General features: G+C 61.9%; 51 protein-coding genes, 3 tRNA genes and 1 pseudogene (1 of these 55 running past the window's edge). 39 read left to right on the top strand and 16 right to left on the bottom strand.

Translation table 11 applies throughout. From position 1 onward, the window contains the following. Together JMA46_RS00275 and JMA46_RS00270 are read left to right on the top strand one after the other, a co-directional pair. On the top strand, window positions 1–277 hold the 3' end of the coding sequence (locus JMA46_RS00275; RefSeq protein ID WP_207343300.1) for a hypothetical protein. It extends 605 nt beyond the left edge of the window; only the last 277 of its 882 coding nucleotides appear in the window; its start codon lies off the left edge, out of view; the stop codon is at window positions 275–277. A 125-nt stretch (window positions 278–402) separates the two neighbouring features. Beyond that, window positions 403–1,224, top strand: coding sequence for a universal stress protein (locus tag JMA46_RS00270; RefSeq protein ID WP_207343299.1), 822 nt, complete (start codon window positions 403–405; stop codon window positions 1,222–1,224). Between the two features lie 15 nt (window positions 1,225–1,239). Here JMA46_RS00270 and rarD read toward each other — a convergent pair whose 3' ends face one another. After that, window positions 1,240–2,202, bottom strand: a complete 963-nt coding sequence (rarD, locus tag JMA46_RS00265) for an EamA family transporter RarD (protein ID WP_207343298.1) — start codon at window positions 2,200–2,202, stop codon at window positions 1,240–1,242. A 225-nt stretch (window positions 2,203–2,427) separates the two neighbouring features. Here rarD and JMA46_RS00260 point away from each other — a divergent pair, with 225 nt between their 5' ends. Together JMA46_RS00260 and JMA46_RS00255 are read left to right on the top strand one after the other, a co-directional pair. Then, entirely contained in the window at window positions 2,428–3,843 is a 1,416-nt protein-coding gene (locus tag JMA46_RS00260) for an FAD-dependent oxidoreductase (protein ID WP_207343297.1), read from the top strand. Window positions 3,844–3,920: 77 nt separating this feature from the next. Further along, window positions 3,921–4,709, top strand: coding sequence for an oxygenase MpaB family protein (locus tag JMA46_RS00255; protein ID WP_207343296.1), 789 nt, complete (start codon window positions 3,921–3,923; stop codon window positions 4,707–4,709). Window positions 4,710–4,743: 34 nt separating this feature from the next. Here JMA46_RS00255 and JMA46_RS00250 read toward each other — a convergent pair whose 3' ends face one another. After that, window positions 4,744–5,379: a DUF2461 domain-containing protein gene (locus JMA46_RS00250; protein WP_207343295.1), complete on the bottom strand. Its 636-nt coding sequence runs from the start codon at window positions 5,377–5,379 to the stop codon at window positions 4,744–4,746. A gap of 152 nt (window positions 5,380–5,531) precedes the next feature. On the opposite strand from JMA46_RS00250, the gene JMA46_RS00245 reads away from it, so the two are divergent. Together JMA46_RS00245 and JMA46_RS00240 are read left to right on the top strand one after the other, a co-directional pair. Then, window positions 5,532–5,996 (top strand): Fur family transcriptional regulator, encoded by a 465-nt coding sequence (locus JMA46_RS00245; RefSeq protein ID WP_207343294.1) that lies wholly within the window; start codon window positions 5,532–5,534, stop codon window positions 5,994–5,996. 5 nt (window positions 5,997–6,001) lie between these two features. Continuing rightward, window positions 6,002–7,471, top strand: coding sequence for a catalase (locus tag JMA46_RS00240; protein WP_207343293.1), 1,470 nt, complete (start codon window positions 6,002–6,004; stop codon window positions 7,469–7,471). Between the two features lie 130 nt (window positions 7,472–7,601). On the opposite strand, the gene JMA46_RS00235 is transcribed toward JMA46_RS00240, so the two are convergent. Continuing rightward, a complete protein-coding gene (locus JMA46_RS00235; protein WP_207343292.1) occupies window positions 7,602–7,988 on the bottom strand; it encodes an ankyrin repeat domain-containing protein in 387 nt (128 codons plus the stop codon). Next, on the bottom strand, window positions 7,985–8,815 hold the full coding sequence (locus JMA46_RS00230) for a hypothetical protein (RefSeq protein WP_207343291.1): 831 nt from the start codon (window positions 8,813–8,815) through the stop codon (window positions 7,985–7,987). Before JMA46_RS00230 ends, JMA46_RS00235 begins: the two co-directional genes overlap by 4 nt. 149 nt (window positions 8,816–8,964) lie before the next feature. Here JMA46_RS00230 and JMA46_RS00225 point away from each other — a divergent pair, with 149 nt between their 5' ends. The 5 genes and pseudogenes from JMA46_RS00225 (at window position 8,965) to JMA46_RS00205 (ending at window position 14,012) form a co-directional block, all read left to right on the top strand. Next, on the top strand, window positions 8,965–10,251 hold the full coding sequence (locus JMA46_RS00225) for an MFS transporter (protein WP_207343290.1): 1,287 nt from the start codon (window positions 8,965–8,967) through the stop codon (window positions 10,249–10,251). 79 nt (window positions 10,252–10,330) lie between these two features. Further along, window positions 10,331–11,196 (top strand): annotated as a pseudogene (gene htpX, locus JMA46_RS00220) (zinc metalloprotease HtpX). Between the two features lie 89 nt (window positions 11,197–11,285). Next, a complete protein-coding gene (locus JMA46_RS00215) occupies window positions 11,286–11,981 on the top strand; it encodes a histidine phosphatase family protein (protein WP_207343289.1) in 696 nt (231 codons plus the stop codon). Next, entirely contained in the window at window positions 11,968–13,335 is a 1,368-nt protein-coding gene (locus JMA46_RS00210; protein WP_207343288.1) for a histidine kinase, read from the top strand. The genes JMA46_RS00215 and JMA46_RS00210 overlap by 14 nt, the downstream gene beginning before the upstream one ends. Beyond that, window positions 13,332–14,012 (top strand): response regulator transcription factor, encoded by a 681-nt coding sequence (locus JMA46_RS00205; protein WP_207343287.1) that lies wholly within the window; start codon window positions 13,332–13,334, stop codon window positions 14,010–14,012. The genes JMA46_RS00210 and JMA46_RS00205 overlap by 4 nt, the downstream gene beginning before the upstream one ends. A gap of 39 nt (window positions 14,013–14,051) precedes the next feature. Here JMA46_RS00205 and JMA46_RS00200 read toward each other — a convergent pair whose 3' ends face one another. Together JMA46_RS00200 and JMA46_RS00195 are read right to left on the bottom strand one after the other, a co-directional pair. Next, window positions 14,052–14,780: a VOC family protein gene (locus JMA46_RS00200; RefSeq protein ID WP_247646928.1), complete on the bottom strand. Its 729-nt coding sequence runs from the start codon at window positions 14,778–14,780 to the stop codon at window positions 14,052–14,054. Window positions 14,781–15,004: 224 nt separating this feature from the next. After that, window positions 15,005–15,493 carry a YajQ family cyclic di-GMP-binding protein gene (locus JMA46_RS00195; RefSeq protein ID WP_207343285.1) on the bottom strand — a complete coding sequence of 163 codons (489 nt, stop codon included), beginning with the start codon at window positions 15,491–15,493 and terminating at the stop codon, window positions 15,005–15,007. 186 nt (window positions 15,494–15,679) lie between these two features. On the opposite strand from JMA46_RS00195, the gene JMA46_RS00190 reads away from it, so the two are divergent. The 3 genes from JMA46_RS00190 (at window position 15,680) to JMA46_RS00180 (ending at window position 17,130) form a co-directional block, all read left to right on the top strand. Then, entirely contained in the window at window positions 15,680–16,039 is a 360-nt protein-coding gene (locus JMA46_RS00190; RefSeq protein WP_207343284.1) for a hypothetical protein, read from the top strand. A 193-nt stretch (window positions 16,040–16,232) separates the two neighbouring features. Then, window positions 16,233–16,317: transfer RNA gene (locus JMA46_RS00185), tRNA-Tyr, on the top strand. A 141-nt stretch (window positions 16,318–16,458) separates the two neighbouring features. Further along, window positions 16,459–17,130: a hypothetical protein gene (locus tag JMA46_RS00180; protein ID WP_207343283.1), complete on the top strand. Its 672-nt coding sequence runs from the start codon at window positions 16,459–16,461 to the stop codon at window positions 17,128–17,130. Between the two features lie 75 nt (window positions 17,131–17,205). On the opposite strand, the gene JMA46_RS00175 is transcribed toward JMA46_RS00180, so the two are convergent. After that, a complete protein-coding gene (locus JMA46_RS00175) occupies window positions 17,206–17,448 on the bottom strand; it encodes a hypothetical protein (protein WP_207343282.1) in 243 nt (80 codons plus the stop codon). A gap of 216 nt (window positions 17,449–17,664) precedes the next feature. Here JMA46_RS00175 and JMA46_RS00170 point away from each other — a divergent pair, with 216 nt between their 5' ends. Next, complete coding sequence (locus tag JMA46_RS00170) at window positions 17,665–18,060, top strand: thioredoxin domain-containing protein (RefSeq protein ID WP_207343281.1); 396 nt, start codon at window positions 17,665–17,667, stop codon at window positions 18,058–18,060. A 108-nt stretch (window positions 18,061–18,168) separates the two neighbouring features. Here the strand turns inward: JMA46_RS00170 and JMA46_RS00165 are convergent, their stop codons facing one another. The 4 genes from JMA46_RS00165 to JMA46_RS00150 form a co-directional block, all read right to left on the bottom strand. Continuing rightward, on the bottom strand, window positions 18,169–18,447 hold the full coding sequence (locus JMA46_RS00165; RefSeq protein ID WP_207343280.1) for an antibiotic biosynthesis monooxygenase: 279 nt from the start codon (window positions 18,445–18,447) through the stop codon (window positions 18,169–18,171). Window positions 18,448–19,050: 603 nt separating this feature from the next. Then, entirely contained in the window at window positions 19,051–20,004 is a 954-nt protein-coding gene (locus JMA46_RS00160) for a 3-methyladenine DNA glycosylase (RefSeq protein ID WP_207343279.1), read from the bottom strand. A 110-nt stretch (window positions 20,005–20,114) separates the two neighbouring features. Then, the gene (locus tag JMA46_RS00155) at window positions 20,115–21,347 is read right to left on the bottom strand and encodes an SLC13 family permease (RefSeq protein ID WP_207343278.1); all 1,233 of its coding nucleotides are present in this window, start codon (window positions 21,345–21,347) and stop codon (window positions 20,115–20,117) included. After that, window positions 21,344–22,282: a LysR family transcriptional regulator gene (locus tag JMA46_RS00150; protein WP_207343277.1), complete on the bottom strand. Its 939-nt coding sequence runs from the start codon at window positions 22,280–22,282 to the stop codon at window positions 21,344–21,346. Before JMA46_RS00150 ends, JMA46_RS00155 begins: the two co-directional genes overlap by 4 nt. A 148-nt stretch (window positions 22,283–22,430) precedes the next feature. Between JMA46_RS00150 and JMA46_RS00145 the strand changes: the two genes are divergently transcribed. From JMA46_RS00145 to JMA46_RS00135, 3 genes are all read left to right on the top strand, one after another. Beyond that, window positions 22,431–25,907 (top strand): bifunctional proline dehydrogenase/L-glutamate gamma-semialdehyde dehydrogenase, encoded by a 3,477-nt coding sequence (locus JMA46_RS00145; RefSeq protein WP_207343276.1) that lies wholly within the window; start codon window positions 22,431–22,433, stop codon window positions 25,905–25,907. Between the two features lie 166 nt (window positions 25,908–26,073). Then, window positions 26,074–27,459: a cystathionine beta-synthase gene (locus tag JMA46_RS00140; RefSeq protein WP_207343275.1), complete on the top strand. Its 1,386-nt coding sequence runs from the start codon at window positions 26,074–26,076 to the stop codon at window positions 27,457–27,459. Window positions 27,460–27,490: 31 nt separating this feature from the next. Then, complete coding sequence (locus JMA46_RS00135) at window positions 27,491–28,651, top strand: cystathionine gamma-synthase (RefSeq protein WP_207343274.1); 1,161 nt, start codon at window positions 27,491–27,493, stop codon at window positions 28,649–28,651. Between the two features lie 172 nt (window positions 28,652–28,823). Here the strand turns inward: JMA46_RS00135 and JMA46_RS00130 are convergent, their stop codons facing one another. Continuing rightward, window positions 28,824–29,642 (bottom strand): hydrolase, encoded by an 819-nt coding sequence (locus JMA46_RS00130; RefSeq protein ID WP_207343273.1) that lies wholly within the window; start codon window positions 29,640–29,642, stop codon window positions 28,824–28,826. Window positions 29,643–30,031: 389 nt separating this feature from the next. Here JMA46_RS00130 and JMA46_RS00125 point away from each other — a divergent pair, with 389 nt between their 5' ends. Continuing rightward, window positions 30,032–30,748 (top strand): transglycosylase family protein, encoded by a 717-nt coding sequence (locus tag JMA46_RS00125; RefSeq protein ID WP_207343272.1) that lies wholly within the window; start codon window positions 30,032–30,034, stop codon window positions 30,746–30,748. Between the two features lie 207 nt (window positions 30,749–30,955). Here JMA46_RS00125 and JMA46_RS00120 read toward each other — a convergent pair whose 3' ends face one another. Beyond that, window positions 30,956–32,356, bottom strand: a complete 1,401-nt coding sequence (locus tag JMA46_RS00120; RefSeq protein ID WP_247646927.1) for an amidohydrolase — start codon at window positions 32,354–32,356, stop codon at window positions 30,956–30,958. A 101-nt stretch (window positions 32,357–32,457) separates the two neighbouring features. Between JMA46_RS00120 and JMA46_RS00115 the strand changes: the two genes are divergently transcribed. The 13 genes from JMA46_RS00115 to JMA46_RS00055 all read left to right on the top strand — a co-directional run bounded on the left by JMA46_RS00115 (window position 32,458) and on the right by JMA46_RS00055 (window position 46,669). After that, window positions 32,458–33,207 carry an SDR family oxidoreductase gene (locus JMA46_RS00115; RefSeq protein ID WP_207343271.1) on the top strand — a complete coding sequence of 250 codons (750 nt, stop codon included), beginning with the start codon at window positions 32,458–32,460 and terminating at the stop codon, window positions 33,205–33,207. A 356-nt stretch (window positions 33,208–33,563) separates the two neighbouring features. Beyond that, on the top strand, window positions 33,564–35,039 hold the full coding sequence (locus JMA46_RS00110; protein WP_207343270.1) for an MFS transporter: 1,476 nt from the start codon (window positions 33,564–33,566) through the stop codon (window positions 35,037–35,039). Window positions 35,040–35,144: 105 nt separating this feature from the next. Then, a complete protein-coding gene (locus JMA46_RS00105; RefSeq protein ID WP_207343269.1) occupies window positions 35,145–35,807 on the top strand; it encodes an MOSC domain-containing protein in 663 nt (220 codons plus the stop codon). 361 nt (window positions 35,808–36,168) lie between these two features. After that, window positions 36,169–38,118 carry a DEAD/DEAH box helicase gene (locus tag JMA46_RS00100; RefSeq protein WP_207343268.1) on the top strand — a complete coding sequence of 650 codons (1,950 nt, stop codon included), beginning with the start codon at window positions 36,169–36,171 and terminating at the stop codon, window positions 38,116–38,118. 156 nt (window positions 38,119–38,274) lie between these two features. Continuing rightward, window positions 38,275–39,075 (top strand): MBL fold metallo-hydrolase, encoded by an 801-nt coding sequence (locus JMA46_RS00095; RefSeq protein ID WP_207343267.1) that lies wholly within the window; start codon window positions 38,275–38,277, stop codon window positions 39,073–39,075. Between the two features lie 243 nt (window positions 39,076–39,318). Next, window positions 39,319–39,390: transfer RNA gene (locus tag JMA46_RS00090), tRNA-Thr, on the top strand. A 63-nt stretch (window positions 39,391–39,453) separates the two neighbouring features. After that, window positions 39,454–39,527: transfer RNA gene (locus JMA46_RS00085), tRNA-Met, on the top strand. A gap of 185 nt (window positions 39,528–39,712) precedes the next feature. Then, window positions 39,713–40,375 carry an NAD(P)H-binding protein gene (locus tag JMA46_RS00080; protein WP_207343457.1) on the top strand — a complete coding sequence of 221 codons (663 nt, stop codon included), beginning with the start codon at window positions 39,713–39,715 and terminating at the stop codon, window positions 40,373–40,375. Window positions 40,376–40,385: 10 nt separating this feature from the next. Next, the gene (locus JMA46_RS00075; protein WP_207343266.1) at window positions 40,386–41,960 is read left to right on the top strand and encodes a Na+/H+ antiporter; all 1,575 of its coding nucleotides are present in this window, start codon (window positions 40,386–40,388) and stop codon (window positions 41,958–41,960) included. Between the two features lie 236 nt (window positions 41,961–42,196). Further along, on the top strand, window positions 42,197–42,688 hold the full coding sequence (locus JMA46_RS00070; RefSeq protein WP_207343265.1) for a hypothetical protein: 492 nt from the start codon (window positions 42,197–42,199) through the stop codon (window positions 42,686–42,688). Between the two features lie 15 nt (window positions 42,689–42,703). Continuing rightward, on the top strand, window positions 42,704–45,232 hold the full coding sequence (locus JMA46_RS00065; protein WP_207343264.1) for a hypothetical protein: 2,529 nt from the start codon (window positions 42,704–42,706) through the stop codon (window positions 45,230–45,232). Window positions 45,233–45,411: 179 nt separating this feature from the next. Next, on the top strand, window positions 45,412–46,284 hold the full coding sequence (locus tag JMA46_RS00060) for a CoA ester lyase (RefSeq protein WP_207343263.1): 873 nt from the start codon (window positions 45,412–45,414) through the stop codon (window positions 46,282–46,284). A gap of 112 nt (window positions 46,285–46,396) precedes the next feature. Further along, entirely contained in the window at window positions 46,397–46,669 is a 273-nt protein-coding gene (locus JMA46_RS00055) for a DUF3188 domain-containing protein (protein WP_207343262.1), read from the top strand. Here the strand turns inward: JMA46_RS00055 and JMA46_RS00050 are convergent. Further along, window positions 46,666–48,222 (bottom strand): MFS transporter, encoded by a 1,557-nt coding sequence (locus tag JMA46_RS00050; RefSeq protein WP_207343261.1) that lies wholly within the window; start codon window positions 48,220–48,222, stop codon window positions 46,666–46,668. The two genes, JMA46_RS00055 and JMA46_RS00050, sit on opposite strands and share 4 nt — an antisense overlap. A gap of 79 nt (window positions 48,223–48,301) precedes the next feature. On the opposite strand from JMA46_RS00050, the gene JMA46_RS00045 reads away from it, so the two are divergent. From JMA46_RS00045 to JMA46_RS00015, 7 genes are all read left to right on the top strand, one after another. Continuing rightward, on the top strand, window positions 48,302–48,868 hold the full coding sequence (locus JMA46_RS00045; RefSeq protein ID WP_207343260.1) for a TetR/AcrR family transcriptional regulator: 567 nt from the start codon (window positions 48,302–48,304) through the stop codon (window positions 48,866–48,868). 38 nt (window positions 48,869–48,906) lie between these two features. After that, window positions 48,907–49,356: a MaoC family dehydratase N-terminal domain-containing protein gene (locus JMA46_RS00040; RefSeq protein WP_207343259.1), complete on the top strand. Its 450-nt coding sequence runs from the start codon at window positions 48,907–48,909 to the stop codon at window positions 49,354–49,356. Further along, window positions 49,356–49,796: a MaoC family dehydratase gene (locus tag JMA46_RS00035; RefSeq protein WP_207343258.1), complete on the top strand. Its 441-nt coding sequence runs from the start codon at window positions 49,356–49,358 to the stop codon at window positions 49,794–49,796. Before JMA46_RS00040 ends, JMA46_RS00035 begins: the two co-directional genes overlap by 1 nt. Further along, window positions 49,793–51,073, top strand: a complete 1,281-nt coding sequence (locus JMA46_RS00030; RefSeq protein ID WP_207343257.1) for an MFS transporter — start codon at window positions 49,793–49,795, stop codon at window positions 51,071–51,073. Before JMA46_RS00035 ends, JMA46_RS00030 begins: the two co-directional genes overlap by 4 nt. Further along, a complete protein-coding gene (locus tag JMA46_RS00025) occupies window positions 51,070–52,155 on the top strand; it encodes a UDP-N-acetylmuramate dehydrogenase (protein WP_207343256.1) in 1,086 nt (361 codons plus the stop codon). The genes JMA46_RS00030 and JMA46_RS00025 overlap by 4 nt, the downstream gene beginning before the upstream one ends. 170 nt (window positions 52,156–52,325) lie before the next feature. Next, window positions 52,326–53,456 carry an acyl-CoA desaturase gene (locus tag JMA46_RS00020; RefSeq protein WP_247646926.1) on the top strand — a complete coding sequence of 377 codons (1,131 nt, stop codon included), beginning with the start codon at window positions 52,326–52,328 and terminating at the stop codon, window positions 53,454–53,456. A gap of 153 nt (window positions 53,457–53,609) precedes the next feature. Next, window positions 53,610–54,785, top strand: coding sequence for a winged helix DNA-binding domain-containing protein (locus JMA46_RS00015; protein ID WP_207343255.1), 1,176 nt, complete (start codon window positions 53,610–53,612; stop codon window positions 54,783–54,785). A 31-nt stretch (window positions 54,786–54,816) separates the two neighbouring features. Here the strand turns inward: JMA46_RS00015 and JMA46_RS00010 are convergent, their stop codons facing one another. Then, window positions 54,817–56,994, bottom strand: a complete 2,178-nt coding sequence (locus JMA46_RS00010) for a hypothetical protein (protein ID WP_207343254.1) — start codon at window positions 56,992–56,994, stop codon at window positions 54,817–54,819. A 6-nt stretch (window positions 56,995–57,000) separates the two neighbouring features. Further along, window positions 57,001–57,423 carry a hypothetical protein gene (locus JMA46_RS00005; RefSeq protein ID WP_207343253.1) on the bottom strand — a complete coding sequence of 141 codons (423 nt, stop codon included), beginning with the start codon at window positions 57,421–57,423 and terminating at the stop codon, window positions 57,001–57,003. Window positions 57,424–57,671: the final 248 nt, after the last annotated feature.

Raw genomic sequence — 57,671 nt, 5'->3', positions numbered from 1 at the left:
TGCGGCCGCAGTTCTGCTGGTTGCGGGCCTGCTGGGCACATTTTCGACGCAGCTGTTTCCGGCGACAGGCCAGCCGGACGTCATCATGCAGGGGGACCAACAGATCCAGCTGCAGTCCTGGATGCAATATTGGAACCAGGCCTCACCGCAGCTCCTCACCGTGGCTGCGGCTGCGCTGTTGTGTGCGATGGCGGCGCGGGTCATGGCCGCAAAACCGCCTCGAGGTGCGTTTGGGAATGACCCCGAATCTGAATTTGCCATGGATTCCAATGAGTAGGCACCGGTCGTGAAACAGCAGCCACCGGCCCCTGTTCGGCAGTAGGGCCGGGCTGTACAGTCAGTGGTACAAGCGGCACGCCGGGGAATCCGGCGCGCCGTGCCACCCAAAGAAGGGTTGAAAGCATGAAATACATCGTTGGATACCGCCCCGATGAGCGAGGCGCCGACGCCGTTGCCCTCGCCGGTGTCGTGGCCAGGACCCAAGGCGCTGAGCTGCATCTTGTCCATGTTGTTCACGGCAGCAAGTCTCCGGACGTAGAAATGGAGAAGCAGGCGCTGCTCATGGTGCCCGACGATGTGAACGCCACATTTTCCACCAGGGTTGCGGATTCCTTTGTTCACGGCCTCATCGCCGCGGCCAAGGAGGATCAAGCGGCGCTGATTGTGGTCGGTGCTGCCAGCAACGGTCTTTTCAAACGGTTTACCGTCGGTTCGGTGGCCAATGGACTTTTGCATGCCTCGCCGGTTCCGGTGGCTTTGGCCCCCCGGGGATACAACCGCAGGGATCCGCTGACCCGGCTGACGGTCATGACAGGAATGCGGGAAGGGTGGCAGGCGGTGCTTGACGTGGGCACCACGGCTGCGGGCAGGCGTCATGTTCCACTGCGGCTGGTTTCGGTAGTCGAAATTGACCAGACGGAACAATCCGACTTTGATTTGGACAATGCCTTGAGCCCGGCCAAGCAACATGTGAACACAGTCTTGGCGAAGGCAGCGGCGAAACTGCCAGACACAAAGGTCACCGTCACGCTCGCTCACGGACGCAATATTGAGGAAGCCATCGACGGGATTGGGTGGAAATCCGGCGAACTCGTTGTTGTCGGGTCCAGCAGGTTGGCAGAAAACAGGAAGATCTTCCTGGGGTCCACCGCCAACAAGATTCTGCGTGCGTTGCCGGTGCCCATGGTGGTTGTCCCACGAGACTTCCAACGGCAGGGGATCTAGGGTGTTGCCCTTCTCCTAAGCTTGGAGAAGGGCAAACTTTCGCAGCCGCGCGTTGCGCCGGAAATTCAACAACATGTCTGTGATGAGGATGGCCAGGGCCAACCAAACTACGGCGAATCCAATCCAGCGCTCCAAACCCATGTGCTCACCAAGCACGACTATGGCCACGACGAACTGGATCAGCGGAGTCATGAACTGCAGCAGCCCGATCCCCGTCATGGAGAGCCTGCTGGCGGAAGCGCCGAAGAACAGCAAGGGTACGGCCGTAATGATGCCGGAGGAGGCAAGCAGCCAAAAGTGGCTGGCTCCCATGCCGGTCAATGTTGTCTGGCCGATCGCGGCCAGCACCAACATCGCGGCGATGGCGAAGGGCGTCAGCACGGCCGTCTCAATGCTCAGGCTGGTGATGGCGTCAACCTGGCCACCCATCCGGTTCTTGACGAAGCCGTAGCTGCCGAAACTCAAAGCCAGCACCAAGGCAATCCAGGGCAGCTTGCCGTAACTGACGGTCAACACCACAACTGCAACAAAACCAACACTCACGGCCATCCATTGGAGGGGGCGCAGTTTTTCCTTGAGGACCACCACCCCGATGAGCACGGAGACCAGCGGGTTGATGAAGTAGCCAAGGGCCGCCTCGATCACGCTGCCGGTGGTCACGGCAAACACATATGTGAGCCAGTTGATGACGATGAGGACGCCGGCGACGGCCAAGGTGGACACGATGCGCCAGTTTCGCACCGCTGTGGCAAATTTCCCCCATCCCTTGCCGGCGGTGATGATGAGGGCACAGAAAATCACCGACCACACCACACGGTTGGCAACAATTTCCACACTGTTTGCGGGTGCGAGCAAGATGAAATAGATGGGCAGCATGCCCCAAATGCCGTAGGCTCCCACCCCATAGAGCACACCGGAGGCGGCAGTGGATCGGGCCGGCTTTGGTGCCTTCTTTTGATTGCCGGAGGCACTATTCATTCGAGGTTGGCGAAGTGTCACAAACTACATAACAACACTGATGTAGGTTAAAAGCCACGGTAGTGCCGCTGTCTGGCCGCAATGAGTGATTCGTCACTTTCAATCGCGGGCCCTTACCCGTGCAGCGGGTTGCCAATTAGACTATGAAAACAGTGCTTAATTCGCGTCCCGCACGCAACGATCGTTCCATGATGTTGCGGTTCACCGTTCGAAAGGACCTTCTTCTTGGCTAACTCGAGCGTTGCCCGCCCCTTCCGCGTTGCCATTATTGGTTCCGGCCCGGCAGGTGTCTATGCAGCAGACATTTTAACGAAGTCCCAGGAAGTCACCGGCGGTGAGGTTCAAGTCCGCATCGACATCTTCGAGTCTCAACCGGCACCCTACGGCTTGATCCGATACGGCGTGGCGCCTGACCACCCCCGCATCAAGGGCATTGTCAACGCTCTCCACAAGGTGCTGGACCGCGGGGACATCCGCTTCTTCGGCAACGTCACCTATGGCAGGGACGTTGCCCTGGCCGACCTCCGCTCGTTCTATGATGCCGTCATTTTTGCCACAGGGGCCACGAAGGACGCGGAGCTGAACATCCCCGGCATTGAGTTGGAGGGGTCCTACGGCGGAGCCGACTTTGTCTCCTGGTACGACGGCCACCCTGACGTGCCGCGGGAATGGCCGCTGGAGGCCAAGGAAGTGGCCGTCATTGGCAACGGCAATGTGGCGTTGGACGTGGCGCGCGTGTTGTCCAAGCACGCCGATGACCTGCTCTCGACCGAGATTCCGGAGAACGTGTACGCGTGCCTGAAATCGTCCCCGGTGACGGATGTGCACATCTTTGGGCGCCGTGGGCCTGCCCAGGTCAAGTTCACCCCGCTGGAGCTGCGTGAACTGAGCCAGTCTCGCGATGTGGACATTGTCCTCTACGACGACGACTTCGACTTCGATGAGGCGTCGGATGCTGCTGTCAAGAGCAACAACCAGGTCAAGATCATGGTCAATACGCTCACGAACTGGCTGGCCGAGGAGCATGATCCGAACCGGGTGGCCGCGTCCCGCCGCCTTCACCTGCACTTCCTGCACACGCCCCTGGAAATCACCGGAACTGACGGGCACGTCTCCGGCATTCGCTTTGAACGCAACGAACTCGACGGCACGGGCAATGCGCGTGGCACAGGTGAGTTCATCGACTATCCCGTCCAGGCCGTGTACCGCGCGGTCGGCTATCTGGGTTCTGAGTTGCCGGAGGTGCATTTTGATGCCCGCCGCGGCATCATCCCGAACGACGGCGGACGCGTGCTGGGCGTTGACGGCACCCAGGTGCCGGGCCTCTACGCGACAGGCTGGATAAAGCGGGGGCCGATAGGTTTGATTGGCAGCACCAAGGGTGATGCGCTGGAGACCATCGGGTGCCTCCTCGAAGACAGGCTCAGCCTGCCCGTCCCGGAACATCCTGGTGAGGGCGAAATCCTCGAACTGCTCGAATCCCGTGGCATTGAATTCACCACGTGGGAGGGATGGAACAAGCTCGATGCCCATGAGAAGCATTTGGGTGCAAGCTACGAGCCGAAACCCGGCATTGAGGTCAACCGCGAGCGCATCAAGGTTGTGGAGCGCGAGCAAATGGTGAACATCTCCAAAAAGTAGTCCAAGTTGGGCGGAAGGCAGAGCGTGAACAGCTAGCTGTGCCGGCCCAACTCCTCCGACATGAGATTCTTGGCAGCGTGAACGCGAACAAGGCAACACCCATGACCCTGGCGGACGTGGCACCGGAATCGGTGCTGCTTGCCGGGGCTGGCCGTGCCATCCTGCTACAGCTTGCCCACCCTTCCGTGGGGCATGGGGTGGCGGGGCACTCAAACTTTGCCAGCGATCCGCTCAAGCGTTTTCACGGCACGCTGGCCTACATCTACGCGCTGAGCAACGGCACGGCAGGGCAGAGAAAAACAGTGCAACGGCAGGTCCAACGATCCCATCTGCCCGTCAAGGGGGCAGCGTCAGGCGACGTGCCTGCCTATAGTGCCGCCGACCCGCACCTTCAATTGTGGGTAGCTGCGACACTTTATGAATCAGCCTGCCAGACGTACGACGTCGTGTTCCCCGCGCTTGCTGAGAGCGACGCGGAATCCGTGTACCGCAGCTACGCGGTGCTGGGAACAGCGCTGGGCATGCCGGCGGAACTCTGGCCCAAGTCACGAGCCGACTTTGCCGTGTATTGGGAAGACCAGCTGGCAGAGCTGCACGTGGATGACACCGTCAGGGCGGTGGCCGCTGAACTGTTGGCGGCCAGAGCCGCACCTTGGTGGATCAGGGCTGCCATGCCGCTGGCACGGTTCTTGACTGCAGGCATGCTCCCACCGGAAGTGCGCCAGATGTATGCCCTGCCGTGGTCGTCGCGCAGTGACAGACTCCTGCGGCTCTTCTTCGGAAGTGCAGCCAAACTGGTTCCCCTCGTGCCCACGAAGGTGCGCCATGCGCCCATGCATTACTACCTCAAACGCATTCCAGCCTGACTCGCATCCCAGTCTGACTCGCATTCCCGCCTCATTACGGGGCGGCGTAACGCAGCAGCCAATCGACGAGCGGGCGCAGCAGTTCCCACTGCACGGAGATTCGCTCCGCGGCTTCCGCCGTATGCAACCATTCGGAGCGCTCCAGCCGGATTGAGGCACTCAGCGTCTTGTGCTTCAGAAGTCCGGCACGCGGGTGATCCTTGGAGAAGTGGCTCGGCACGGTCTTCAGGGCTTGGCCCTCAACGCTGAATCCGGTAGCCGCCAGCTCCGCAACGATGGCCGCCAATGCAGATCCGCTTGCAGCGGCATCCACGGCCGCACGGTACCGGGACAGCTGTGCAGGAGGGAAGGAATGGCAGCCCCCGCCCAGCAAGAGCCCAGAAGCATCGAGCTGCAGGTAGAACCCCACCTCCCCATAGTTGGAGCAGAACATGCCTTGAGCGGTTTTGTACGGTGCCTTGTTCGCAGCGAACCGCACATCCCGGTGGGGCCGGAAGAGCTTGCCTGGCCCAAATCTGGGCAGCAAACTGCTTTGAAGGGCTAACAGTGGCAGGCGCACATCGGCGTCGTACGCGTCCCTGTGTTCCAGCCACCAGGCCTTGGTGTTGTGCTGTTCCAAAGCGGCATAAAACTCAAGGGCCGCGGGTGGAATTCCGGTAAACGTGTTCATGGCTCGAGCCTAGGGAAACGGCGGACGCGCCGCTATGGCCAGAGCAAAACCTGTGTACAGGAGGGCGCAGTGCCTTACCTGTGGAGGACGGAAGGCGTCCGCTTAGGCCGGCCTAATTGGACTGAGTCCAGAAAACCTTGCATAATTGACACATGGTCACCAAACAGCGGTCGGAAGAGATGTTGCGAGCAGTGTCACTGCGCGTGACGCGACCCCGGCTTGCCGTTCTGGACACGGTCAGCTCCAATCCCCATGCCGATGCCGACACCATTATTGGTGAGGTGCGCAATGAATTGGGCAGCGTTTCCAAGCAGGCCGTCTATGACGTCTTGGCGGCTCTTGTCGAGGCAAACTTGGTGCACCGCATTGAACCGGCAGGATCACCGGCACGCTTTGAAACGAGGGTGGGGGACAACCACCACCACGTTGTGTGCCGAACCTGTGGGGACATTGCCGACGTCGACTGCGCTGTCGGCCACGCACCCTGTCTGCACGCCTCAAATAACCACGGTTTCAGCATTGATGAAGCCGAGGTCATCTACTGGGGAACTTGCCCAGACTGCGCAAGCAAAAGACTTCTGAACGAACAAGATCTCACTACCGCAAGGAGCGAATAGTAAACATGACTATCGAAAACACCGCGCCGCTGACCACCGCCGCAGGCGCACCAGTTGCCAACAACCAGGACAGCCTCACCGCCGGTCCCCGCGGTCCCCTGCTGTTGCAGGATGTCTGGTTCCTTGAGAAGCTGGCTCACTTCAGCCGCGAGGTCATCCCCGAGCGTCGCATGCACGCCAAGGGCTCAGGTGCCTTCGGAACCTTCACGGTCACCAATGACATCTCCAAGTACACCAAGGCGAACATCTTCTCCGAGGTTGGCAAGCAGACTGAAATGTTTGCTCGTTTCTCCACCGTTGCCGGTGAGCGCGGCGCTGCCGACGCCGAGCGCGACATCCGCGGCTTCTCGCTGAAGTTCTACACCGATGAGGGCAACTGGGACCTGGTGGGCAACAACACCCCCGTGTTCTTCTTCCGCGACCCGTTGAAGTTCCCCGACCTGAACCGCGCCGTCAAGCGCGACCCGCGCACCAACATGCGCAGCGCCGAGAACAACTGGGACTTCTGGACCAACCTCCCCGAGTCCCTGCACCAGGTCACGATCGTCATGTCCGACCGCGGCATCCCCGCCAGCTACCGCCACATGCACGGCTTCGGCTCACACACCTTCTCCCTGATCAACGCCGAAGGCGAGCGTTTCTGGGTCAAGTTCCACCACCGCACCCAGCAGGGCATCAAGAACCTGACTGACGCAGAAGCTGGCGCACTTGTTGCAGCCGACCGCGAGTCCAGCCAGCGCGACCTCTTCGACTCGATCGAGAACGGCGACTTCCCCAAGTGGAAGCTCATGGTTCAGATCATGCCCGAAGCAGATGCAGAGACCTACAAGTACCACCCGTTCGACCTCACCAAGGTCTGGAGCAAGGAAGACTACCCGCTGATCGAGGTTGGCGAGTGGGAACTGAACCGCAACGCTGAGAACTACCATGCAGACGTTGAGCAGGCTGCGTTCGCACCGGCCAACGTTGTTCCGGGCATCAGCTTCTCCCCGGACCGAATGCTCCAGGGCCGCCTGTTCTCCTACGGTGACGCTCAGCGCTACCGCCTCGGTGTGAACCACCACCAGATCCCGGTGAACGCACCGAAGAACCCCACTGCCAACACGTACCACCGTGACGGTCAGGGCCGCGTTGACGGCAACCAGGGCCGCACCCCCGGCATTGAGCCGAACTCCTACGGCCGATGGGCCGAGCAGCCTGTATACGCCGATCCGGCGTTGGCCATTGGCGCCACTGCAGACCGTTTCAACTTCCGCGAAGACGATGCCAACTACTTCGAGCAGCCCGGCATCCTGTTCCGCGAGAAGATGGACGACGCCCAGCGCCAGGTGCTCTTCGAGAACACCGCCCGCGCCATCGACGGAGCCTCACAGGCCACCATCGAGCGCCACATCTTCAACTGCACCCAGGCAGACCCGGCCTACGGTGCAGGTGTCCGTGCGGCCATCGAAGCCCACCAGGCGTCCAAGGCCTAGTCCTTAGGCAAGTACCACAGCCACGTTCGACGGCGGCACCCGACTCACGCGTTCAGCGTGGGCCTGGTGCCGCCGTCGTTGGTTAAGTCCTGAATGGGGTTGGGGGAGAGGGAGTGGCGGGGAGTGGGAACTATCCCAGCAGGTGCTCGCGGCCAAACATGGCGGCGGCGGCTCGCGCGGAGGGGGTTCCGGCGTCGAGATCTGCACCTGCAGCGATCAGGAGGGCGGAGACGGCGTCCTCTCCCTTGAACAGGGCGCCGGCCAGCGGGGACTGGTCGCGGCCGTTGCGGATGTCCACGTTGGCGCCGCGCTCCAGCAGCAAGGCCACGGTTTCAGCCTTCCCCTTGTAGGCGGCAAGCATCAGCAAGGTGTTGCCCTCGGGGTCCTGGACGTCGATCGCCAGCCCGTGGTCGAGGAATTCGGCAAGCTCCGTGGTTTTACCGTCGCGGGCAAGGTCCATGGCCAGGGCGAGGACCTCGGCAGTCTGCTCTTCGTTGAGGGATGCGTTATTGGTCATTTCTCCACAATAGGCGATGGCCCGTCACTTTTTCCGTGCCAGGACGCCGGAAGCGGCACATTCAGGCCACCGCCCGTCACAAAGGCTGCGAGCTGGTGTGTGGCATCGCCGTGCCGGCGGCCGAAGATGTGGAAGGTCTGCTGTGCCGCCGAATCCCAGTCGTCGCAGACCCACACGGTCACGCCGGCGAAGGCGGGCTGGGCGTGAGAGGCAAGAACGGCCATCCCTTGGGCCAGTTCCAGCAAGGCGGCAGGAGAGGTCTCATCGAGGCTTGCGACGGGCTGCCGTGGGACGCCCGTCCAGTGGCCTCCCCGGAACGGTGTGCCGGGTGGCTGGCGTGAGGGTTCGACGTGGAATGCGCGCGACTCCCACGCAAGCGCCAGCCGGTGTTGCTCGTGCATGGTCGCAGAAGGTTGCTCCGGCTCGGGCCCCTGTTCCGGTTTAGGCTCCGGCCTTTTGTCGTGGCTGGGCGTGGATGCGACCTTACCGCCCTGCCAGCGGCGTAGCTGCTCGTCAAGTTCTTCGGTGTTCCCCGCCGCCGGGCGTACGTGGGCAGGGCGCGAGAGTGCGGAGGCCGCCGTCGTGCTTCCAGGCAGGGTGAAGAAGACGTGTAGGGACGGGGTGGATGTCTCCGCGACGGGTTCTCCCAGGGCGTCGCCCACTGGCTGCCAATTCAAAGCCAGGTAGAGCTGCGCGGCAGTGGCGCCCCTTAGCTCGATCAGGGCACTGCGTAAATGGCCATAGCAGCGCAGCAGATCAGTGGCCGATTCGACGTCAAAGGCGAGTGAGGGATCATTGAGACGAAGCACAAAGTGTGCTTCGGTCAAGGTCAATTTGGGGCGCCGAACACTCCAAAACGTGGAGGAACACAGGTGGCTGCGTGGCTGTGGCATCGACGTCCCCCAATTCCTGCTTGCCCGATGGCTTCCTTGCCAGCATAACTGAGATGATTCCCCGCCAGGACTAGGCTGTATTCGTGCCAAGAATCCTTGCCGACATCACCCCGCTGCGCGAGAGCCCGGCTTTCAGGCGGCTGTGGCTGGGCAACGGGCTCTCCTCCATTGGCACGCAGCTGACCGTGGTGGCCGTGAGCCTTGAAGTTTATGACCTCACCGGCTCCACGCTGTCCGTGGGCATGCTCGGACTGGCCGCGCTGGGGCCGCTGGTGTTTGCCGGACTGTACGGCGGGGCCATCGCCGACACCCACGACCGCCGCAAGGTGGCACTGAGCTCCTCCACGGTCCTGTGGCTTGTCACCATCTGCATCGCGCTGCAGGCCTGGCTGGGCTTGGGCAACGTCTGGCTGCTCTACGGGCTCATCGCCGTGCAGTCCGGGGCGGCAGGGGTGAACGGTTCGGCGCGCAGCGCCATTGTGCCTCGGCTGGTGCGCCTTGAACTGCTGCCCTCGGCCAATGCGCTGAGCATGATCGTCATGGGGCTGGGAACCACCATTGGGCCCCTGATGGCAGGTGTTTTAGTGGCCAAGGTGGGCTACGGCTGGACCTACACCATCGACGTGCTCACGTTTACGGCATCGCTGTGGGCGCTGTTCAAGCTCCCGCCGCTGCCACCCCTGGCGCGGACGGACGGCGGCACGGTGCAACGCGCCGGCTTGAAATCTGTGGTGGAGGGCTTTGCGTTCCTGGGCTCCCGGAATAACCTGCGCATGACATTTTTGGTGGACATGTGCGCCATGGTGTTTGCCCTTCCGCGCGCGCTACTTCCGGCCATCGGCGCGGTGTGGCTCGGCGGCGGGGAGCAAACAGCCGGACTCCTGCTGGCCTCCATTGCGGCCGGATCGTTCTTGGCCGCCATGTTCTCCGGACCATTGGGCGGGATTCAGCGCCAGGGCTTGGCAGTGGTTTGGTCCATCACACTGTGGGGTACAGCCATTGTGGGCTTGGGCGGCACAGTTTTGGCGGGCGGCCACACGCACGACGGCGTGATCTCGCCATGGCTTGTTGGCGCCGTCGCCGCACTGGTGGTGGCAGGTGTCGCGGACACCGTCAGCGCCGTGTTCCGCTCCACCATCTTGCAATCCGCCACTCCCGACCACCTGCGCGGGCGGTTGCAGGGAATTTTTGTGGTGGTGGTCACCGGCGGGCCCCGCCTGGGCGACGTGTTTTCCGGGACCACCGGATCCTGGCTGGGCGAAGGCTGGGCCGCCGTGGCAGGGGGACTGCTGTGCATCGCCGCGGTCTGGGCCTTGGCGTCGTGGCAGCGTGGCTTCCTGCGCTACGACGCACGCAACCCACAGCCCTGAACCGAGACCCTTGGGTGGGAACCAGGACCTGCGTGGGCGCGTTTAAAGGTGTGCAGGCAGCCAGTGAAAGGACACGAAAGTGCGCAGGCATTACAACGGACTCAAGACGGTGGGGCTCTTTGGCGTTTTGTGGGCCGTACTGTTGGGGATCGGGGCGCTTATCGCGGCGGGCAGCGGCAGTGCCGCACCGCTGTGGATTTTTGCCCTCATTGGCGTGGTCACCACGGCGTATGGGTATTGGAACAGCGGGAAGATAGCCATCCGTTCCATGCAGGCCTACCCCGTCACGGAAACACAGGCGCCGGGCATCTACAGGATTGTCCGTGAACTCTCCGTCAAGGCGAACCAGCCCATGCCCACCATCTACATCTCACCCACCCAGGCGCCCAACGCCTTTGCCACCGGCCGCAACCCCGAAAATGCCGCAGTGTGCTGCACCGAAGGCATCCTGAACCTCTTGGATGAGCGCGAACTGCGCGGTGTGCTGGGGCACGAACTCATGCACGTCTACAACAGGGACATCCTCACCTCCTCCGTGGCGGCAGCGGTGGCCGGCATCATCACCTCGGTGGCCCAGATGATGCTGTTCTTTGGAGGGGACCGCCGCAACGCCAACCCGCTGGCCATGATCGCCATGGCGCTGCTGGCACCGATGGCTGCCTCCCTGATCCAGCTGGCCATCAGCCGCACCGTGAATATGATGCGGACGAGGACGGTGCTCACCTGACCGACGACCCCCTGGCCTTGGCCTCCGCGCTTAGGAAACTGGAACTTGGGGTTCAGCGGGCGCCCCTGCCGCAAGAGCAAAACCTGGTCAACACCAGCCACTTGATGATCGCCAACCCGTTCAAGGGGGCGGGAGCGGCCAAGCTCTTTTCCACGCATCCGCCGATGGAACAGCGCATTGCGCGCTTGGAAAAGATGGCTGGAAGGCCCCTGCCCTGAGTGTCCGGCAGGACGACGCACCCCCTTGAACCGCCACACCGGCCCCCAATTCCCGCGCATCCCCCAGCCCGGTAGGACAGAATGGAAGCATGCGACTGATCTTGATCCGGCACGGCCAGACACCCAACAACGTCCACAGCCTCCTAGACACCGCGGTCCCAGGCCCCGGTTTGACGCGGCTGGGCGAACTGCAGGCCGCTGCGGTGCCCAATGCCGTTGCCGAGCAGAGCATCGAGGCCCTCTACATCTCCAACCTCACCCGCACGGCACTGACCGCTGCCCCGCTGGCAGCCGCACGCGGCCTTGACCCGCTGGTGCGTGACGGGCTGCGCGAGATCAGTGCCGGCGAGCTTGAAATGAAGGGCGATATCCCCTCGATCGAGGCGTACCTTGCAGCACTGAAGTCCTGGCTGACGGGCGACTTGTCGGTACGGATGCCAGGAGCTGACACCGGATATGACGTGCTTGAACGCTTTGACGCCGTGGTTGAAGAGGCCGCCCAGGCTCATCAAGCCGTGGCCATGGTCAGTCACGGGGCAATGATCCGCTTCTGGGCAGGGCACCGGGGCATGAACATGGACTGGGCGTCCACTCAGTTCCACGACCTCTCGAACACCGGTTTTGTGGTGCTTGACGGAGAACCAAGAGGCAGTGCGGCACCCGGAGGCTGGCAGATCCAACAATGGTCCGGTGCCCCGGCAGGTGGCCTGACCGGCTTGGATGCGGACGGCCCCACTGCGGAACTGACGACGGAAGCACTCGTCGACCGACATGAAAACGGCTAAGGGCACAGGGACGGACGCTGTTGCGTCGGGCACTGCTGCTGCCGGAACCGCTGCGGCGGCGCTTGCCGAAGGCGGCAGTGGAGGCGTTGCCGAGGTGAATGCCACCCCTTTCAGCACCGCGCACTTGTGGCGGTTGAAAGGGATCAGCTGGGTTTGGCTGGGCACGGCAGTGGTCTGTATTGCGCTGCTTGCCGTGGGGGCGCCGCTGAACATGGGCCTGTATCAGATGGCCCTGCCGTTTGCGCTTGGCATGGCGATCCTCCATTCAGCTTCGCTGGGACTTACTGCAGCGCGCCCGGTGGCCGGGGTGATCGTCTCGCTGGCGCCCCTTGCCGTCATGCCGCTCGTCTCCGATCCCATTGGTGCAGCGCCCATGCCTTTCAGCGTTGTTGCCATGATCACCCAAGTTCTCGTCATCTGTGTGGCCGGACTTCGTTCGCACTGGATGGTTCCCGCTGCGGCCTGGTTGAGCAGTGTCATGGTGGGCGTTGTTGCAAACTACCTGAGCATGCCAGAGGGACAGACGACGGGTGCTCAAACAAATGTGGTGATCTTTGCGGCTGTGGCAGGCGGGCTCATGATGGCTTCCGTTGTGGCCCAGCAGTGGCAGCATTTACGTGTTGAACTGGCGGCAGAGCGAACAGTCAGCGCGGAGGAACTGTCACGACGGCGCTTGGCCGAGGAACGAACCCGCATAGCACGTGAACTGCACGACGTCGTGGCGCACGGCATGTCGGTGGTAGTGGTACAGGCAACCACCGCCAGCTACCGCCACCCGGGCCTGAGCCCGGAACTGGCCAAGGAGTTTGACGACATTGCCGTGAACTCCCGGCGCGCCATGATGGAGATGCGCAGCATGCTTGGTTCCCTGCGCAACGCCGAAGCAGGGCGGGAGCTGGGCCCTCAGCCCACGTTGGCAGATTTGCCTCGGTTATTCGCCTCAGCACGCTCTGCGGGGATCCACATCGAGGAGCCCGTACTGCCCGACGTCGACAAGCACGAGATCGGTGAGGTGATCGCCCTGACTGCCTACAGAATTGTTCAGGAGGCACTGAGTAACGTCATCCGGCATGCCCCCGGGGCGACAGTGCGGGTGAACTTCGCCGTCGGGGCAAGCAAGCTGGCCATCTCGGTGGTCAATTCAAGCTCCGCAGTGGGGGCGATCATGGCCCAGCTGGACAGGGGACCGCACTTGGGGCAGGGCCTGATCGGGATGCGCGAGCGAGCCGACATTGTGGGGGGTTCAGTCATTTGCGAAGCCACGGTTGACGGCGGCTTTTCCGTCACCGCAAGGCTGCCTCTGAACGCCAACACAATAACGTCACGCAACAGTAAGGGAAGCGCCCACTCATGAGCATCACAGTACTTGTTGTGGACGATCAAGCCATGGTCCGTGAAGGATTCGCGGCCCTGTTGGCCGCCCAACACGACATTGAAGTGGTGGGCCAGGCCGAGAATGGCGCCCAAGCAGTGGAAATGGCTGCTGCATGCCGTCCCAACGTGGTGTTGATGGATGTCCGCATGCCTGTCATGGATGGGCTGGAAGCAGCACGGCAAATCCTCGCCCACTCAAACGCATCTGATTCTGATGAGGACTCAACCCACGTACTCATGCTGACCACCTTCGACGCCGACGACTACATCTACGACGCGCTGCGTCTGGGCGCCAGTGGTTTCCTACTCAAGGACGCACTGGCGGAAGAGCTGGTGGCTGCGGTGCGGATCGTGGCCTCCGGTGACGGTTTGCTTGCACCGTCCGTCACGAAGAGGCTGATCGAACAGTTTGCCGTTTCAGGGACGCGGCCGGTGCTTTCCCAGGACCGTCTTGAAAGCCTCACTGACAGGGAACTTGAGGTCATGCGACTCGTGGGCCGCGGATTCTCGAACCAGGAGATTGCCACCCAGCTCTTCATTGCACAACAGACCGTGAAGACGCACGTCAGTAAAATCCTGACAAAACTTGGGCTTCGTGACAGGGTGCAAGCAGTGGTGCTGTCCTACGAAACAGGTTTGGTTGAGCCAGGCAGCTGAGTACCGGACCGGCGCACGGTGGGGGCGGTTCCCCGGCTATTAGGCGAATGGCTGGACCAGCTTGAACAGGGCCCCGGTGCAGTCGGTGAGCCCGGCAACCCGGCCGTAGGGGGAATCCTCGGCGGCGTTGACCACGGTGGCACCCAAGGTGAGGGCCTTCGCAATGGCGGCGTCGACGTCGTCCGTCTGGAAGTACACATGCCAACTGGACGGAGCCTCGTGCGGGAGGTACGCGGCGGCGTCCATGATGCCAGCCAGCTCCCTTTCGCCGTCGACAAGATTCGTGTAGCGGAACTCGGCGGTATCGCTCATGACGGTGGTTTTCAGGCCGAAGACTTCCGCGTAAAACTGGACGGTGGCGTCGTAGTCCTTGCTGTGCAGCTCATGCCAGGCGGAGGCCCCAGTTTCTTCATGCGCCTGGAAGCCGGTGTGGCCGCCCAACTCCCACAGCCCCGTGGGGGCCCCGCCCGGATCAGCCAGGATGGCCCTTTTGCCCTGCTGAGGGATTTCCCGAGGCTCAAGGTAGACGATGGCGCCGGCATTCTTGGCGGCTTCCAGCGACTCAAAGATGTTGTCCACGCGCAGATAAGTGGTCCACAGGTCGGGGTGGCCGTTGCTGTACTCCCGGCATTGCATGAAACCTGCAACGAGCAGGCCGTCCTTGAAGGCCGTGGTGTAGCCTGCGTACTTTTTCTCGTCCCCCACCAGGTAGGTCCAGCCGAACAAAGCCGTGTAGAACTCTTTGGACTTCTCCAAATCTGAAGTCATTAGATCAATCCAGCACGGGGCTCCGGCAGGGATTCCCTGAAGGGTCATGGTTGCTCCAGACGACGAAATGGGATTTATGCACGCAATTGGAAGACTATGTCGCGTTCAGGCTTCCGGCAAGGGCAAAAAATATGCTGGCGTTGAATTCCTCTCTAATTCATAGGGAATTCAACGCCAGCAATTTCGTCACATGAGCGACTTTTGTTGTCTTTTGATCGTTTGGTCTAGCGCATGTTCACGAACTGCAGATCAGCGTCCTCGAACTTGCGCAGCATGGACATGACTTCCTGCAGGTCGTCGCGGCTCTTGGAACTCACGCGCAGCTCGTCGCCCTGGATGGTGGACTTGACTCCCTTGGGCCCCTCGTCGCGGATGAGCTTGTTGATCTTCTTGGCAACGTCCTGGGCAATGCCTTCCACGATGGATGCCTCCAGACGGTACTCCTTGCCTGAGGCGAACGGCTCCCCGGCGTCCAAGGACTTCAAGGAAATGCCGCGCTTGATCAACTTGGACTCAAAAACGTCCATGACAGCCATGACACGCTCTTCCGAGTTGGCCTTGAGCAGGATCTTTTCGCCGCTGAAGTCGATCTCCGCGCCGATGCCCTTGAAGTCGTAACGCTGGGCTACTTCCTTCTGGGTCTGGTGCAGGGCGTTGGCGACCTCTTGCTTGTCCACTTTACTAACGACGTCGAACGTTGACTCACTAGCCATGGTTCCTCCACATGCTTAGAATTTTGGGCGGATGATTTGCCTCCTAGCCTAGCTGGCCACCAGCCTGCGGCGCTTGCAATCGATGGTGGCGAGCCGCTCACAGTGACCTCCAAGGGTTCCTGCGGCCACCGCTCATTTGTCCTGGGAATAGTAGTGGTTGTAGGAACAACCGCACAAGGAGGACCAATGACAATGGCTGAAAGTACCGGTCGCGCTGGCACAGAGCTGGCAACACCCGACGGCGGCGTCCTTCCCCTCGGCGGCACGAACTCCCGGCACCGGCTAAAGCGGAAAACGGTGGGAACCGCAATCGCCGCCGTGACCTTAGCAGCCGTGACAGTGCTGGGCGGGCCTGCTGTGGCGGGTGGCATGGCTGGGAGCCTTGATTCCGGCAGCATTATTGGCTCACCGCCGAATTCTGCAACTTCACGCATTGCCGGTGTTCAGAACGACATGGCCAGGGCGGTCGCATTGCAACAAATCACCCCCGAACAGGCCGCATTCCTGGAAAACCAGCTGGTGAAGCGGATTCGTAACGATGTCTAGGCGCCGGGCTGGGACCATGACCAGCAGGAGACGTTTTTGGCCGGGAATCTGGCCGGCAATCCACCGGTTATGAGGCGAATTTTGGTCACTCATGGCTCTCGATTCGATTCTTGGCAGATTTCCTTGTATTGTTTTACTGCTTCCACTTGTTGGGGGCGAAAGCCGGACCTGTTGTTCAGGGTTTGGTGGCCATGGCAGATTACCCGAGTGGCCAAAGGGGGCTGACTGTAAATCAGCTGGCAACGCCTTCACTGGTTCGAATCCAGTATCTGCCACCAAAATGGGAAAGCCCGGACCTCGCGAGAAATCGAGAGGTTCCGGGTTTTTTTGTTGAAAGCCGGCTCCACCTCAATTGTCGCCAAATCCCGGGATCTGGGCAGCCACCGGAAACCTTGAACAAATCAAACTACAGTTGAGGCATGGAATATCTGGTGCCGCTACTGATCCTGCTCGTTGTTGTCATCGTCGTGGTGGTGGGAGCAGGGATTATGGGCAGGAGAAACCGAAGCACGGCAGATGCAGTGCAGGAGGCTGGCTCGACGCCCAAGTCTCGCCGTCGTGGCAGGCGCCGGGAAATTTCTCGTGAAGACGCAGAAGAAGCCAGTGCACGGCTCACCCCGGAAACCCACCAATTGGTGTACTCATACATTGCCCAGCGCCAGGTCCTCAATGCTGTGAAGGAATACCGCAAAGCCACTCACCTGGGACTCGGAGATTCAGCGGCGGCAGTGGCGGCATTGGCGCAGTTCCCACAGCCCACCCCGGAGGCTGCGCAGCCAACCGGAGGGGAGAAGATGCTGACGGTGGAGGACATCATCAACGCGACACCGGAAGCGGGCGGCGAAGTTCCCGAGGTGGTGCAGAAACCTGCGGCCGTGACCAATGCCTACCGTTACCGGGCCATAGTTTCCCAGGGTGAAGAGATTCGCGAAGTGGCCAGCACACGCTTAAACGAGGATATTTTCCGCCGTATCCGTGAACTGGCCCTGTCCGGTGACTACGAGAGCGCAGCCCGCATGCTGCGCGAGCATGCCGACATCGGCGTGGCGGAGGCAAAGGAATTTGTCTCCATGATCGGGCCCGAAAACTGATCCCAGCAAATACTCCAGCAACAAAAAATTGTCCGATCCCAGAGGGGTCGGACAATCAGATTTCGACAAGGACGGTCAGCCAGCTGACCGTTCATCTTCCAGGACAAAACCGTCCTGATGGTGAATGAGCTGGCGCCCAAGGCCGGCGTCTAGCTGAATCCACAAGCACTGGCGGTCGCGTGACAATGTCTCCACGCGGCCGGACAGGCGCCAGCCGCGCTCGTTGACTAGCGCAATAGGCTCATCCTTGGCCAGAACAGGCCAGACCTCATGGGCGCTGGGGGCGGTGACTGTGTGGTTATGAGTGGGGCGGGTCATGATTTCTCCTGGTGTGACGGACGTCGCTGGTGTCTTGTGTTCTTAGTCAACAAGGCAAGTATGCGTGCGCCACGTGAACTGGCTGCGAACTGCCTATGACTTTCCTGCTAAAACACGGTGAACTCGATGGTCCCTTCCACGGGGATGGCGGCCCGCGCACTCACGCGGTGAGCGAAATATCGGCCAAAGTTCTGCCATATCCCGTACCGTTGGAGCATGGCTACAGTTGAAATCACCACAGAAAATTTTGGTCCCACCATCGAGGGCAACGACATTGTATTCGTAGATTTTTGGGCATCATGGTGCCAGCCCTGCGTACGTTTTGCGCCCACTTTTGAGGCTGCTTCAGAGAAGCACGACGACGTAGTGTTCGCCAAGGTGGACACCGAGGCCCAGCAGCAGCTCGCGGCCGAGGCCAACATCACCTCGATCCCCACGTTGATGGCCTTCAGGGAGAAGGTGCTGGTATTTGCCCAGCCCGGTGCTTTGAATGGAACGCAGCTTGATTCCGTCATTGACGCCGTCAAGGCCTTGGATATGTCCGAGGTCCATGCTGCTGTGGCAGCCAAGGACAGCGACGCCAAGGCAGACGAAGGCGACGCCGCAAAGTAACATCGGCGCCGTCTTGCACCGTTGGAGATCATGACACCGCCCTGGCGCCATGATCTCCAACTATTTTTATGCCTGAAGTGCTCTAATGAAAAGCGCCATTACCGGGTGTTATCGACGCTCCAGCTTGACCGGTTCGGCCAACAAGGCGCTCAAGGACTCGTTCAGGTCCTGCACCGCGATGCCCTTGCCGTGCTTGTCAAGGTCCGCTTCCGAGGCCCACTGCTCGGTCAATACGATCTTCTCTTCCGATTCCTCGGTGATTTCGTACTGGATGCAGCCGGCCTCTTCAACGACCTGCTCAATGGCAATCTCAAGGGCGAGCTTCACACGGAAGAATTCGCCCTCATTGGGGATGAAAGTGGCCTGTAGGTTGATGATCTCGCTCATGTGATCAGCCTAGGCGATGGGAATGTGCCCAGCGTATTCCGTTACGACGAGCTGATCAGATCAAAACGAATTTCGTTACTGCAAATTGAAGTGATCTTGTTGGAATAGCCGTAGAAGTCGGTGGTCGCACCGAGCTCCAGTTCCTTGAAGTTGGATGACGGTCAACGTGACCGTGGACGGTTCGGGAGTTCCGGTTCTGAGAAACCGATGCCTTGCCGCAGCTTGTAGGCGCCGGTATGGGTGCAGGAGGTGTTCCTTGCTCATGACCGCATCCGGTTGGGGCAGGCCCCATGGATTGGCCAAAATAAGGTTCCCGTCCCCATCGAACCCCTTGGCGAAGAACGCGTGGGCACCAGGCAGTTTTTCGGGCCTTCCTCACCGCGAACGGGGACGGTGGTGGAAATTACCACTGGTTTGCCGTCCTGAATTGCCTGCCAGATGGAATCCGGGTTCTTCAGGGTGCTGGCATCGCCGCCCGCGACAGTAGGTGACAGGTTTGAAGGCCATTGGGCTTCGATGCCGTAATATGAGGGCCAATTTGCGCCTTCGGGATTAGTGCACGCGGCAATAGGCACCTCTCCCCACGCTCCGGGACTGGATTTCTCAGTGGCGGCGGTGGTCCTGGATGGTCATGCGCGGTCCGAAGCTCGGCTTTCGGAATCCGCTCAGCTGCAGCATCCGCACCACGCGCTGCCGGTGCCCGCGCCACGGCTCGAGCAATTCCAGCATGCCCGGATCATCCACGGCTTTCCCTGCCAGTGCCCAGCCTACATAGGCCGCCAGATGATAGTCGCCCACCGCCACTTGGTCGGCGTCGCCATGCGTACGTTGAGTGGTTTCCGCGGCCGTCCACACGCCAACACCCGGGATGCTTTGCATCTTTACAGCTGCCTCTGCCGCTGGCAACTTAGCCAGCCGTTCCAAGCCCGACGCCGAACCCACCACGCGCATGACCGTTGCCGAACGCTGTGGTCCAACGCCTGCCTGGTGCCAGGCCCAGGAGGGGATGGACGCCCACTGCCGAGGCGTGGGGGTCACCATCAGATCGGCTGGGATCGCCGGATCGGTTCCGACTCCCGGCGCTTTGGTGCCGAACTTTTGCAGCAGGATGCCATAGCTGCGACGTGCCTCCAGTGAGGTGACCTTTTGTTCCAGGATGGCTGGCACCAGAGCATCAACCACGCGCCCGGTGGAGGGCAGGCGCACTGCCGGGGCACGGCGTCGTGCTTCCTGCACACGGTGGGGGAGGGTTGCTGCAAACTCGGGGGAGTCAAAATGGGACCAGTCGTCGTGCGCACCGAGCAGCCTGGGGACATCGGTGAGGGCATGCTCCGCACCGGGGCCGCAGGCGCGGGCATGCAGTTCGCTGCCACGCTGGGAGATGCCCAGCGTGGCAGGGCCTTCTGGGGTGTTGAAAGCGAGCCAAGCCGTGCCGGGCGCAAGCATGATGGTCTTGTCAGCGGGGCCGCGGCCGATGATGCCCAGCGTCTGCTGAAGGGAATAGGGGCCTTCGGCGTCCCAGACCAGGGTCTGGCCTGTGAGAGCTGTGGCGGTCATTGAACCATGGTCGCACGCGCAGCTGGGAGCCTAAAAGTAGGGCGGGCGGAAACGGATCGGGTGCGCACTGGGCCACAGAGCTGCGCCGCCTGCTGGGAAGTCAGGCGGCACTAACCGGGCATCCCGGCAGAAAGCCACAGCGCCAACACTGACAGCGGTAGCAGAACCACGACGACGGCGAGCCCGGCCAGCATGTAGCCGCGCCACGAAATGTTGATGCCCATGGCGCGCATGCGGCTGTGCCACAACAACGTGGCCAGGGACGCCCACGGGGACACCAGCGGACCGAGATTCACTCCGATGAGCAGCGCCGCCACGCGGAGCGGGGAGCCTGCTGCCGGTTCAAGTGCCAGATAGGCGGGCAGGTTGTTGACGGCATTTGCGCTCAGCGCGCCGAGGCCCGCCAGCTGGAGCAGTGCGGTGAAATCCTCGCCGTTGCCGGAAGCGCGGGCGAGGACGGTGCCCAGGCCGTGGTCGTGCAGCGTTTGGATGATCAGGAACAAACCCATCGCCAGCAGCAGCGGCTGAACGGGCAGCATGCGCCACCCTTTTGCCCACGCCGCACCCTTCGCCGTCCCCCACACCAGGGACGTGCCGTGGCGGAGCAGGAACACGGCCAGCAAAAACACCGCCGCTACGCTTGCCGGAATCCAGACGGGCAGCCCGGACACCAGCAGCGGCAGGAGCACGGCAACTGTGACGGCGCTCAAGGTCAGCAGTCTCTTGTCCTTGACCTCGGGCACGGCAGGGCGCGGAAAACGCCCGCGCAGCTCGGCACGAAACACCAGCCACAGGAATACGGCCGGAACCGCGACGCCCACCACAGCCGGGGCCCACAGCAACTGGGCAAAACTCCACGGCGACACACCCAAAAGATGCTGCGCCAACAAGTTCGTCAGGTTGGAAACCGGCAGCAGCAAGGATGCCGTGTTCGCCAGCCACACGGTAGTCAGCGCAAACGGCAGCGGCGGGATCCGCGCGTGCCGGGCCAGCGAGACCACCACCGGGGTGACGAGCACGGCCGTCGTGTCCAGCGACAGGAACACCGTACTTACCGTGGCAAGGGCCACCACCAGGAGCCACAACAACCAGACCCGGCCAGCCGGCGTCGTGCCGGGGCGTGATGCGCGGCGCGCACCGGCCAGCCTGGCAGTGACAACTGTGAACAACCCGGCGGAGTCCGCCAGCCCCGTCACTATGGTCATGGCCACCACGAACACGAGGATTGGCACGGTGCGTGCGGCCAGCTCCACTGCAGATGCAGGGGTCAGCAGGCCCGAAGCGAGCAGCACCAGGCCCGCAGCAAAGAGCGCTGCTGGAACGGCGGCCAGTGACTTGGTCATGGACGGGAAGGTGGGACGGCCAGGTCCAGCGCCGTCTGCTCCAAAATTTCCCGACAGGCCAAAAGGGCGGGTCGACGGCGGCTGGCACGTCGGACCGAGGTGAAGACCGTGCGTTGGGGCAGGCCGGGCAAGTCGATGAGATTCAGGTGAGGCTGGCGTCCGGTCCACATCAGGTCAGGCATCAGACCCACTGCGTTGCCTGACTCGATGAGCCGGATCTGGGCCTGCAGATCGGCCGTTTCAAAACGGACGTCGGGTTCAAAGCCGGCCTGCCGGCATCGTTGCTCGGCCCAGTGGCGCGACGCCGCGCCCCGCGGTTCCATGACCCATGGCAGCTGTGCCGTGTCCTCCAACACCGTGATGGGGGAGGTAAGCATTCTGCTCATGCTGCCCGCCACCTCGTGGAACGGGACGGCGAGCCGAATGGCGTCGGTGGTCAACGTGACCCTGTCCAACTCGGCGAGCATGGGTGCTGCGTGGCCGGGATACTGTTCGGCCACGACCAGATCAAAATCCCGCGTCCACGTCTCATGCAGGGCAGCTTCGGGTTCCCGCTGAACCATTTCAATGCGAACATCCGGATACTTCTGTGCCATGGCCGTGAGCAGGTTCGGCAGCAGCGCCAATGCCGCCGACTGGAACATGGCAAGTTTCACGGTCCCGGTGACGATGGTCAGCGAGGCGGCGATGGCGGCTTCGGCCCGCTCCAGGGTTTCCAGCAGCTCCGCCGTGTGGGTAACGAGAATCTCTGCCTGGGGTGTCAGCTGCACGCGGCGGCCCACCTTCAGCAGGAGTGGCACGCCCACTTCCTTCTCCAATAAAGCCAGCTGTTGCGAGATGGCTGAGGGGCTGTATTGCAGCACGGCGGCAACGTCAGCCAGTGTGCCGCGGAGGTGCAATTCACGCAGCAGGCGCAGGCGTTTGACGTCAAGCATCGCAGGGCTCCCAACCATGTAGTAATACTGACTGATATTGATTATAAATCAGCGCTTTTCCTTATTGAAGAACGGACTCATACTGGTGTCAGGCAGGCCATTGAGACCGGCACATTGGCTATTGACAGAAACGAACCAGGCACTGACCATGACAAGCACCACTTCCGCGGCCACCACCGCTAATATTCCAACTCCCGGGGACGACCTCGTCGAGGAGACAATAGCCCTTGTGCGCCACTGGCTCAACGAGGCCGCGAAGTTCCCAGCAGACGTCTCCGCTGAACGCCTGGCGGGTGTTTTGAAGGATCCCCACGGCCTGGAGTTCACGGTGGGCTTCGTTGACGGTGTGGTCCGCCCCGAAGATCTGGCCGTGGCCGGGCGCAACCTTGCCGCCTTGGCGCCGAAGGTGCCTGCCTTCCTGCCCTGGTACATGCGTGGGGCAGTCCGCCTAGGCGGCATCATGGCCCCGGTGATGCCGCAGATTGTGGTCCCGGTTGCCCGCCGGGTGCTGCAGGAAATGGTGGGCCACTTGATTGTGGACGCCACCGATGCGAAGCTGGGCCCGGCCATCGCGAAGATCCGCAAGGATGGCGTGGATTTGAACATCAACCTTCTCGGCGAAGCAGTGTTGGGCGAGCATGAAGCCAGCCGCCGCCTTGAAGGAACGTTGGCACTGCTGGCACGGGAGGACGTTAACTACGTCTCCATCAAGGAATCCTCCACCGTGGCGCCGCACTCGCCGTGGGCGTTCGACGACGCCGTGACCCATGTCGTGGAGCGGCTCACCCCGCTGTACACGCTGGCCAACTCCTTCGCCAAACCGAAATTCATCAACTTGGACATGGAGGAATACAAGGACCTCACCATGACTATCGCCGTGTTCAAGCGGATCATGGAAAAGCCCGAGTTCAAAGCGCTCGAAGCCGGAATTGTGCTCCAGGCCTACCTGCCGGACACCCTCGAAGCCTTGATCGAGCTGCAGGAATGGGCGGCCCGGCGCAGAGCCGACGGCGGCGCACCGGTCAAGGTCCGGATCGTGAAGGGCGCCAACCTGCCCATGGAAGAAGTCCAGGCCTCCGTCCACGGCTGGCCGCTGGCCACGTGGGGAAGTAAACAGGACTCCGACACCAACTACAAGCGCCTGGTGAACTATGCACTGACACCTGAACACTTGAGCAACGTCCACATTGGCGTGGCCGGGCACAACCTGTTCGACGTGGCCCACGCCTGGCTCTTGGCCAAGCAACGTGGCATTGATGCCACGGGCCGCGCCCTCGAATTTGAAATGCTGCTGGGCATGGCCACCGGGCAGGCTGAAGCCGTCCGCCAGGACATTGGCGCCCTGCTGCTCTACACGCCGGTGGTCCACCCCGCCGAGTTCGACGTCGCCATCGCCTACCTGGTCCGCCGCCTTGAAGAAGGCGCCAGCCAGGACAACTTCATGTCAGCCGTCTTTGAGCTCTCCGACAACGAGGCCCTGTTTGAGCGTGAGAAGCAGCGCTTCCTCGCCTCCCTGCAGGGCGTGGACACAGAGGTGCCGGCCAGCAACCGCGATCAGGACCGCAATCAGCCCCCGGCGCCTGCACCCACGGACTCCTTTGCCAACACACCCGACACCGACCCGGCGCTTCCGGCCAACCAGGCCTGGGGCCGGGACATCTTGGCCCGTATCCCCGGATCGACGCTGGGCAATGACCTCGTTGCGGCCACCACCGTCACCGAACTGGACGAACTGAACACCATCGTTGCCACCGCCGTCGAGCACGCTGCGGATTGGGCTGCCTTGGGTGGTGCTGGGCGTGCCGCTGTGCTGCACCGCGCCGGGGACATCCTGGAAGCCCGCCGCGCCGAGCTGATGGAGGTCATGGCGTCCGAGACCGGCAAAACCCTTGACCAGGGCGACCCCGAAGTCAGTGAAGCCGTGGACTTTGCCCACTACTACGCCGAGCGTGCCAAGGATTTGGAAACTGTCGACGGCGCAACGTTCGTCCCCGAGAAGCTCACCGTCGTGACTCCGCCGTGGAACTTCCCGCTCGCCATCCCGGCAGGGTCCACGTTGGCATCGCTGGCCGCGGGATCCGCCGTTGTCATCAAGCCTGCACGGCAGGCCCAGCGCACCGGCTCCGTCATGGTGCAGGCGCTGTGGGATGCCGGCGTGCCGCGCGAAGTGCTGGCACTCGTCCAGCTGGGGGAGCGGGAGTTGGGCCAGGCGCTGGTGTCCCACCCGGCCGTGGACCGCCTCATCCTGACCGGCGGCTACGAGACCGCCGAACTGTTCCGGCGCTTCCGTAGCGACCTGCCGCTGCTGGCCGAGACATCGGGTAAGAACGCCATCATCGTCACTCCCAGTGCTGATCTGGACCTGGCGGCCAGGGACGTGGTCCAGTCCGCGTTTGGTCACGCAGGCCAGAAATGCTCCGCTGCGTCACTGGTGATCATGGTCGGCGAAGTGTCTTCATCGGTGCGGTTCCGCAAGCAGCTGCTCGACGCCGCCGCCAGCCTGAGCGTTGGCTACCCGGAGAAGGCCACCTCCCAGATGGGCCCCATCATTGAACCGGCCGCTGGCAAGCTGCGCACTGCGTTGACCACCCTCAGTACCGGCGAAGCGTGGGCCATTGAGCCTCGGCAGCTCGATGAGACCGGGCGGCTTTGGTCCCCGGGCGTGCGCACAGGTGTTGTACCCGGCTCCGACTTCCACCTCATCGAGTACTTTGGCCCCGTCCTGGGCGTCATGCGGGCGGAAACACTTGAAGAGGCCATCGCCTTGGTCAACCGCGTCGACTACGGGCTGACCAGCGGGCTGCATTCGCTGGATTCGGAGGAGATCGGCGTGTGGCTGGACACCATCCAAGCCGGGAACCTATACGTCAACCGCGGCATCACGGGCGCCATTGTGCAGCGCCAGCCCTTTGGCGGCTGGAAGAAATCGGCCGTGGGGCCGGGCACCAAGGCTGGCGGGCCCAACTACCTTGTGGGATTGGGCAGCTGGCGTAGTGCGCCGTCCTCGGCCACTGCGCCGCTGGGCGACGCAGCCACGAAGATGCTCCATGCCGACGCAAGTGTGTCCGGCCCGGCGGCGTCCGGCTCAGTCCTGTCCGAAGAGGACCGGGCATTCCTGAAGCGCGCGCTGCACAGCGATGCGGCGGCCTGGGCGCAAGAGTTTGGCAATGCCAAGGACGTCTCGGCACTGTCCGCCGAACGCAACGTGTTCCGTTACCTGCCTCTGCACCCACTGGTGCGGTTGAGCGAAGGCGAGCCCGTCGTGAAGCTGATGCGTGTGCTTGCGGCAGGAATCCTGGCTGGGGCGGCCCCGGAAGTCTCCAGCGCCGTCGTGCTTCCCAAGGCCGTGCAGGCACTGTTGCTGAGCAAGCACCTGAAGGTCACGGTGGAGAGCGATGCAGACTGGTTGGGGCGCAGCTTTGGGGCGGGGCGCATTCGGCTCATCGGCGGGGATGCATCGGCACTGTACGTGGCGAGCGGCGGGCGCCCGGATCTGGCGATCTACCATGGCGACGTTACCGAGGCCGGGCGTGTGGAGATGCTGCCGTTCCTGCATGAGCAGGCCATCAGCATCACCGCGCACCGTTTTGGCACCCCGGACCACCTCTCGGACGGGCTGATCTAGCGCAAAATCTGGTGCGGAACACCTTCTGAGCAATTCGAGGTGGGAGCGCTCTGCAATGTTTTTGACGAACATTGCAGACCGCTCCCGTCTCGATGTGTGGGGCGCCTGAGTCAGAGGACGTAACGAGCAATGGTCACTTTCCCCGCCGGGAGGCTACGTTTGAGTTATGAAGTACGCAAACTCCGTTCTGGACCTCATTGGCAACACCCCGCTGGTGAAACTGCAGAAAGTCACCGAAGGCATCCAGGCCACAGTTCTTGTCAAGCTTGAGTACATGAACCCGGGTGGTTCCGCCAAGGACCGCATCGCGGTGAAGATGCTTGACGAAGCCGCCAAAGAAGGCAAAATTCTGCCAGGTGGAACCGTGGTGGAACCCACCAGTGGAAACACCGGGGTGGCCATGGCCATGGTGGCCCAGTTGCGTGGCTACAAATGCGTGTTTGTGGTCCCTGACAAAGTGGGTGAAGACAAGCGCTCGGTCCTGCGGGCCTACGGCGCCGAGGTTGTTGTCACGCCGTCGGCCGTGTCTGCCAGCAGTCCGCAGTCCTACTATGGCGTGTCCGATCGGCTGGCGCAGGAAATTCCGGGCGCGTACAAGCCCGACCAATTCTCCAACCAAAATGGTCCGCTGAGCCACTACGAAACCACCGGTCCGGAAATCTGGGCCGACACCGCCGGGCAGGTGACGCACTTTGTGGCAGGGGTGGGAACCGGTGGCACCATCACCGGCACGGGCCGCTTCCTGCGCGAAGCCTCCAAGAACCGCCCGGCAGCGCAGGGCGGGGAAGTGCAGATCATCGGCGCCGACCCCGAAGGCTCCGTCTACTCAGGCGGCAGCGGCCGGCCCTACCTTGTCGAAGGCGTGGGTGAGGATGTTTGGCCCGCCTCCTACGACCCCACGGTCCCGCACAAAGTCATCGCCGTCAGCGACAACGACTCCTTCGCCATGACCCGCCGGCTGGCCCGCGAGGAAGGCCTGCTGGTGGGAGGCTCGTCCGGCATGGCGGTGGTGGCCGCGCTGGAAGCCGCCAAGGGGCTGGGACCGGAAGCCGTCGTCGTCGTGCTTCTGCCGGACAGCGGGCGCGGCTACCTGGCGAAGATCTTTGATGACAAGTGGATGCAGTCGTACGGTTTCCTGAAGACCACCGACGAGCCGGCCATTGGCGACGTGCTCAAGGCGAAGACCGGCGGGCTGCCGGACCTGGTGCACATTCACCCGAACGAGACCGTGCGCGACGTCATCAACCTGATGGCCGAATACGGGGTGTCCCAGATTCCCGTGCTCAGTGCCGAACCGCCGGTGGTCATGGGGGAGGTGCTTGGCTCGGTGGATGAGCGCACCCTGACCGGGCGGCTATTCCGGCAAGAGGCGAAACTGACCGACAAGATCACCGAGCACATGCAGCCGCTGCTGCCGATCATCGGTTCGCTGGAGCCCATTTCCGCCGCACGCGCCAAGCTGCAGGACGTGGACGCGCTGATGGTGACATTTGTGGGGTCCCCCGTCGGGGTACTGACCCGCCTGGACCTGCTGAACTACCTCAACGACTGATTTAGCGCGACTGATTTAGAAGGAGAACATCATGACTAAAGGCTTCAACACCCGCGCCGTCCACTCCGGCCAGACACCGGATCCCACCACCGGTGCCGTCATCCCGCCCCTGTACCAAACCACCACCTTCGCGCAGGACGGGATCGGGAAGCTGCGCAACGGCTACGAGTACGGCCGCGGCACCAACCCCACCCGCGACGCGCTCCAAGCCCAGCTGGCCGGCGTTGAAGGTGGGGAATTCGCGTTCAGCTTCTCATCCGGCCTGGCCGCCGAGGATGCGCTGATCCGCGCACTGCTGGTCCCGGGCGACCACATCGTCATGGGCAACGACGTCTACGGCGGCACCTACCGGCTCTTGAACCGCATCCTGTCCGTGTGGGGCATCACCAACGCCGCCGTGGACATGTCCGACGCCGAGGCGCTGGTTGCCGCTGTCGCCGCAGGCGGGCCGGACGGTGGGACGAAGATGCTGTGGGTGGAGACGCCGTCGAACCCCATGATGAAAATTACCGACATTGCTGCGCTCGCCGACGTGGCCCATGCCGCCGGTGCGCTGCTGGTGGTGGACAACACGTTCGCTTCCCCGTACCTGCAAAATCCGCTGGCGCTCGGTGCCGACGTGGTGGTGCACTCGACCACGAAGTACATTGGCGGGCACTCGGATGCTTCCGGCGGTGCCGTGATTCTCAACGATGCGCAGGCTGCCGAGAAGATTGGTTTCATCCAGTTTGCCGTCGGTGCCGTGTCCGCCCCGATGGAGGCGTGGCTGACCACGCGTGGGTTGAAGACGCTGGGCGTGCGTATGGACCGGCACTGCTCCAACGCCCAGACCATTGCCGAGTGGCTGCTGGAACGTCCCGAGGTGGAGCGTGTGCTGTACCCGGGCCTGCCCAGCCACCCCGGCCATGAGTTGGCGGCCCGTCAGATGCGCGGCTTTGGCGGCATGATTTCCGTGCAGTTCAAGGGTGGGGAAGACGCTGCCCGCAAGGTGGCCGAATCCACGAAGCTGTTCACCTTGGCTGAGTCACTGGGTGGCATTGAGTCGCTCATGAACTATCCCTCTGAGATGACGCACGCCTCCGTGAAGGGCACCGAACTGGAAGTGCCCGTCAACCTGATCCGCCTCTCCGTGGGCATCGAGGACATCGCCGATCTGCTGGCGGACCTGGAACAGGCGCTAGACGCCCTGTAATACCAGCAACCCGCACCACTACCGACGCTCCTGCACTTTCGGGGGTATTTTCCCGAACGCTTCTGCCGTTCCTGCGGGAGCGGCCTGAAGAAAAGCCCCGAAGCTGCAGGGGCGTCGGTAGGTGGGGGTGTTCGTCACACACTTGGTTGTCTCGGGCTGGTTTGTATGGTGTTTATTCGTCGACGATGGATCCTGTCACCCAGTCGATGTAGCGGCGCAGGGAGCTCTCGGTGATCTCTTTTGCTCCGGTGTCGATGGTTGCGAACGCACCGTAAATGCGGTCGAATGCCAAGGGTGCGCACGTGTCAAGAATTCTCTGGATGGCGCGGGCGGGCAGTGGGATGTTGTTGACGTAGCTGCGCATGGCGTTGACGGATTTCCTGTCCCGGCCCACGCCAATCGTGTCACCCGCCAGCAGCGCGCCGCGGCCCTGGGCGCCAGCAGGCCAATGGACCATGCTGCTGCCGGCAAAGTGGCCGCCGAACTGGTGCATGGTCAGCCCCGGCAATAATTCTTGAACGTCCTGCCACAGTTGGATGACTGGATCCGGGCGGCAGATCCACTGCTTATCTGCGGCGGCAACATAAACGGGCGCACGGTCAAAAGCATGACTCCACTGGATGGAGGAGCCGGTCAGGTGCGGATGGCTGGCCGTGACGACGGCGACACCGCCCAACGCACGGACAGCGGCCAAGCCGGCGTCGTCGATGAATCCCGGCGGTTCCCACAAAAGGTTGCCATGTCCGGTCTGGAGGAGCAGGCCCCGTTGGCCGATGCCGAGGCTGGGAGTGGCTTCCACGGAGTGGAGCCCAGGCACCACTTCCGCCACATCGATGCGAAAGCCAGCGGCAGCGAGTTCCTCGCGTGTAGTCCAGCGCTGTCCACTCGACGGGACGTATTGACGCTCATCGGAGCAGATTTCGCACAACGGCGGAGGTTCTGACGTGTCCGGGTGTTCAATGGCGCACGTGGCGCAGGTCCAAATGGTCATGGTGCTCCTTCGGGTCGTGCTTCAGCCGGGAAGCGGCATCAAGAACAGTCAACCAGCCTGCGCGTTGGTGGGAAAGAGTGCGGAAAAGTGGCGTAGAAGGTTGACTAACAGAACCAGCAGTGCCTAGATACACCATGAAATTTGAGAAATTTGTGACAATATGGTCACAAATTGCTGATTTGCATATCGATTTGATCTCGTTTTATAGTAGACCATGCCCTAAAGGGGCCGGTCCCCATTCGAGTGGGCCAAGAATGCCCGCACCTGCCCACACCGAACGCCGTCATGCGGCAGGCCGCGGAACGACCTCCATATATATATGGTTGGACGGTGGCGCCAAGATGTCCGGGGACGGGCGGAGCGAAGGTGGCCTTTGGGAGTACGCATCCATGAAAAATACTAAATTTACACGCAACTTTGCCCGCGGAATGGCCGTCGTAGCGATCGCAGGCGCAGGAATGGCCGTAGCCGGAACTGGTGCCAACGCAGCAGATGGCAGCACCTGGGACGCAATCGCGCAGTGTGAAAGCAGCGGCAACTGGGCCATCAACACAGGCAACGGTTTCTCTGGCGGACTGCAGTTCACCCCCAGCACCTGGGCGGCCTTTGGCGGCGTCGGTGCACCGGAGAATGCTTCGAGAGCTGAACAGATTGCCGTGGCCGAGCGCGTGCAAGCAGGCCAGGGATGGGGCGCATGGCCGTCCTGTTCAGCCCAGCTGGGGCTTTCCGGTGGAGGGGGACAGGCATACAGCCCGGCCGCCGTTCCAGCGCCGGCTCCCGTAGCAGCACAGTCTTCAGAAGTTGCACCCGTCCAGCAGGCACCGGTCCAGCAGGCGCCGGTCCAGCAGGCGCCGGTCCAGCAGGCGCCAGTGCAGCAGGCCCCGGCCCAGTATGTTCCCGTTGAGCAAGCCCCTGTTCAGCAGGCTCCCGCTCCCGTTACAATCAGCGGCGAGACTTACACTATCCAGTCAGGCGATACCCTGAGCACCATTGCACAGAAGCTGGGCATCCAGGGCGGTTGGGAAGCGTTGTACAGCGCCAACCTTGACACTGTCATCCACCCTGACCTCATCTTCACCGGCCAGACACTGAACCTGCCGGCCTAGTCCCCACGCCCTCCCGCTGCTCGCAAGCTCGTAGCGGGGCCCTCGGGCGCGTGGCCCCACCACGCCCAGCACGTAGATCGCCAGCCCGGCGAATCCAGCTGGACACACTGAAGGGACGTTTCACCTGCACGAACGGCAGGTGAAACGTCCCTTCAGTGTGTCCGGGACCAGCCCGGCTTAAGTGTGACCAACCTAGCGAAACTGGCCTCAGGCCCGGGAGGCTGCGGCACCTACCCGGGTCTCGGCGTCGTACGTGTAGACCTGCTTGCCACCAATGAAGACCTTCAGGGCCCGCTGCATGACATCCATCGGGTCCCCGCTCCACAGCACCAGATCCGCGTCCTTGCCCACCTTCAGCGAACCGATCCGATCTGCCAGGCCCAGCACCTTGGCCGGGTTGATCGTGATCGCCCGCAGTGCGGTGTCCGAATCCAGGCCCTCCTTGACGGCGAACGCGGCCTGGTGGACGAGGAAGTTGATGGGCACCACTGGATGGTCGGTGATGATGGAAATTTCCACACCGGCGGCGGCGAGCTTGCCGGGGTTGGCGATGGAACGCCCCCGCAGCTCAGGCTTGGACTTGGTGGTGAACAGCGGACCGATCAGCACTGGAATGCCGCGCTCAGCCAAAACATCGGCGATCACATGGGCTTCCGTGCCGTGGTCAATGACAAGCTCATAGCCAAACTCGTCGGCCAAGCGCAGGGCCGTGGCGACGTCGTCCGTGCGGTGGCAGTGCTGGCGCCAGGGAATCTCGCGGCGCAGCACCATGGCCAGCGCCTCCATGTGGGCGTTGCGCGGGCGTGGCTCCGGCAGTGCCATCCAGTTTTGGGCGTCCATGAACGCCTGACGGATCACCAAAGCCGTGCCCAGGCGAGTGGAAGGGGTCTTCTTTTTCTCCCCGTACACCGTTTTCGGGTTCTCGCCCAGCGCCGACTTCAAACCACTGGGGGAGCGCAACACCATCTCCTCGATGTACCTCCCGTGCGTGTGCATCGCAACAGCGAGCCCGCCAATGGGGTTCCCGGAACCGGGGTTCACGTTGACTGCGGTGATCCCGCCGGCCAAGGCGTCGTCAAAGCCGGGATCGAAGGGGTCCACGGCGTCGATGGCGCGCACGCCCGCCATGACGGGGTCGGTCATCTCATTGACGTCGTTGGTGGAGCCGAGTTCACCTTCGGGGTCCATGCCCACATGAACATGCGCGTCGATGAAGCCGGGCATTAGCCACTGGCCCTTGGCATCGAGCACATCGGCGCCTTCCGGGATCTGGATGGATGCGCCCAACCCGAGAATCTTCCCGCCTTCCACCAGTACGGTTCCATCAAATGGCGTCCCTTCCACCGGAACCACATGGGCGTTCGTGATGGCCAAAACACGCCTTTTGGCTGCGGCCGCGGCCTCGCGGATGGTGGCGCTGATCGAGGCCGTGTTGGCGGCAGGCTTCATCGGCACACCCTTCCCGACAGCCTTGCCCACCTTCTTCGCCGCAGTAGGCCCGCCCGGCTTCACGGGGACGGAGCCGGGCTTTCCTGCGGGGGCGGCAGCCCTGCGCGTGACCCTTCCTGGGGTGAATCCGGAGTTGGGGGTGGGCTGTGAGCTGCTCATGACTGCCTTTCGTGTGCCATCGGGGGAACTCTTCCAAGCTACCGCGTTTATTCATCCAGAGGCCGCTAGCAGGCATGGCTTCCCCCGCATAGTCTTGAACCATGCACGCAAAGACAGCCTTGATCACGGGCGTGGGCCGCACTGTTGGCATTGGCGCTGGCATTGCCCGCACCCTCGCCGCCGAGGGTTGGGACTTGGTCCTGAACTATTGGCACCCTTACGACGAGCACATGTTCGGAGGGCCCATGTCCCACAATATTGCCGAGCTCAGTGCCGAACTCGTTGCGTCCGGCGCCCGGGTGTGGGCCATGCCGGCGGACTTGGGTTACCCGTCCGCCGTCGAACGTCTTTTTACCCAAATCGCCGCGGAAGCCGGTCCGTTGGAGGCGATGGTGCTCTCGCATTGCGAGTCAGTGAATTCAGCGATCCTCGACACCTCTCTGGAGAGCTTCGAGCGGCACTTCGCCGTCAACACACGCGCGAACTGGCAGCTGATTGCGGCCTTTGCCCGGCAAGCCACGCACGACGGCGGCGCGATCGTTGCGCTGACAAGTGACCACACAGCGTTCAACCTTCCGTACGGCGCGTCGAAGGGTGCGCTGGACCGGATTGTCATTGCGGCCGCACGGGAATTGGGTGGCCAGCAGATCAGCGCCAACGTGCTGAACCCCGGACCCGTGGACACCGGATGGATGGACGACGCCGTGCGTGCCGAGCTGACCGCAATGCAGCCCAGTGGCCGGCTTGGCACTCCCGCCGACGTGGCGCCGGTGGTGGCGTTCCTGCTTTCACCGGCCGGACGCTGGGTCAGTGGCCAGCTGGTCAAGGCCGACGGCGGCTTCTCCGCATAGCGGGGACAACGTATGCGCTGCACTCGCCGCAAGTTGTGCGCATGTACACTCATGCGCTGCACTCGTCGTGGGTTGCACGCATCTTGAAACCTGAATGCCGGACCCTCGTTGCAGGTTCGGACGGCAGGCGTCCCTGCCAAATTGGTGACGCATTGCACCCGGGATGCTTCCGCAGGGCCCTACGTTCATTAGTAGAATTGTGACGACGACAAAACACGCCCCTGCCTTGGCCCATTCGGGTGCTGGGGGCGCAAAGGATGCCAGGCGCGCAAAACGCACCATCCATAGAATTTTCGCCGCCGGACGCGCCACCGCCGGCAGTTCCCAGACTTGTCCCACTGTCCCTAGGAAGCTACTTGAAACCCACCGCCCCACCCGTTGGCAAGGCCCGCTCCATTGCCTTGATCTGCCTGTTCATGGCCTCTTTCATGGAGTTGCTGGACGCCACCATCGTCAACGTCGCCCTGCCTGACATCGAACGTGCCCTCGGCGCCCAAAACGCGGAACTGCAGTGGATGGTGGCTTCCTACACGCTGGCTTTGGCCGTTGGCCTGATCACCGGCTCCCGCCTGGGCGACATCTACGGGCGCAAAAAGATCTTCATCATCGGCTTGGTCGGCTTCACCGTGGCTTCGGTGCTCTGCGGGGCGGCCATGAACCCGGAAATGCTCATCGCTTCACGCGCTTTGCAGGGGTTTGCCTCCGCAGCCATGATCCCACAGGTGCTTTCCAGCCTGCAGGTCATGTACAAGCCTTCGGAAAGAGCTGGTGCGATGGCAGGCTTCTCGGCACTGGCTGGCGTCGCCGCAGTCTCCGGACCCATCATCGGCGCCGTCTTGACGGACGCAAACCTCTTTGGCTGGGGCTGGCGCACCATTTTCTTCGTCAACATTCCGGTGGGTGTCTTCGCCGTGATTTGTGCCATCAAGTTCGTCCCCGAATCCAAGGCGCCGGTGCGGCACAAACTTGACCTGTCAGGCGTCGTGATTCTGGCCGTGGGCATGCTGGCCATCCTGTACCCGCTGACCATGGGCCGGGAAGAAGGCTGGCCGCTGTGGACGTATGTGTCCATGGTCCTCGGCGTGCTGGTGCTGGCAGGTTTTGTGTTGTTGCAGCGCCGCGAGGAAAAGCGCGGGGGCGAGCCGTTGGTGGCCGTGTCCTTGTTCAAGAGCCGTGCGTTCGCCGCCGGCATCGCCATGATGTTCCTGTTCTTCATCCCCATGAATGGCTTCTTCCTCATCCAGACCCTGTTCCTGCAGCTGGGCCTGGACTACCCGATCCTAAAGGCCGGGCTGACCATGATTCCGTTCTCCGTCATGGTCCCGGTGCTGGCCGGCATCTCGGCAACCATCCTGGCCCGCAAGATTGGCCGCGTGGTGCTGCAGCTGGGCCCGCTGGTGGTCGCAGCCGGTTTCGTGGTGCTGATCTTCACCGTGCAGGCAGTTGGCGGCACCGTCACCCCGTGGCACCTGTTGGCGGGTCTTGCCCTGAGCGGCGCCGGGTTCGGCATGGTCGTGGCTCCGGTGGGCATCTTCGTGCTCTCGGAAGTCCCCACCAAGCTGGCCGGCACCGCCTCGGGCTTGTTCAACACCACCAGCCAGCTCGCCGGCGCCCTGGGTGTAGCCATCATCGGCACCATCTTCTTCGACGCCCTCGACACAAGCAGCGCCACGAGCAAACCGGGGGTGTTCATCGACGGCTTCACCTCCACCATGTGGATCATGGCCGCGGGGATGGTGCTGGCGGCCATTGCGGCGTCCTTCCTGCCGCGCTGGGCATCTGAGGCAGATGTCGCTGACGATGACGCGCCCGCCGTCTTGGTTGGCGCCTGAGAAGTACGACGCCGGGTCCCGCCTTGCGCTGGTGTCGCCGGGTTGGCCCGGGGCCGGACTGTATGCCCGGCAGTTGGGGCGCATTGCCTGCCTTATTGTTAATCCATGACTGACTCCAGACACCCGAGTGGTTCGATTCTGGCCATTTGCCGGGTTCACCAGCTGATCACCACAGCCACCGGCTTTGGGGTCACGGGCATCGACAAGCGTCCTGTTGCCGGAGCCGTCAGTTTGCGCAAATTTGGCGTGTTCGGTGATGTGCAGGGCGACATCGAACATCACGGCGGCCCTGACCAGGCCGTTTACGCCTATTCCCAAGAGGACGCCGACTACTGGAGCGCTGAGTTGGGCCGCACCATCACGCCAGGACTCTTTGGTGAAAACCTGCGAACAAGTGGCGTGGAAACCAGTCAGGCTGTGATTGGCACTCGCTGGCGGATTGGCAAGGCACTGCTGGAAGTCACGTCACCGCGCGTTCCGTGTGCCACGTTCGCGGAGCGTATGGACGAGCCTCAGTGGGTCAAGCGGTTTACACAGGCGGGACGTGCGGGCACCTACCTGAGGGTGTTGGAGCACGGTAAGGCCACGGCGGGGGACGCCGTCGTGGTTGAACACGTGCCGCAGCACGGGATCACCGTGGGGAAATTCTTCAGCGATCCCACAGTGGAGGATGTGCTGACATTGCAGCGCCTCGAAGCTGACGGGGAGTTGAAGCTCTCCAAGCACTTTTACGCCAGATTCCCGAAGATTCTGGCGCGCGCGGCCTAATTTCTTGGCGATGTGCGGAAACTCACGGGCCATCAGCGGCCCTCCAAGTATCGCGACGGCATGTGATGCCCTACAATTTAAACATCCCCCACTCCGGTATCTCCTTTTATTTTCTGCCCAATTTTTGAGGCAGGAGCCTGAAGTGTATGGGGCCCGCAAGTTTTTTGGGCGGGCAAGTAGCGTTCATAGGGGATTGCCGGCAAAGAAACGCCATGCAGCATTGGCCTTGGGTCAATGCTGGCAGCCGTACCCACGGCGCGCACATGGCGCGAGATCCTGCCCGGGATGCCGAGTAGCGGCTGGATTTCGTTCAAAGCGGCAACTTCGCCGCCTGGCCCTATGAATGAGGACATTCAACACCATGCCCGAAAACTTGACTGAAAATTCCCCCGCCACGGAGGAAGAAAACGAATTGACGTTTGCCGACATGGGCATCGACGGCCGCGTGCTGGCTGCCCTGGACGACGTTGGCTACGAGAAGCCCTCACCCATCCAGGCAGCAACCATCCCGTTGCTGCTCGAAGGCCGCGACGTTGTTGGTCTGGCCCAGACAGGAACGGGCAAGACCGCGGCATTCGCCGTTCCCGCCCTGTCCCGCATGGCTGAGTTGATGGACCTCAACGGTCCCACCAAGGACACTCAGATCCTGGTCTTGGCCCCGACCCGTGAATTGGCACTGCAGGTTGCTGAAGCATTCGCTTCCTACGCCAAGCATATGGACAACTTCTCCGTACTCCCCGTCTATGGTGGATCGGCCTACGGCCCCCAGCTGGCCGGTTTGCGTCGTGGTGCACAGGTTGTTGTCGGTACTCCCGGCCGCGTCATCGACCACCTCTCCAAGGGCTCTTTGGACCTGTCGAACCTGCAGTACCTGGTGCTGGATGAAGCCGACGAGATGCTGCGCATGGGCTTCGCCGAAGACGTTGAGCAGATCCTGTCCAAGACACCGGCCGAGAAGCAGGTTGCCCTGTTCTCCGCCACCATGCCCAGCCAGATCCGCCGCATCTCCAAGCAGTACCTGAACAACCCGGCCGAGGTCACGGTGAAGTCCAAGACCACCACCGCAGCCAACACCCGCCAGCGCTACCTGCAGGTCATGGGCCCGCACAAGCTGGACGCACTGACCCGCGTGCTTGAAGTTGAAGAATTTGAAGGCGTCATCGCGTTTGTGCGCACCAAGATGGCCACCGAGGACCTTGCCGACAAGCTCCGTTCACGCGGCTTCCTGGCTGCCGCCATCAACGGCGACATCCCGCAGCAGCAGCGCGAGCGCACCATTGAAGCCCTCCGCGCCGGCAAGATCGACATCCTGGTTGCCACCGACGTTGCAGCCCGTGGTCTTGACGTGGAGCGCATCACCCATGTGATCAACTACGACATCCCGCATGACACCGAGTCCTACGTGCACCGCATTGGCCGCACGGGCCGCGCCGGCCGCTCAGGCGACGCGATCCTTTTCATGACCCCGCGCGAGAAGTACCTGCTGCGCGCCATTGAAAAGGCCACCCGCCAGCCGGTGGACCAGATGCACCTGCCGTCCGCAGAAACCATCAACACCCTGCGCCTTGGCAAGTTCGCTGAAAAGATCACCGAGACCCTTGCCAGCAAGGACGTCTCCAAGTTCCGCGACCTGATTGCATCCTACGAGCAGGAACACGACGTTCCGGCCGCAGAAATTGCCGCAGCCTTGGCCGTCATGGCCCAGGGCGGCCAGCCGATGCTGGTCAACGACCTGCCAGCTGCTCCCGAATACCAGAAGAAGGATCGCGCCAAGGACGGCTTCGGCTCCCGCGGCCCGACCCGGACCCTGACCGAAGGCAACGCCACCTACCGTATTTCGGTGGGTCGCCGCCAGCGCGTCATGCCCGGCTCCATCGTTGGTGCCATTGCCAACGAAGGCGGCCTGTCCTCCTCACAAATCGGCGGCATCGACATCCGCTCCGACCACACCTTGGTGGAACTGCCTGCCGAGCTGAGCAAGGACCAGTGGCGTGCCCTGAGCAAGACCCGCATCAGCGGCGAGCTGATCAACCTCGAGTTGGACAAGGGCCGCCGTCCCGCCGGCGGTGGCGGCACTGCCGCTCCGTACAAGGGCCGTGAAGACCGTGGCGACCGCGGCCAGGGTGGTTTCAAGAAGAAGTTCGACGGCGACCGTGGCGGCTTCCGCGGCGATCGCGACCGTGGTGCTGACCGTGGAGCCGACCGCGGCTTCAGCAACGAGCGCACCCAAGGCCATGCCGGCCACGGTGGCGGCGACCGCCGTCCCCGCCACGAAGGTGGACAGAACTTCAACAGCAAGGGCAAATGGTAACCCCGGGCACCAAGCCTGAGGTAACTGTTTGACGCGAGGGGTGGGTCCGGCCAATGGTCGGGGCCACCCCTCGCTTTTCATTTTTGGGAGGGTTCGGGCCGTGTTACAGCCGCTGCGCCTGAATGCGACAACTCTGGATACGAGAAAGGAGGCGTGATGGTGAAGTGGACTGTGGGGCGGGCTGTCATTGAGGTGCTGCCGGGCGTTTTTTTCGTTGAGGGGCCAGCCGTCAACTGGGTGATCCTCACAGAACCCGATTCACGGCGTTTCACGCTCATTGACACCGGTTACCCAGGAGACTGGGACCGGTTGCTGGCGTCGTTGGCCCATGTAGGCCGAAGCCTTGACGACTGTGCCGCGCTGCTCATCACGCACGGTCATTCTGACCATATTGGTTCCGCCGCTCTGGTGGCCGCCCACGGCGTGCCGGTGTACGCCCACGAGCTGGAACTGGCCAACATACGCCGTGAAATCTCGGAGCAGATCACGGTCAAGGACCTGGGCTGGCGTGTATTGGCTCCGCGGGTACTAGTTTGGGCGGCCCATGCCGTGGCGGCCGGTGGCCTGGGTGACGTAGCAGTGCAGGCGGTCCAGCCTCTGGACGAGGCAGTGCTGGCCTCCGTACCCGGCGGGTTGGAGGCAATGCACACCGGAGGGCACACCACGGGCCACACGGCCTACCTGTGCAAGGATGCCTGCCTGCTGGTGTGTGGGGACGTGCTGATCAGTGGGCACGCCATCAGCCCGTGGGAAGGACTCCAACTGCTGCCCGCCCCGTTTCATGTTAATCCTGCCGGCATCCGGGAGGCTGCGGCGAAAATGGAAAGGCCGGAGCTGGTCTGGTTGCTGCCCGGGCATGGGCCGGCGTGGACACTTCCGCAGGGACAGCCCGCAGATTTTTCAGACCAGGGGGTTCTCAGCGCGGATTACTGGCCCTTCGGCCGGCAACGTTCATAGCAGGCTGTGACTTTCCTCTCAAAAATGGCCTTTTTGGACCTTTCGGCGCGGCGTTTTCACTCAGATTCTTGGTGGTGGCCAGAATTGTGCCATGGACGTCTCCGGACAGCGCAGCAGGGATTAGGCGTACCGGTAGAAAATGGCTGAACAAGCGCCCAGATACTGCGGGAATTCGGGACTTTTTGGCTGCTAGTAACCCCGATTTCGCATAAGACAAAACCACTGGTAAAGTATTTTCTCGTTGCCCCCCTAGCTCAGTGGTAGAGCGCGTTCTTGGTAAGAACGAGGTCACCGGATCGATTCCGGTGGGGGGCTCGCAAATGAGAAAGCTCGTGTCAAGACGGTTTGTCCGGGGTGGCACGAGCCATTCTTATTTATGGCGGCATAGCTCAGTTGGTTAGAGCGCACGACTCATAATCGTGAGGTCCCGAGATCGAGTCTCGGTGCCGCTACAGCAGGAAGAACCCGCAATCTCCGCCCCTCGGGCCGGAGATTGCGGGTTTTTTGTTGTGCCCCGCAGGCTGATCTGCAGAGGGCGTTCCGTGTGGACAACTGACATACCGGGTCCCGGCCTCTCAGGCAGACAGTGGCGTAGGCTGCCTATAAGCGGCAATCTCCACTGGAAGGAACAACGATGTTGAAGAAGGTCTTGATCATTGGCGGACACGGGAAGGTGGCGCTGTTGCTGGCGCCGCTGCTGAAAGCGGCGGGGACCGAGGTGACGGCCGTGATCCGCAATGCAGGACACATTGACGAGGTGGTGGCCGCCGGGGCCACCCCGGTGATGCACGACGTCGTGTCCTCCTCAGTTGCCGAACTCACCGATCTATTCGCCCGGCACGACGCCATCATTTGGTCAGCCGGAGCAGGCGGCGGAAGCCCCGAGCACACCTACGCTGTGGACCGCGACGCTGCAATCGCTTCGATGGAGGCCGCTGCGGCGGCCGGTGTGCAGCGCTACGTCATGATCTCCTACCTCGGCGCAGGGCCTGACCACGGTGTTCCACCGGAGAACAGCTTCTTTGCCTACGCTGAGGCGAAGGCGGCTGCGGACGCGCAACTGCGCGCGAGCCAGCTGGCCTGGACCATCCTCGCCCCCGGCAGTTTGACCCTGGATGCCCCCACTGGCCTGATCAACCCTGCGCCAGCCACTGAGCGGGACGGGGCAGACCCGCAGCACACCTCGCGGGCCAACGTGGCGTTGGTCGCCGCGGCCGTCTTGGAGCGGCCGGACACCATCATGCGCACCATCGAGTTCACAGACGGAACCGTGCCTATTGACGAGGCACTGAACCCGTAAAACCGACCCTGTGGAACAGCTCATATTGATCGTCGGGCTCCTTTTTGCCACTGTGATTGCGGTCGGTTTGGGGGACAAGCTCAAGCTGCCCTACCCGGTGCTCATGCTCATCATGGCCGGAGCCTTTACGTTCCTTCCCGGCTTTCCGGACCTGCGGATCAACCCGGAACTGATTCTGCCCATTTTTTTGCCACCGCTGCTTTTCGCCACGGCCCAGAAGAGTTCCTGGGGTGTGTTCCGTGTCCGTTGGCGCACCATCCTGCTGCTGGCTGTGGCTCTGGTGGCCGTGTCCACTGCTGCGGTGGCTGGAGCTGCCTGGCTGCTGATTCCCAGTATTGGTATTCCCGCAGCCTTGGCGCTGGGTGCCATGTGCGCCCCGCCGGACCCTGTTGCCGTGGAATCAGTCGCCGGGCGCGTCCACATGCCCCGGCGACTCATCACAGTCCTTCAAAGCGAGGGCTTGTTCAACGACGCCGCCGCGATTGTCATTTTTCAGACAGCAGTAGCCAGCGCCATGGATGGGCACCCTTTCGGGCTCGGGGTCATCGGGAGCTTCCTGCTCGGCGCAGCCCTGGCCATCCTGGTGGGCATGCTCATGGGTTGGGTTACCGGGATGATCACCAGGCTCATCTCGTCATCGGTGGCCCGCAGTGCCGTGACGCTGGTGGTGCCTTTTGCTGCCTACATTCTTGCTGAGGAAGTGCACGCCTCGGGCGTCATTGCCGTGGTTGTCACGGCGCTGGAAATCAAACGCCATGCCCGTGCCGAAGACGCCACCGAGCGCGTCACCAGGGCTGCTTTTTGGGATGTGGTCGAGTTGCTTGCCACGGGGCTGGCCTTTGGCTTGGTGGCACTGGAAGTCAGGGAAGTCGTCAACACGGAGGGGGCCGCGATTTGGGGCATGTTGCCTCTTGCTGTGGCGATCAGTGTGCTTGTCATCTTGATCAGGTTCCTGTGGTTTGGCCTGCTCGCGTTGTTGTCCAGAAGGAAAGACGGTGCCCCGCCGCCCACCAGCTTCAAGGACGTCGTGATCCTTGCCTGGTGCGGCATGCGCGGCCTGGCCACTCTAGCACTGGCCCTGGCCCTGCCAACTGTCCTGCCGACTGGGGCGGAGTTCCCCGCCCGGCACGAGATCATTGTGATCGCCTGTACCGTGCTGCTGGCCACGCTCGTACTGCCCGGCCTGACCCTGCCCTTGCTCATGCGTGTGCTGAAAGCGACCGACGACGGCTCCGGAGAACGCGAGGCAACGAAGGTTCTGGCCATGCGCGCCCAGGAGGCGGCCGTGGCCGCGCTGCGCGACAACGGACTCATCAAGAACCTTCCACCGGAAAAAATCGCGCTGGTGAAGGAAAAGATGCGCAGACTTCACGCCGAACTCCTCGACGGTGGCTTGGACAATGAGCCAGTGGAAGAGCGTGCACGCCGAGGCCGCGAGCTGGCCATTGCTGTGCAGACCATAGCGCTCGATGCGGCACGTTCCGAAGTACTCAGCGCCCGGAATGAGCCCGGGGTTGATCCTGAAGTGGTGGACAGGTTGCTGAGGCAGCTGGACTTGCGAACCATGATCATGCCGGACAGCTGAGACAAACCTTGACACAGCGTCTTGGACGGGTGTCAACTGTACTGAAAATACTGTGACGTATTTCATACCAGCGTCAGGGGCCTGATATGAATGCACTGGTAATTTGGTTCAAGTCCAAACCTTCTCCTGTTGGGCGGAGACAGCACCTTCCTCGGCGCGAGGCTGTCCAGCAGGCCAGAATGACCCAATGGTTGACGGGGACGTTGGCGGTTCTCGCCTTAACTTTATGGATCTCCATGGCGGAAGTGGACAGGCTCATTGCCAGCGCAGCCACAGCCACGGGCAGGAGCGCTTCGGCCAGTTCGCTCCAGGCAATCGATCCCCGCCTTGGGCAGGAAAACTGGAGCCTGTGGAGCAATCTGAATGTTGGCAGCAGGGACGACGTTGAGGGTCCCGTTCAGGCAATGCTGATCATAGACAGGCAAATGGCCATTTTGCTCGGAACCTATTTCATGCTGGATGCTATTTTCGCTTGTCTGTACACGGCTCTTCTCTTGCGCCTGCTTTGGCAGTGGCGTTGGATTCGTGGTCTGGTTTTCTTGATTCTGGTGAGTGAACTAACCGAGAGCGCACTCCAGCTTGTGACACTTGGCCAGCTTCAACCGGGTACTGGGTCAAGCCCGCAGGGTATCGCAGGATGGTTGGCTGCGGCTCCTATAGTGACAACGATCAAATGGCTGGGCTTGGCGGCCCTTATCGTGAGTTTCTTTGCCGTTCCATGGTTGTGATTAGCGTTCTTTAAGGTGGCGAGGCGGTCTTGGCAGGCACTGTTTATCCATAGGATCAGCCTCCTCGCCATACTGCTGATTGCTGCGTTGGCCTTGTTGCCCATTGCAGGCGTCAATGACCAGATGCCGGACACACAACGAGCATGGATTGAGGCGGGACCAGGCCCGTTCCTCATAACGACCTCCGTAGTGCTGGTGGTTGCCTTCGGCTTATTTTTTGTCGGGAGGCGGCGCAGCCAATTGATCTGGAGGCTCTTTCATACCCATGAAGACTGGCTGCAGGTGAAGTTTGGCCGTATTCCAGGTAAGAGGCCCTACTACTGGCTGTGGCTTGCGCCGCCCGTACTTCTAGCCACTGGCTCAGTGGTAATGCTTCACACGCCGTGGGATATCTATTGGCCGTTCGGGGCTCCATTGATTGCCATCCTCTCCATCTCCTTTGTTGTCGTGGGGGTGAGTTTGTGCCTCGAGAAACTGGGAGGCAACGACCCGATGCCCAAGCGTGAGAAACCTGACTACTTGCGGGCTTGGGATTCCTGGCGTTGCGGTGACGTGTTGTCCATGGTGTTTGTCGCCATTGCGGGCATGTCCTTGGTGCGGTCTTTTACTGCCCCACTGGTGCTGGCATGGTCCCAAGGGCAGTACATTGCCGACGAAACTGCTGCGGCCTGGCTCTTCTTTGTGTTGGGTGTTTTGACAGTGGTTTTGGCCTTTCCCGCTGGTGCGCTCGTGAACCACTTGGCTTTGGGTAAATTCATGGACCCACGTACGGCTGTCAGCGTGGAAGTTGTCAGCGGATCGGTGGTGCTCTTCGCGTTCTTCGCCACGATGCTGACAGTCTTCGTTGTGATCCCGGTGGAGGCTAGCGGTGTGGCAGGCGTGCCGGGAACAGCAACGCTGCTCGCATGTGGGTCGGCGGTCGTCATCGGACTGCTGGTCGTGTCATTGCAGGATCAGCGTCCCTTACGGATTTTTGCCAGCATGGGTTTGACCGCCAACCCCATCCTGACTCTCATTGCCGTCACGCTGCTGGCTGGCACATCCTTGGGTGGAACCCAGGGACTGCATAGCTTGAGGCCAAGCGCTGTGGCCGCGGGGTCGGTCTCACACAGCGTAAGGCCCACGGTTGAGGCGCACTTTGAGAAGTGGTTGAAGAATGAAGCTGCCTGCACTGTGGACGTCGGCGGTACGGAAAATTCCAGTCACCCAGACGTACGGGTGCGTCCCATGATTCTGGTTGCCGCTGAGGGCGGCGGTATTCGAGCTGCCAGTTGGACAGTACGGGCCTTTGAAAAACTCGCAGTGGCGGATAAGTGTGCGAAAGAATCCGTGATTTTGTCCTCTGGCGTCAGCGGTGGCTCTCTTGGGTTGACTTTGAGCAGGTTGTACGACGGTGAAGCGATGGACAAGATGAAGGAACTGGCCAAGCCAGGACCGTTGGGTGCGGCTGTCACCGGTGCCATCGTGGGTGACACCGTCGCTGCCGGCACGGGCCTTAAGGTCCCAACACGGTTCAATGACCCAGCCACAGGCGCAGAACTCCTTGCCTGGAACGACCGGGCGGGCCTTGTCGAATCGCTGTGGGAACAATCTGCCGGCAAACTTGCAAGTCCCTTTGATGCCAACGTTACCGGCCCCACCGGTGCGCTATTGCTGAATTCAACGGACACCGGGACCGGATGCCGAGTCGTGATCAGCCAGCTGCGCCTGCCCTCGGGGATTGTCAATGCAGGCCCAGCTGAGCCGGGCATCCATTGCACCACTCCGCAGGGGTTTCCCACCTCCGTGGACCTGTTGGGATCGAACACAAAATGTCCACTGTCACTTCGCTGGTCCACCGCTACCCTTTTGTCGGGGCGGTTTCCCATTATTTCCCCGGCGGGAAGGATCCCCGTTGCAGCAACTAACTCCAAGGGCGAGCTGGAATGCCAGGTGGAATCAGGTTTTCAGCTCATCGACGGTGGTTATTCGGAAGGCTCTGCATTGGGGACCATCACGGATGTGTGGCCAAACTTGCAAGCCAAGGTACTGCAGCATAACTATTGTGTTGTTCAAGCGTCAGGTAAGAATGCAGCGCCGACGAACAGGCCTGATGAAGCCTGTGATGCTGCTGTGGCCACCAAGGACATAGTTGTTCCAGTATTTCTGTTTCTGCAAAACTCGCCGGGATCGGACATTGTGCCTCGAGCACCACAGGCTACCGCGGAGCTTTTGGTCCCCATAGTGGGTCTGCACGCCAAGAACCTGCAGGTGGGGTCTGCGGCGTGGATCCAGCGGCTGGAATCCGATTCCAACGTGTGCCCCGCAGGAACCACAGGTGACCCTTGCGTTGCGGCCGTGGACAGTGTGCGGACTGCACTAGGTGGTAGGTCCGTCGTCGTCGTAGCTCCCAACAGCGTGCCCGCCCTCGCAGCCCCACTTGGCTGGTCCCTGTCGGAGATCAGTCAGCAGCAGCTCGGGGGCGCGATGGATGTTGAAGCTGACTCAAAGGTGAAGGGGAACCGTCAGCCGTTCGGCGATTTACTGGCCTACCTTGGAGGCTAGGCAGAATTGGTGCACTCAGTCGATGACGCCAGTGCTTAGCGAACCGCGATCATGCCTAAGTCAGATTATGAGATATAAATATCGCATCGTGAAAAAATGGTGTATTTGTCCAGCGGATGTGACTAAGCGTTGTGGAATCTCACAGGACGGCAAACGGGATAGGAGTATACGGTAGAAGCATGTCTACCTCTGTTGGAAACGAACCAGCCTCCGCACCTGCCCGCATCCGCAATATTCCTGCCGAGATCGCCCGTTCGTGGCTGCTCGTTCCGGCCACGCGCCCGGAGATCTTTGACGAGTCCGTCGCCTCGCGCGCAGACGCCGTCGTGCTGGACATCGAAGATGCAGTGGACCCGAAGAAGAAGGATGGCGCACGCGAAGACGTCATCAAATGGTTGCGCAACGGTGGCAAAGCCTGGGTTCGCATTAACGACGTCCACTCAGACTTCTGGGCCGACGACGTAGCCAACCTGCGCAACGTCCCCGGCTTGTTGGGCGTCATGCTGGCCAAGACCGAGAACGCTGAACAGGTCAAGGAGACCTACCATCGTCTCGACGGCAAGACCCGCGTCCTGGCACTGGTTGAGTCCGCCCTGGGCATCGAAGAAGCCAACAACATTGCCCGCGCAGAAGGCGCCTTCCGCCTGGCCTTCGGCTCCGGCGACTTCCGCCGCGACACCGGCATGGCCGCAGACCGCGAAGCCATGGCCTACCCGCGTGCCAAGCTCGTCGTCGCCAGCCGCGTCGGCAACCTGCCCGGCCCCATCGACGGTCCCACCGTCGGCACGAACCACCCGATCCTGCGCGAGCAGTCGGCCATCACGGTCTCCATGGGCATGACGGGCAAGCTGTGCCTGGCCATCGACCAGACCACCATCATCAATGAGGTCATCAGCCCCACGCCGACAGATGTCGCTTGGGCCAAGGATTTCATGGACGACTTTGAAGCCCGCGGCGGTGTCATCCGCGACGGCTCCGACCTTCCCCGCCTAGGCCGTGCTGAGAAGATCATGAAGCTGGCCATCGCGTACGGCGTCCAGCCGGCGCTCTAAGCGCAGCCACTAGCACCACCAGTGAACGTTGTGGGGCATTCCGGGTCACCGGGGTGCCCCACAGTCGTCGGTGCTGACTGGAGCGGGTGGGCAACCCGGCTAGACTGGGGCTGTGCTTAACGACTTCTGGGAAACAGCTCCGCCCGCATACAAATACGTGGTCTTTGCCGGCATGGGGCTCACCTTCATCGGCATCGTCATTATTGTCCTCGGCGCCGTGACCGCGACACCGGCCATGACGTTCATAGGACTGCCGCTTATTGGCGTCGGACTTCTGGCCCACATGATTTCGCTGGGGTTGCGTGGCCGCAATATCCGCAAGGAGCTGAAGGCTGCAGAGAAGCGCAGCGCTGAGAAGGAAGCCCTCAAACGCCGTAAAGCCTAGTGGCTTGCCGGCTCCGGGCTGGATTGTGCCGAGCGAAGTGTGCGCAGGCACATCAAGGCCGCACCGAGCATGAGCACAACGCCCACCATGGCGACAATGCCTGAACCGGAATCGAAGGCATGTTTTGCCGATGCCAGCAGGGCTTCCGCTTGTTGGGGCGGCATCCAGCTGGCCACGTCGATAGCACCACCTAGCGTCTGCCCTGCGGACTCCTTATCCGCCGAAGACATGCTGGCCGGGAGTACAACGTTCAGCTTGTAGGCGGCAGCAAGCACACTGCCCAAAATGGCGGTTCCCAGCACTGCGCCCACCTCATAGGCCGTTTCCGAGATGGCTGAGGCAGCCCCAGCCTTGGCCGGGGGAGCCGCGGAGAGGATCAGGTCATTGGAAATTGTCTCGGCCATGCCTACACCCGCACCAAGTACCGCGAACGCTGCGACGATGCCAGCAACCGAGCCTTCGGTGTTGAGCCAGACGATCAAGAATCCGGTGGCGTTGAGCAGCAGACCTCCAGCAACCAAGTAAGAAGGCTTGAAACGACTGGCCAGTTTGGCCGCCACCAGGCCGGAGACGATGGTGATGGCGAGCCCGGGCACCAAAACAAACGCTGCGTGGGTGGGGGAGAGGCCAACCACCAACTGAAGGTGCTGGGTGACGAAGTACAAGAACCCCACAAGGGCGAAGATGCTCAGCAAATTGGCCAGCACGCCGCCACTGAAGACAGGGTTCTTGAACAGGCTCATGTCCATCATGGGGTGTGCGCGACGAAGTTGCCGGCGAACGAAAAGTACACCCAGGGTGATGCCTGCGATGATGAATGCCACGTTCACGGCGGAGATGCCTGACTGGGCGATTTCCTTGATGCCGATCAGCGTGGGCACCATGGCACCAAAAGAGAGCAGGATGCTGAGGGGATCGATCTTCCCAGGGTTCGGGTCCTTGGACTCAGGGACGAAGATGGGGGCCAGAATCAACAGCGGGATGAGCACGGGAACGGAGAGCAGGAACACTGCGCCCCACCAGAAGTGCTCCAAAATGAAGCCACCGATGATCGGGCCCAGTGCAGCGCCTCCGGAAAAGCCCGCAGCCCAGACGGCAATGGCCGTTCGGCGCTGATCCGGGTGAAGGAACAAATTGCGGATCAGAGACAGTGTTGCCGGCATGAGCATGGCACCAAAGAAGCCCAACAGGGCGCGGTAGCCAACCAAGGCGCCGGCAGATGGCGCAAAGGCGGCCATCACGGAAACAATGGCGAATCCGGTGCTGCCGATCAGCAGCAGTTTCCGCCGTCCGATCCTGTCTGCAAGGCTGCCCATGAGCACCAGCAAGGCTGCCAGCACCAGCGGGTAAACGTCAATGATCCACAATAATTCCGACGCTGACGGGACCAGTGCCAAGGAGATGGACGGGATGGCGAAGCTGAGCACCGTGTTGTCAACGGAGATCAGCAAAACTGGCAGCATCAGCACAGCCAAGGCGATCCATGAACGGATTCCTGCCCGGGGAGGGGACTTTGCAGAGTCGATGCTGGGGGTGCTTGTTGTCAGGGCCATGCTTTCGAGTCTAAACCGTCCAGCCGGTACAGTAAACCGGCTGGACGGTGTACTTCGTCACTTCTTGTAGGCTGGAATCATGATTAATCACCCCCCAGCCCGGGATCGGGTTCTGGACGCCTATGCTGACCTGCTCATCAGCGACGGTCCGCGTGCGGCGACCCTGGATGCGGTGGCCGCTTCGGCAGGCGTTTCCAAAGGCGGGCTGCTGTACCACTTCAAAAGCAAAGAAGCGTTGACGGAAGGCCTCCTGGGCAAGCTTCGGGAGTACGCGGAGCAGGACTTCGTCGCCATGGCCCAAGACCCTCAAGGCTGCGCCAGCTACTACATTCGCACCAGCGTCTTTGGGGGCACACCCTTCGACCGGGCCATCGTTGCTGCCACGCGCCTGATCCAAAGCGACGACGGCGCTGTTCGGCACACATTTACCGAACTGCACGCCCGCTGGCTTGAACTGATTCTCAGCGATGTGGGGGAGCCCGCGGTGGCGCGTGCGGTCATGCTGCTCGGTGACGGCATGTACTACAACGCCACCATTTTTGGTTTCCCCGCCGGCGTGGAGGCGCAGCAGGACCAGCAGGAGCACATGGACATGGAGTCGCTGTTGGACATCGTGGCAAAAATGCGGTCCGGCACGCGGAGCTAGTGCATTCGGGGCCGGCTCCGGGCGATAGGCTTAAGCCCATGACCATCAATCCCGAGCTGCAGGGGCGCAGCTACAAATTAAGTGAAATCTACAGTGTGGGCAGGGAATCCATTCGTGATTTTGCCCGCGCCGTCAAGGCTGTCAACGCAGCACACTTTGATGTTGCAGCAGCCAAGGAACTGGGCCACGCCGACCTGGTGGCCCCGCCCACCTACGCCATCATCGTCGCCCAGCGCGCTGATGCTCTGCTGATCAACGACCCTGACTCAGGCATTGACTTCACCCGCGTGGTGCACGCGGAACAACGCTTCACCCACCACCGGGCCATTGTCGCGGGGGACGAGCTCGTTGCTGAACTTCATGTTGACGCAGTGCGCGGCATGGGCGGCGGGGCCATGATCACCACCCGTGCCGAAATTTCAACGGTGGCCGGGGAATCCGTGGCCACCACCGTGTCCGCCATTTTGGTGCGCGGGGAGGGGCAGTAATGACGAAAACAGCGTTGAACATTGCAGATTTGTCCGTGGGGACCGTGATTGGAACACGGACCCTCGAAATTTCCCGGGCGGATCTGGTCAGGTACGCCGGCGCGTCCGGAGACTTCAACCCCATCCACTGGAACGAACGCTTTGCCCGCGAAGTGGAACTGCCCGGCGTCATTGCCCACGGCATGTTCACCATGGGTGCGGCCGTGCAGTTGGTGACCGACTGGGTGGGTGACCCATCCGCCGTTGTATCGTATGGCACGCGCTTCACCAAGCCTGTCCCCGTTGCTGACATTGATGGCGCCCCGGGGGCTGCCGTGGAAGTGACTGGCGTGGTCGGAGCGTTGGATGCCGACGCCGGGACCGCACGGATTGATTTGACCGTCACCTTGGACGGACAAAAGGTTTTGGTCAAGGCGCAGGCACTGGTCCGCTTGGCGTGAACAGTGCCGCATCGGTAGACACCGTCCCTTCCTGGCGCAATGGCGTATTCATCGCCTACGCCGGTTCCGGTCTGATCTTTGCCACTTGGGTCTCTCGCATTCCAGCCATTCGTGACGACCTTGGCCTGACTCCAGGCCAAATTGGCCTGATCCTGCTGTGCATGTCGCTGGGCTCTTTCGTCTCGGTTGCAGCCTCCGGGTTGATCGTGCTGCGGTTGGGGTCGAAGCTGACGACCCGGCTGGGCATCTCGATCCAAACCGTTGGCTTCATGATCATGGGCCTGGGCGCTACGGTATTTTCAGAAACACTAGTCGTGGGGACCGGCCTTGTTCTAGTTGGTCTGGGTACCGGCAGCTACAACACTGCCTGCAACATCGAGGGTGCTGCGGTGGAGCGGGCTTTGCGTCGGCACATCATGCCGCGCCTGCATGGATCCTTCAGCATTGGCACGGTGGTCGGCGCGGGACTGGGTGCACTGGCAGCTTCCCAGCACGTTCCCGTACTCATTCACCTATGTGTGATGGCGGTCGCGGTGTTCATCGCCGTGCTGGTGGGCACCAGCCACTATCAAGCAGACAAGCTCCTCAGCACCGCACTGATGGTGGATGTCAGTGGTGTCGGTGAAGGGCGGCAGAAGGCTGCTGCGGCCAAGCGTGCGGGAAAGGCCAAAATTGCCGCTGCATGGCGCGACCCGCGCACCCTCATGCTCGGTGCCCTGGTGCTGGGACTTGGCTTGGCTGAAGGTGCGGCAGGGGACTGGGTGGCCCTTGCTATGGTGGACGGCTACCAGGCAACTCCAGCCCTTGGCGCCATAGGCTATGGCATTTTTGTCTCCGCCATGACCGTCGGCCGCTTCGCCGGAACGGTGGTCCTTGACAAGTATGGCCGCGTCATTGTGCTGCGAGCCGGTGCTGCACTTGCCGTCATTGGCTTGGGACTCTTTGTGTTTGCCCCCTCCAAGGAAGTTGCCCTCGCGGCACTCGTCTTTTGGGGGCTGGGATCCGCCTTGGGCTTCCCAGTCGCCATGTCAGCAGCTTCCGACGACCCCGAGCACGCCGCGGCACGCGTTTCAGTGGTTTCCACTGTGGGTTACGGTGCGTTCCTGGGTGGTCCGCCTCTGCTGGGACTGCTGGCTGAGCACGTAGGCGTGCTGCATTCACTGCTGGCGGTGCTGGGCATGCTGGTGGTGGCGTTCTTCCTCACCCCCGTGGTGCGTAAACCGAAATACTTGGATGACACCGGCATGGTGCGTCCACGGGATAGTGTGGAATCGTGAATGCGCAAACGGCACTGAGTACCCTGACCACCCTCGAAGTGGGCGGACCTGCCAAGAAGTACGTTGTGGCCGCTTCCGAGGCGGAAATCATAGCAGCCGTCAGGACTGCCGACGAGGTTGACGAGCCTCTCCTGATCCTTGGCGGAGGCTCCAACTTGGTGGTTGCCGATGAAGGTTTCGATGGCACCGTGCTGAAGATTGCCAGCCAGGGTTTCACCGTGGATTCGGAAGACTCCTGCGGCGGCGCCTCCGTGGTGGTCCAGGCAGGTCACGACTGGGACGACTTTGTGCACGAATCCGTCTTGCACGCCTGGTCCGGCGTGGAAGCGCTGTCCGGCATTCCGGGCAGCACCGGCGCCACCCCTGTGCAGAACGTGGGCGCCTATGGCTGCGAGGTGGCCCAGACCATTGCTGCCGTGCGGACGTGGGACCGCGAGAAAAAAGCCGTTCACACGTTCACCAACCATGAACTGCAATTCGGCTACCGCCACTCCCTGCTCAAGGCGTCAACCGTGAATGGGTCCCCCCGTTACGTGGTGCTGAGCGTGGAATTCCAGCTTCTGCTGGGCCGCATGAGCGCGCCCGTCAAATACACCGAACTGGCGCGCAGGCTCGACGTTGAGATCGGCAAGCGCGCCAACTCCCTGGACCTGCGCCGCGCAGTCCTGTCCCTGCGAGCAGCCAAGGGCATGGTCCTTGACCCTGCCGACCGTGACACCTTCTCCACGGGCTCCTTCTTCACCAACCCCATCGTCACCCCCGAGACTGCTGCAACCCTGCCGTCCGATGCCCCCCGCTACGCCGCTGGGGACAAGGTCAAGCTCAGCGCCGCCTGGCTCATTGAAAGGGCAGGATTTACCAAGGGATACGGCTTGCTGGGGGAGGCTACGAGCAACACGTACGACGCCGGGACCCCGCCACGTGCTGCCTTGTCCACCAAGCACACCCTCGCCATTACGAATCGTGGCGGGGCCAGCACCGAAGACATCCTGGCGATTGCCCGTGCGGTGCGCTCCGGGGTCGAACGTCAATTTGGTATTTCCCTGGTCCCGGAGCCTGTTTTGGTGGGCTGCTCGCTCTAGCTGTCAGCTCCGTTGCGTGTGCAGCGGCGCACCCCGTACCCGGGTACGGGGTCAAGACGGCTCCCGGGTGTGATGTTCACAGCCATGGTTCTTCATAGTGTTAATGAAAAGCTTTGACCTTTCTATCAACGTGGCACTTCCTTTTGCGGAGTCCAGCACGAGGAGAACGCATGTCGTCAGCAACACTTGACAACCCGGATGTACTCGAAGAGATGGCCGCGCCGGCGCCTGCTGTCGCCCGGAAACGCCCTGCGCGGGACCGCCACGTGACGGATTTCATCCAGCTGTGCGAGGAAGTCCGTGCCACTGGGCTCATGGATCGCGACGTCAAGTGGTACGTGCTGCGGATCGTGCGCCAGTCACTGGGCTACTTGGCCGTTCTGGCCTTGTTCCTGACACTGGGACAGACCTGGTGGCAGCTTGTAACCGCCGTCGTGTTTGCCTTCATGTGCACACAGACCGCATTCCTCTCGCACGACGCCGCACACCGTCAGGTCTTTGCCTCCGCCAAGAAGAACGCGTGGCTGGCCCGCATTGCCGGGAACCTGTTCGTTGGGCTGAGCTACGGCTGGTGGATGAACAAGCATGGCAAGCACCACCTGAATCCGAACAAGGTCGGGGTGGATGGCGATATTGATCCCGGAGCGCTCGTTTTTGACCCGGACAGCGCTGCCAAGCGCAAGGGCTTCGCGAAGTGGTTTGCCCGCCGTCAAGGCTATTTCTTCTTCCCGCTGCTGACACTTGCTGCCTTGGACCTCCACGTCTCCGCCTTGGGCCGTGTCCTGGACCGCAAGCAGATCGTCCCGGAGCGCAAGGCCGAGATAGCCTTGCTCTTCGTCCGCCTCGTGCTGCTGCCCGCGTTCACCGTCTGGTTCCTAGGCTGGGCCATTGGCCTCTCGTTTATCGTTGTGCAGATCATGGCACTGGGACTGTACATGGGTGGGTCCTTCGCACCAAACCACAAGGGCATGCCGCTGGTGCCCAAGGACGTCAAGATCGACTTCATGCGCCGCCAGACGCTCATGAGCCGCAACATCACCGGCGGCAAGTGGGTTGACGTGGCCATGGGCGGATTGAACTACCAGATTGAGCACCACCTTTTCCCGACCATGTCCTCGAGGAATCTCAGGGCCGTCCAGCCCATGGTCCGTGCATACTGCGCCGAACGGAACATCACCTACACCGAGACCACACTGGGCAAGTCCTACATGATCGTCATGAAGTACTTGAACCGTGTTGGTCTGGGCCAGCGTGACCCCTTCGAATGCCCCATCACGGCGAATATGCGTTCCGCCCGCTAGTTCGGAATCCGTACTGCAGCAAATGCGGGTGACACGCGCCAGCACCCGCATCGGCTGCAGTATGAAAGCAGCGCTCTTGTCCAGACCCGCACCAGCTGCAGTATGAACACTTCCGCAGCGCTCTTGGTGAAATCCGTCCGCTAGATTGGCTGCATGAGCAACAGCATCACGCCCGCCTCATTGGCCCACTTGCGTCTGGCCGCGCAGGGAATCCTTCCAACGTCCACCAGCCCCGCACCGGGACCGGTGGACGTTGTGCGTTCACTGACGGCACTGCAGGGCCAGGACTTCCCCGGGGCCTTGTGGTCCATAGGCCTGCGCGCACCGGGAAGCACCCGGGCGGAGGTGGAAGCCGCTTTCAACAGGGGTGAGCTGGTCCGTTCCTGGCCCCTTCGCGGAACGCTGCACGTGACCGCGGCAGAAGACCTTGGCTGGATCCTCGCATTGACGAGTAGCCGCATGGCGAAATCCATGACCACCCGCCACCGCCAGTTGGATATCACGACGCCGGACCTTGGCAAGGCGGGAGAACTCGCCCTTGGGCTGTTGGAACAGAATGGCGGGCGGGCTTCGCGGGATGACTTGTTTGCGGTCTTTGAGCAGGCCGGGCAGAAAACAGCGGCACAGCGTGGAACCCACCTGCTCTGGTTGCTGTGCATCGAAGGAACTCTCGTCCAAGGACCCATGGACAAAGTTGCCGGCAACGGCAATACACAGTTCTTTGTGAATGCCAGGGAATGGATCAAGAATCCGCGGGCCCTCACTAGAGAACAGGCCCTCGCCGAACTCGCCTTGCGCTACTTCCGCAGCCACGGGCCAGCCACTGTAAAGGATTTCCAGTGGTGGACGAAACTGACGCTCAAGGACATCAACACGGCACTGGCACAGCTCAAGAACCAGCTTGTTTCCCTTGACTGTGACGGCGTGCAGTATTGGCTGGCACCGGAAACTGCCGAGATGCTCGGTGGCGCGGGGTCACAGCGGACGGAATCTGGCTCCCTGACTGGATCACGCTCGGTGTTGCTGCTGCCGGGCTTTGACGAGTATCTGCTCGGTTACACCGACCGAAGCGCGGCGCTTGCCTCACACCACGCACCGCTGACCGTGCCCGGCAATAACGGCATGTTCAAGGCGACTGTGGTTGTGGACGGACAGGTGTCTGGGACGTGGTGCAAAGCCCAAGGTGCCGCGGAAAGGCAAAGGGAACTGGCCGGCGTCGTGCTTCCAGAACTTTTTGCCGAACTCAACCCGGCACGGTTCGAGGCAATGGAGAAAGCCGCAAAGGCCTATGCGGGGTTCCTAGATGCGACAAAGCCGGGCCCGCCATAGTAGGGCGGGCCCGGCACTCGGGGAGTTGGTGCTACTTGAAGAGCGCGGACTTCACGCCCATGATGATGCGGTCACCGGGGGTTGCCTTTTGGAGGAAGTCCACCATGGCCCAATCGTCGATGGAGACGCATCCTGCCGTCGGGACCTTGTTCTCATGCAGGAAGATGGCAAATCCCGCATCCTGGACAATATTGGGCCGGTTGTAGTTGATGACTGCGCCCTGCCGGTAGTCGTGCTGGGCTCGGGTGGCGAAATACCACATGTTTTCATCCCAGCCGACCCACGAAGTGGACTCATGGTACTTGTTGTACGTGGGTGTCCAAGGGTTGCCGCCCCAGCGTGAATTCGGGTTCAGGGTTCGGTAGGCGAGCTTCGTTCCGGGGTTGCCCAGACCAAATGCTTCGGTGAAGGTGTAGGAGCCGGTGGGAGAGAACAGGTTGCGGGTGGGACCTGATGGGACGCCGGGTGCCTTGAAACCCGAGGCGCCGACGTAACCGTCACTCTTCCAGTCGGTGACGTAGATGCCGGCGATCCTCTTGCAGTAGATCACTGTTGCATAGGCCTGGTTGTAGCCGTTGGTAAATGTCAGGAGCACGCGGTTCGCCCCGCCCGTTGTGTAGCGGGACCGGCCGTTATTCAGGTTCTGGCACTCGCTCATGTTGTAGTAACCGCCGGCGCCGCCGCTTCCCCAGCCAATGTAGCCACCCACAAATGTCTGGACGCATTGACCGCCGGAGCAGTGCTCGTCGGAGATGGGGTAACCGAGGTAGCTGCGGGGGCCGCCCTTTGCCGTGTAGGAGGATCCGATTCCACCCATGGTCATGTACGCATTGGTGTGTGCGTTATTCGACCAGAGCCGGCCGTTCCTGAAGTCCTGGTAGCAGCCGCCATTTGGCTGGCCGCATACCTGTTGGGCCTTGGGGAAGCCGAGCGTCCCATTGTGCCAGCCCCTGCGTTGGTATCCTGATAGGAACTTGCCATTGTGCACGCTCGCGGCACCCGTGGAGTTGGCGCTGTAAGCGACCCCGCCTTGGAAATTCTGGTAGCAACCGTTGTCCGACTGCCCGCAAACCTGTTCACCCCGGGGGAACTTCAGGAAGCCTGCAGTGCCGCCCTGGCTGTTGAAATGGTTTCCGATCGGACCGATCACGACGCTGAAGGCACCAGTCCCGGCAACCCAGAGTATCTGGCCGTTCTGGAAGTTCTGGAAGCATCCCTTTTGGGGGAGGTTGCACGTTTCCGGGCCAACTGGGTAGCCGACGGGGCCGGCCTGCATTCCATTGGTCTTGTAGCGCCCCAAGATCCCTCCGTGTACGGCGTGGGAGCCGGAGGTGGGGGACCAGAAGATGGTGGTCTTCTTGAAGCCTTGCAGGCACCCACCGTCGCGAAGTGCGCACATTTCGTTGCTGGTGGGCACGCCCAATGTTGCAAGACCGCCGCCGGCAAGCCACTTTCTGCCGATGCCACCCTTGGTGTTGAGCGACAGACCGGTGCTAAAGATCCACTTGCCTCCGGAGAATTTTTGGTAGCTGCCGTTCTCTGCTGGAATTTCGTCGGAAACCGGGACGCCGAAGCCTTCGGCTGCATCCTTGCCGCCGCCGTACCAAACTTTTCCAATGGCGCTGGAGGCTAGAATATGGTGGGATCCCGTGCCGGCGTCAACGTAGATGAAACCGCCCTTGAACTCCTGGACTATGTAGCCGGGGTTTGACTCTTCCTTTGAAAGTGGTGCGCCAAGTGGGCCGTTCTGTCCGTTGAGTGAATCCCAGCGAACCTTCACGGCGCCCTTGACCACTATCTCGACTGCCAACGGCTTCGCCGGGGCGGGGGGCTCCGGAGAACCAGCGAGCAGTGGCGCGGGAACCGGTGCGCTTGGTTCCTGCGTGGCTGTGGGAGTCGGGTCGGTATTGTCCTGAACGGGTTCCGACGGCTGCGGAGTGGCCGGTACCGGGGCTTGGGTCTCCGGCTTAGTCGCGGGATTGGTCGTCGGGGAAGTTTCCGGCGTGATTTCCGCAGGCTGCGCCACGTCCGTTTCGACAGCGGTGACGCTGGCCGCGTCCTTGGTGGCGGCTGGTTCGGCCAGCTCCGCGGAGCTGTTTGTTGCGGATTGGTTGGAAACAGGCGTTTCGCCGCCAAATGCCGGCGGGGTGGAGAGCATGGCGCCAAACAAGCTCAGTGCAAGGGTGGCGACGATGAGTCGATTCTTCATGATGTCCTAATCTTCAACCGACATGACGGGTTCACAGATGGCGCCGGGATCGGCAGAGATGGCGAAATCTTTTGCTGCCACGGGCTCGGCGCCCTTGGCGGGCACATCCACCGTGATCATTGTGTGTCCTTGTGCCACTGCATTGGCCACAACGGCGATGGCAATGGTGTATCGGCGCTGGGTGTTGCCGGGATTGTTGACGGTGGCCTGGAACGACCACGATCCCTCGTTGTCTGATGTGCACTTGATGTCGCTCAGGTCTTGGGTAGCCAGAGCAGACGGTGAGATTACCGTGATGGCGCCGGTGCTTTCCGGGCCTCGACTTTGCGGCGCCGCGGTGGTGGCGGTTTCCATGGCTGCAGCTGACGTGCTGGACAAAGTGTTTTCCGGCAGGTCTTTGCCTGTTGTGGAGCATCCCGATAAAGCCATGGAGGCGATTATCGGCAATAAAATCCACTTCTTTTCCATTTGTCCCCCGATATGCGTGATTGGATTTTGATTCCGAATCACCTGAGAATATCAGTGTTTGGATTATTCCCAACCAGTATGGGGCGAGTTCTAGCGGTCGTTGCAACACCCCTTGAAAACGGGAGTTGCTCCACCCATGGATTCACCGTCAATTAATGATGCTTTCTTAACGGAAAAATCACCATTGGGGATAGGCGCTGATTTGGCTG

The sequence above is a fragment of the Arthrobacter sp. E3 genome (genome assembly GCF_017353415.1).
GTDB lineage: Bacteria > Actinomycetota > Actinomycetes > Actinomycetales > Micrococcaceae > Specibacter.
The sequence above is the reverse complement of the archived record's forward strand: the minus strand, read 5'-3'. Positions and strand labels throughout refer to the sequence as shown.

Coding starts and splice junctions, on each gene's coding strand:
- JMA46_RS00270 (WP_207343299.1), top strand. CDS start 403: ATGAAATACATCGTTGGATACCGCCCCGATGAGCGAGGCGCCGACGCC.
- rarD (WP_207343298.1), bottom strand. CDS start 2,202: ATGAATAGTGCCTCCGGCAATCAAAAGAAGGCACCAAAGCCGGCCCGA.
- JMA46_RS00250 (WP_207343295.1), bottom strand. CDS start 5,379: ATGAACACGTTTACCGGAATTCCACCCGCGGCCCTTGAGTTTTATGCC.
- JMA46_RS00245 (WP_207343294.1), top strand. CDS start 5,532: ATGGTCACCAAACAGCGGTCGGAAGAGATGTTGCGAGCAGTGTCACTG.
- JMA46_RS00240 (WP_207343293.1), top strand. CDS start 6,002: ATGACTATCGAAAACACCGCGCCGCTGACCACCGCCGCAGGCGCACCA.
- JMA46_RS00235 (WP_207343292.1), bottom strand. CDS start 7,988: ATGACCAATAACGCATCCCTCAACGAAGAGCAGACTGCCGAGGTCCTC.
- JMA46_RS00215 (WP_207343289.1), top strand. CDS start 11,286: ATGCGACTGATCTTGATCCGGCACGGCCAGACACCCAACAACGTCCAC.
- JMA46_RS00210 (WP_207343288.1), top strand. CDS start 11,968: ATGAAAACGGCTAAGGGCACAGGGACGGACGCTGTTGCGTCGGGCACT.
- JMA46_RS00205 (WP_207343287.1), top strand. CDS start 13,332: ATGAGCATCACAGTACTTGTTGTGGACGATCAAGCCATGGTCCGTGAA.
- JMA46_RS00200 (WP_247646928.1), bottom strand. CDS start 14,780: ATGACTTCAGATTTGGAGAAGTCCAAAGAGTTCTACACGGCTTTGTTC.
- JMA46_RS00195 (WP_207343285.1), bottom strand. CDS start 15,493: ATGGCTAGTGAGTCAACGTTCGACGTCGTTAGTAAAGTGGACAAGCAA.
- JMA46_RS00190 (WP_207343284.1), top strand. CDS start 15,680: ATGACAATGGCTGAAAGTACCGGTCGCGCTGGCACAGAGCTGGCAACA.
- JMA46_RS00180 (WP_207343283.1), top strand. CDS start 16,459: ATGGAATATCTGGTGCCGCTACTGATCCTGCTCGTTGTTGTCATCGTC.
- JMA46_RS00175 (WP_207343282.1), bottom strand. CDS start 17,448: ATGACCCGCCCCACTCATAACCACACAGTCACCGCCCCCAGCGCCCAT.
- JMA46_RS00170 (WP_207343281.1), top strand. CDS start 17,665: ATGGCTACAGTTGAAATCACCACAGAAAATTTTGGTCCCACCATCGAG.
- JMA46_RS00165 (WP_207343280.1), bottom strand. CDS start 18,447: ATGAGCGAGATCATCAACCTACAGGCCACTTTCATCCCCAATGAGGGC.
- JMA46_RS00160 (WP_207343279.1), bottom strand. CDS start 20,004: ATGACCGCCACAGCTCTCACAGGCCAGACCCTGGTCTGGGACGCCGAA.
- JMA46_RS00155 (WP_207343278.1), bottom strand. CDS start 21,347: ATGACCAAGTCACTGGCCGCCGTTCCAGCAGCGCTCTTTGCTGCGGGC.
- JMA46_RS00150 (WP_207343277.1), bottom strand. CDS start 22,282: ATGCTTGACGTCAAACGCCTGCGCCTGCTGCGTGAATTGCACCTCCGC.
- JMA46_RS00145 (WP_207343276.1), top strand. CDS start 22,431: ATGACAAGCACCACTTCCGCGGCCACCACCGCTAATATTCCAACTCCC.
- JMA46_RS00140 (WP_207343275.1), top strand. CDS start 26,074: ATGAAGTACGCAAACTCCGTTCTGGACCTCATTGGCAACACCCCGCTG.
- JMA46_RS00135 (WP_207343274.1), top strand. CDS start 27,491: ATGACTAAAGGCTTCAACACCCGCGCCGTCCACTCCGGCCAGACACCG.
- JMA46_RS00130 (WP_207343273.1), bottom strand. CDS start 29,642: ATGACCATTTGGACCTGCGCCACGTGCGCCATTGAACACCCGGACACG.
- JMA46_RS00125 (WP_207343272.1), top strand. CDS start 30,032: ATGAAAAATACTAAATTTACACGCAACTTTGCCCGCGGAATGGCCGTC.
- JMA46_RS00120 (WP_247646927.1), bottom strand. CDS start 32,356: ATGAGCAGCTCACAGCCCACCCCCAACTCCGGATTCACCCCAGGAAGG.
- JMA46_RS00115 (WP_207343271.1), top strand. CDS start 32,458: ATGCACGCAAAGACAGCCTTGATCACGGGCGTGGGCCGCACTGTTGGC.
- JMA46_RS00105 (WP_207343269.1), top strand. CDS start 35,145: ATGACTGACTCCAGACACCCGAGTGGTTCGATTCTGGCCATTTGCCGG.
- JMA46_RS00100 (WP_207343268.1), top strand. CDS start 36,169: ATGCCCGAAAACTTGACTGAAAATTCCCCCGCCACGGAGGAAGAAAAC.
- JMA46_RS00095 (WP_207343267.1), top strand. CDS start 38,275: ATGGTGAAGTGGACTGTGGGGCGGGCTGTCATTGAGGTGCTGCCGGGC.
- JMA46_RS00070 (WP_207343265.1), top strand. CDS start 42,197: ATGGCGGAAGTGGACAGGCTCATTGCCAGCGCAGCCACAGCCACGGGC.
- JMA46_RS00060 (WP_207343263.1), top strand. CDS start 45,412: ATGTCTACCTCTGTTGGAAACGAACCAGCCTCCGCACCTGCCCGCATC.
- JMA46_RS00050 (WP_207343261.1), bottom strand. CDS start 48,222: ATGGCCCTGACAACAAGCACCCCCAGCATCGACTCTGCAAAGTCCCCT.
- JMA46_RS00045 (WP_207343260.1), top strand. CDS start 48,302: ATGATTAATCACCCCCCAGCCCGGGATCGGGTTCTGGACGCCTATGCT.
- JMA46_RS00040 (WP_207343259.1), top strand. CDS start 48,907: ATGACCATCAATCCCGAGCTGCAGGGGCGCAGCTACAAATTAAGTGAA.
- JMA46_RS00035 (WP_207343258.1), top strand. CDS start 49,356: ATGACGAAAACAGCGTTGAACATTGCAGATTTGTCCGTGGGGACCGTG.
- JMA46_RS00020 (WP_247646926.1), top strand. CDS start 52,326: ATGTCGTCAGCAACACTTGACAACCCGGATGTACTCGAAGAGATGGCC.
- JMA46_RS00015 (WP_207343255.1), top strand. CDS start 53,610: ATGAGCAACAGCATCACGCCCGCCTCATTGGCCCACTTGCGTCTGGCC.
- JMA46_RS00010 (WP_207343254.1), bottom strand. CDS start 56,994: ATGAAGAATCGACTCATCGTCGCCACCCTTGCACTGAGCTTGTTTGGC.
- JMA46_RS00005 (WP_207343253.1), bottom strand. CDS start 57,423: ATGGCTTTATCGGGATGCTCCACAACAGGCAAAGACCTGCCGGAAAAC.